This window comes from Facklamia languida CCUG 37842, assembly GCF_000245795.1.
In the GTDB taxonomy this organism is placed as follows: domain Bacteria; phylum Bacillota; class Bacilli; order Lactobacillales; family Aerococcaceae; genus Facklamia; species Facklamia languida.
In genome coordinates this window covers 931269-987965 of record NZ_JH601133.1, presented here as the reverse complement: position 1 = coordinate 987965, position 56697 = coordinate 931269, and the positions used below count along the sequence as shown (strand labels likewise).

At 44.2% G+C, this 56697-nt stretch carries 64 protein-coding genes (1 of these 64 cut by a window edge); 10 read left to right on the top strand and 54 right to left on the bottom strand.

Going from position 1 to position 56697, the window contains the following annotated elements; genetic code table 11:
• The 5 genes from HMPREF9708_RS04550 to HMPREF9708_RS04530 all read left to right on the top strand — a co-directional run.
• On the top strand, positions 1-1741 hold the 3' portion of the coding sequence (locus HMPREF9708_RS04550; protein WP_006309018.1) for an RNA degradosome polyphosphate kinase. The gene continues 527 nt to the left of window position 1, outside the view; only the last 1741 of its 2268 coding nucleotides appear in the window; its start codon lies off the left edge, out of view; it ends in the stop codon at positions 1739-1741.
• Between the two features lie 118 nt (positions 1742-1859).
• Positions 1860-3494: an ABC-F family ATP-binding cassette domain-containing protein gene (locus HMPREF9708_RS04545; protein WP_006309017.1), complete on the top strand. Its 1635-nt coding sequence runs from the start codon at positions 1860-1862 to the stop codon at positions 3492-3494.
• A gap of 10 nt (positions 3495-3504) precedes the next feature.
• A complete protein-coding gene (locus HMPREF9708_RS04540) occupies positions 3505-3729 on the top strand; it encodes a DUF2829 domain-containing protein (protein WP_006309016.1) in 225 nt (74 codons plus the stop codon).
• Positions 3722-4510, top strand: coding sequence for a 3-oxoacyl-ACP reductase (locus HMPREF9708_RS04535; protein ID WP_006309015.1), 789 nt, complete (start codon positions 3722-3724; stop codon positions 4508-4510). Before HMPREF9708_RS04540 ends, HMPREF9708_RS04535 begins: the two co-directional genes overlap by 8 nt.
• A gap of 69 nt (positions 4511-4579) precedes the next feature.
• Positions 4580-5296 (top strand): YebC/PmpR family DNA-binding transcriptional regulator, encoded by a 717-nt coding sequence (locus tag HMPREF9708_RS04530; RefSeq protein WP_006309014.1) that lies wholly within the window; start codon positions 4580-4582, stop codon positions 5294-5296.
• Between the two features lie 158 nt (positions 5297-5454).
• Here the strand turns inward: HMPREF9708_RS04530 and HMPREF9708_RS04525 are convergent, their stop codons facing one another.
• From HMPREF9708_RS04525 to HMPREF9708_RS04485, 9 genes are read right to left on the bottom strand one after another with little or no spacing between them, the layout of a single operon-like run.
• Complete coding sequence (locus HMPREF9708_RS04525) at positions 5455-6069, bottom strand: V-type ATP synthase subunit D (RefSeq protein WP_006309013.1); 615 nt, start codon at positions 6067-6069, stop codon at positions 5455-5457.
• Between the two features lie 6 nt (positions 6070-6075).
• Positions 6076-7452: a V-type ATP synthase subunit B gene (locus tag HMPREF9708_RS04520; protein ID WP_006309012.1), complete on the bottom strand. Its 1377-nt coding sequence runs from the start codon at positions 7450-7452 to the stop codon at positions 6076-6078.
• Positions 7445-9226: a V-type ATP synthase subunit A gene (locus HMPREF9708_RS04515; RefSeq protein WP_006309011.1), complete on the bottom strand. Its 1782-nt coding sequence runs from the start codon at positions 9224-9226 to the stop codon at positions 7445-7447. The genes HMPREF9708_RS04520 and HMPREF9708_RS04515 overlap by 8 nt, the downstream gene beginning before the upstream one ends.
• Before the next feature lie 12 nt (positions 9227-9238).
• Complete coding sequence (locus tag HMPREF9708_RS04510; RefSeq protein WP_006309010.1) at positions 9239-9550, bottom strand: V-type ATP synthase subunit F; 312 nt, start codon at positions 9548-9550, stop codon at positions 9239-9241.
• On the bottom strand, positions 9540-10550 hold the full coding sequence (locus tag HMPREF9708_RS04505) for a V-type ATPase subunit (RefSeq protein ID WP_006309009.1): 1011 nt from the start codon (positions 10548-10550) through the stop codon (positions 9540-9542). The genes HMPREF9708_RS04510 and HMPREF9708_RS04505 overlap by 11 nt, the downstream gene beginning before the upstream one ends.
• Positions 10551-10562: 12 nt before the next feature.
• Positions 10563-11144: a hypothetical protein gene (locus tag HMPREF9708_RS04500; protein ID WP_006309008.1), complete on the bottom strand. Its 582-nt coding sequence runs from the start codon at positions 11142-11144 to the stop codon at positions 10563-10565.
• A 13-nt stretch (positions 11145-11157) separates the two neighbouring features.
• A complete protein-coding gene (locus HMPREF9708_RS04495) occupies positions 11158-11619 on the bottom strand; it encodes a V-type ATP synthase subunit K (protein WP_006309007.1) in 462 nt (153 codons plus the stop codon).
• Between the two features lie 20 nt (positions 11620-11639).
• The gene (locus HMPREF9708_RS04490; protein WP_006309006.1) at positions 11640-13568 is read right to left on the bottom strand and encodes a V-type ATP synthase subunit I; all 1929 of its coding nucleotides are present in this window, start codon (positions 13566-13568) and stop codon (positions 11640-11642) included.
• The gene (locus HMPREF9708_RS04485; RefSeq protein WP_006309005.1) at positions 13559-13879 is read right to left on the bottom strand and encodes a hypothetical protein; all 321 of its coding nucleotides are present in this window, start codon (positions 13877-13879) and stop codon (positions 13559-13561) included. Before HMPREF9708_RS04485 ends, HMPREF9708_RS04490 begins: the two co-directional genes overlap by 10 nt.
• A 201-nt stretch (positions 13880-14080) precedes the next feature.
• On the opposite strand from HMPREF9708_RS04485, the gene HMPREF9708_RS04480 reads away from it, so the two are divergent.
• Both HMPREF9708_RS04480 and HMPREF9708_RS04475 read left to right on the top strand, forming a co-directional pair.
• On the top strand, positions 14081-15001 hold the full coding sequence (locus HMPREF9708_RS04480) for a peptidase U32 family protein (RefSeq protein WP_040447779.1): 921 nt from the start codon (positions 14081-14083) through the stop codon (positions 14999-15001).
• Positions 15002-15012: 11 nt separating this feature from the next.
• Complete coding sequence (locus HMPREF9708_RS04475) at positions 15013-16254, top strand: peptidase U32 family protein (protein WP_006309003.1); 1242 nt, start codon at positions 15013-15015, stop codon at positions 16252-16254.
• A 228-nt stretch (positions 16255-16482) separates the two neighbouring features.
• Here HMPREF9708_RS04475 and HMPREF9708_RS04470 read toward each other — a convergent pair whose 3' ends face one another.
• From HMPREF9708_RS04470 to nox, 39 genes are all read right to left on the bottom strand, one after another.
• Positions 16483-17982 (bottom strand): polyphosphate--AMP phosphotransferase, encoded by a 1500-nt coding sequence (locus tag HMPREF9708_RS04470; protein ID WP_006309002.1) that lies wholly within the window; start codon positions 17980-17982, stop codon positions 16483-16485.
• Positions 17983-17986: 4 nt separating this feature from the next.
• Positions 17987-18490, bottom strand: a complete 504-nt coding sequence (locus HMPREF9708_RS04465) for a GNAT family N-acetyltransferase (protein ID WP_006309001.1) — start codon at positions 18488-18490, stop codon at positions 17987-17989.
• An 11-nt stretch (positions 18491-18501) separates the two neighbouring features.
• The gene (gene truA / locus HMPREF9708_RS04460) at positions 18502-19272 is read right to left on the bottom strand and encodes a tRNA pseudouridine(38-40) synthase TruA (protein ID WP_006309000.1); all 771 of its coding nucleotides are present in this window, start codon (positions 19270-19272) and stop codon (positions 18502-18504) included.
• 237 nt (positions 19273-19509) lie between these two features.
• Positions 19510-24606: a S8 family serine peptidase gene (locus tag HMPREF9708_RS08605; RefSeq protein WP_006308999.1), complete on the bottom strand. Its 5097-nt coding sequence runs from the start codon at positions 24604-24606 to the stop codon at positions 19510-19512.
• Between the two features lie 315 nt (positions 24607-24921).
• On the bottom strand, positions 24922-25722 hold the full coding sequence (locus tag HMPREF9708_RS04450) for an energy-coupling factor transporter transmembrane component T family protein (protein WP_006308998.1): 801 nt from the start codon (positions 25720-25722) through the stop codon (positions 24922-24924).
• Position 25723: 1 nt separating this feature from the next.
• The gene (locus tag HMPREF9708_RS04445; protein ID WP_040448087.1) at positions 25724-26611 is read right to left on the bottom strand and encodes an energy-coupling factor ABC transporter ATP-binding protein; all 888 of its coding nucleotides are present in this window, start codon (positions 26609-26611) and stop codon (positions 25724-25726) included.
• Complete coding sequence (locus tag HMPREF9708_RS04440) at positions 26587-27426, bottom strand: energy-coupling factor ABC transporter ATP-binding protein (protein WP_006308994.1); 840 nt, start codon at positions 27424-27426, stop codon at positions 26587-26589. The genes HMPREF9708_RS04445 and HMPREF9708_RS04440 overlap by 25 nt, the downstream gene beginning before the upstream one ends.
• 220 nt (positions 27427-27646) lie before the next feature.
• A complete protein-coding gene (rplQ, locus tag HMPREF9708_RS04435; RefSeq protein WP_006308992.1) occupies positions 27647-28027 on the bottom strand; it encodes a 50S ribosomal protein L17 in 381 nt (126 codons plus the stop codon).
• 21 nt (positions 28028-28048) lie between these two features.
• Positions 28049-28993: a DNA-directed RNA polymerase subunit alpha gene (locus HMPREF9708_RS04430; RefSeq protein ID WP_006308991.1), complete on the bottom strand. Its 945-nt coding sequence runs from the start codon at positions 28991-28993 to the stop codon at positions 28049-28051.
• A 72-nt stretch (positions 28994-29065) separates the two neighbouring features.
• Positions 29066-29458: a 30S ribosomal protein S11 gene (rpsK, locus tag HMPREF9708_RS04425; RefSeq protein WP_006308990.1), complete on the bottom strand. Its 393-nt coding sequence runs from the start codon at positions 29456-29458 to the stop codon at positions 29066-29068.
• 25 nt (positions 29459-29483) lie between these two features.
• Positions 29484-29837: a 30S ribosomal protein S13 gene (gene rpsM, locus HMPREF9708_RS04420; protein WP_006308989.1), complete on the bottom strand. Its 354-nt coding sequence runs from the start codon at positions 29835-29837 to the stop codon at positions 29484-29486.
• A 21-nt stretch (positions 29838-29858) separates the two neighbouring features.
• Entirely contained in the window at positions 29859-29972 is a 114-nt protein-coding gene (rpmJ, locus tag HMPREF9708_RS04415) for a 50S ribosomal protein L36 (RefSeq protein ID WP_006308988.1), read from the bottom strand.
• A gap of 21 nt (positions 29973-29993) precedes the next feature.
• Positions 29994-30212, bottom strand: a complete 219-nt coding sequence (infA, locus tag HMPREF9708_RS04410) for a translation initiation factor IF-1 (RefSeq protein WP_006308987.1) — start codon at positions 30210-30212, stop codon at positions 29994-29996.
• Positions 30213-30243: 31 nt separating this feature from the next.
• Positions 30244-30894 carry an adenylate kinase gene (locus HMPREF9708_RS04405; RefSeq protein ID WP_006308986.1) on the bottom strand — a complete coding sequence of 217 codons (651 nt, stop codon included), beginning with the start codon at positions 30892-30894 and terminating at the stop codon, positions 30244-30246.
• A 34-nt stretch (positions 30895-30928) separates the two neighbouring features.
• Positions 30929-32221 (bottom strand): preprotein translocase subunit SecY, encoded by a 1293-nt coding sequence (secY, locus tag HMPREF9708_RS04400; RefSeq protein WP_006308985.1) that lies wholly within the window; start codon positions 32219-32221, stop codon positions 30929-30931.
• Positions 32221-32661, bottom strand: coding sequence for a 50S ribosomal protein L15 (gene rplO, locus HMPREF9708_RS04395; RefSeq protein WP_006308984.1), 441 nt, complete (start codon positions 32659-32661; stop codon positions 32221-32223). Before rplO ends, secY begins: the two co-directional genes overlap by 1 nt.
• Before the next feature lie 32 nt (positions 32662-32693).
• On the bottom strand, positions 32694-32873 hold the full coding sequence (gene rpmD, locus HMPREF9708_RS04390; RefSeq protein ID WP_006308983.1) for a 50S ribosomal protein L30: 180 nt from the start codon (positions 32871-32873) through the stop codon (positions 32694-32696).
• Positions 32874-32884: 11 nt separating this feature from the next.
• Complete coding sequence (rpsE, locus tag HMPREF9708_RS04385) at positions 32885-33388, bottom strand: 30S ribosomal protein S5 (protein WP_006308982.1); 504 nt, start codon at positions 33386-33388, stop codon at positions 32885-32887.
• A gap of 20 nt (positions 33389-33408) precedes the next feature.
• On the bottom strand, positions 33409-33765 hold the full coding sequence (rplR, locus tag HMPREF9708_RS04380; protein WP_006308981.1) for a 50S ribosomal protein L18: 357 nt from the start codon (positions 33763-33765) through the stop codon (positions 33409-33411).
• Between the two features lie 53 nt (positions 33766-33818).
• Positions 33819-34355: a 50S ribosomal protein L6 gene (gene rplF / locus HMPREF9708_RS04375; RefSeq protein WP_006308980.1), complete on the bottom strand. Its 537-nt coding sequence runs from the start codon at positions 34353-34355 to the stop codon at positions 33819-33821.
• A gap of 45 nt (positions 34356-34400) precedes the next feature.
• Entirely contained in the window at positions 34401-34799 is a 399-nt protein-coding gene (rpsH, locus tag HMPREF9708_RS04370; RefSeq protein ID WP_006308979.1) for a 30S ribosomal protein S8, read from the bottom strand.
• 34 nt (positions 34800-34833) lie between these two features.
• On the bottom strand, positions 34834-35019 hold the full coding sequence (locus HMPREF9708_RS08125) for a type Z 30S ribosomal protein S14 (protein WP_083826856.1): 186 nt from the start codon (positions 35017-35019) through the stop codon (positions 34834-34836).
• An 18-nt stretch (positions 35020-35037) separates the two neighbouring features.
• Positions 35038-35580, bottom strand: a complete 543-nt coding sequence (gene rplE / locus HMPREF9708_RS04365) for a 50S ribosomal protein L5 (protein ID WP_006308978.1) — start codon at positions 35578-35580, stop codon at positions 35038-35040.
• 20 nt (positions 35581-35600) lie between these two features.
• On the bottom strand, positions 35601-35906 hold the full coding sequence (gene rplX, locus HMPREF9708_RS04360; RefSeq protein WP_006308977.1) for a 50S ribosomal protein L24: 306 nt from the start codon (positions 35904-35906) through the stop codon (positions 35601-35603).
• Between the two features lie 25 nt (positions 35907-35931).
• The gene (gene rplN, locus HMPREF9708_RS04355; protein ID WP_006308976.1) at positions 35932-36300 is read right to left on the bottom strand and encodes a 50S ribosomal protein L14; all 369 of its coding nucleotides are present in this window, start codon (positions 36298-36300) and stop codon (positions 35932-35934) included.
• Positions 36301-36331: 31 nt separating this feature from the next.
• Positions 36332-36595, bottom strand: a complete 264-nt coding sequence (gene rpsQ, locus HMPREF9708_RS04350; RefSeq protein ID WP_006308975.1) for a 30S ribosomal protein S17 — start codon at positions 36593-36595, stop codon at positions 36332-36334.
• A gap of 23 nt (positions 36596-36618) precedes the next feature.
• Entirely contained in the window at positions 36619-36813 is a 195-nt protein-coding gene (rpmC, locus tag HMPREF9708_RS04345; RefSeq protein WP_006308974.1) for a 50S ribosomal protein L29, read from the bottom strand.
• Entirely contained in the window at positions 36803-37237 is a 435-nt protein-coding gene (gene rplP / locus HMPREF9708_RS04340) for a 50S ribosomal protein L16 (RefSeq protein ID WP_006308973.1), read from the bottom strand. Before rplP ends, rpmC begins: the two co-directional genes overlap by 11 nt.
• Positions 37238-37240: 3 nt before the next feature.
• Positions 37241-37906, bottom strand: coding sequence for a 30S ribosomal protein S3 (gene rpsC, locus HMPREF9708_RS04335; protein WP_006308972.1), 666 nt, complete (start codon positions 37904-37906; stop codon positions 37241-37243).
• 3 nt (positions 37907-37909) lie between these two features.
• Positions 37910-38266, bottom strand: a complete 357-nt coding sequence (gene rplV / locus HMPREF9708_RS04330; protein WP_006308971.1) for a 50S ribosomal protein L22 — start codon at positions 38264-38266, stop codon at positions 37910-37912.
• Positions 38267-38284: 18 nt separating this feature from the next.
• The gene (rpsS, locus tag HMPREF9708_RS04325) at positions 38285-38566 is read right to left on the bottom strand and encodes a 30S ribosomal protein S19 (protein ID WP_006308970.1); all 282 of its coding nucleotides are present in this window, start codon (positions 38564-38566) and stop codon (positions 38285-38287) included.
• 31 nt (positions 38567-38597) lie between these two features.
• A complete protein-coding gene (gene rplB / locus HMPREF9708_RS04320; protein ID WP_006308969.1) occupies positions 38598-39428 on the bottom strand; it encodes a 50S ribosomal protein L2 in 831 nt (276 codons plus the stop codon).
• 30 nt (positions 39429-39458) lie between these two features.
• A complete protein-coding gene (locus HMPREF9708_RS04315; protein ID WP_006308967.1) occupies positions 39459-39761 on the bottom strand; it encodes a 50S ribosomal protein L23 in 303 nt (100 codons plus the stop codon).
• Positions 39761-40384 carry a 50S ribosomal protein L4 gene (gene rplD, locus HMPREF9708_RS04310; RefSeq protein WP_006308965.1) on the bottom strand — a complete coding sequence of 208 codons (624 nt, stop codon included), beginning with the start codon at positions 40382-40384 and terminating at the stop codon, positions 39761-39763. Before rplD ends, HMPREF9708_RS04315 begins: the two co-directional genes overlap by 1 nt.
• A 21-nt stretch (positions 40385-40405) precedes the next feature.
• A complete protein-coding gene (gene rplC / locus HMPREF9708_RS04305) occupies positions 40406-41041 on the bottom strand; it encodes a 50S ribosomal protein L3 (protein ID WP_006308963.1) in 636 nt (211 codons plus the stop codon).
• A gap of 26 nt (positions 41042-41067) precedes the next feature.
• Positions 41068-41376: a 30S ribosomal protein S10 gene (gene rpsJ / locus HMPREF9708_RS04300; protein ID WP_006308962.1), complete on the bottom strand. Its 309-nt coding sequence runs from the start codon at positions 41374-41376 to the stop codon at positions 41068-41070.
• Positions 41377-41919: 543 nt separating this feature from the next.
• Positions 41920-43044 (bottom strand): glycosyltransferase family 4 protein, encoded by a 1125-nt coding sequence (locus HMPREF9708_RS04295; RefSeq protein ID WP_006308960.1) that lies wholly within the window; start codon positions 43042-43044, stop codon positions 41920-41922.
• A 4-nt stretch (positions 43045-43048) separates the two neighbouring features.
• Positions 43049-44200: an NAD-dependent epimerase/dehydratase family protein gene (locus tag HMPREF9708_RS04290; protein WP_006308958.1), complete on the bottom strand. Its 1152-nt coding sequence runs from the start codon at positions 44198-44200 to the stop codon at positions 43049-43051.
• Between the two features lie 124 nt (positions 44201-44324).
• Positions 44325-45665 (bottom strand): H2O-forming NADH oxidase, encoded by a 1341-nt coding sequence (nox, locus tag HMPREF9708_RS04285; RefSeq protein ID WP_006308956.1) that lies wholly within the window; start codon positions 45663-45665, stop codon positions 44325-44327.
• Between the two features lie 260 nt (positions 45666-45925).
• On the opposite strand from nox, the gene ppdK reads away from it, so the two are divergent.
• From ppdK to HMPREF9708_RS04270, 3 genes are read left to right on the top strand one after another with little or no spacing between them, the layout of a single operon-like run.
• On the top strand, positions 45926-48550 hold the full coding sequence (gene ppdK, locus HMPREF9708_RS04280) for a pyruvate, phosphate dikinase (RefSeq protein ID WP_006308954.1): 2625 nt from the start codon (positions 45926-45928) through the stop codon (positions 48548-48550).
• Between the two features lie 20 nt (positions 48551-48570).
• Positions 48571-49194 (top strand): helix-turn-helix transcriptional regulator, encoded by a 624-nt coding sequence (locus HMPREF9708_RS04275; protein WP_006308952.1) that lies wholly within the window; start codon positions 48571-48573, stop codon positions 49192-49194.
• Complete coding sequence (locus HMPREF9708_RS04270) at positions 49187-50008, top strand: pyruvate, water dikinase regulatory protein (RefSeq protein WP_006308950.1); 822 nt, start codon at positions 49187-49189, stop codon at positions 50006-50008. The genes HMPREF9708_RS04275 and HMPREF9708_RS04270 overlap by 8 nt, the downstream gene beginning before the upstream one ends.
• Before the next feature lie 146 nt (positions 50009-50154).
• Here the strand turns inward: HMPREF9708_RS04270 and HMPREF9708_RS04265 are convergent, their stop codons facing one another.
• From HMPREF9708_RS04265 to HMPREF9708_RS07905, 6 genes are all read right to left on the bottom strand, one after another.
• Complete coding sequence (locus HMPREF9708_RS04265) at positions 50155-51381, bottom strand: mechanosensitive ion channel (protein WP_006308948.1); 1227 nt, start codon at positions 51379-51381, stop codon at positions 50155-50157.
• Positions 51382-51542: 161 nt separating this feature from the next.
• Complete coding sequence (tuf, locus tag HMPREF9708_RS04260; RefSeq protein WP_006308947.1) at positions 51543-52730, bottom strand: elongation factor Tu; 1188 nt, start codon at positions 52728-52730, stop codon at positions 51543-51545.
• Between the two features lie 148 nt (positions 52731-52878).
• On the bottom strand, positions 52879-54969 hold the full coding sequence (gene fusA / locus HMPREF9708_RS04255; RefSeq protein WP_006308946.1) for an elongation factor G: 2091 nt from the start codon (positions 54967-54969) through the stop codon (positions 52879-52881).
• Positions 54970-55054: 85 nt separating this feature from the next.
• A complete protein-coding gene (rpsG, locus tag HMPREF9708_RS04250) occupies positions 55055-55525 on the bottom strand; it encodes a 30S ribosomal protein S7 (RefSeq protein ID WP_006308945.1) in 471 nt (156 codons plus the stop codon).
• A 40-nt stretch (positions 55526-55565) separates the two neighbouring features.
• Positions 55566-55976 (bottom strand): 30S ribosomal protein S12, encoded by a 411-nt coding sequence (rpsL, locus tag HMPREF9708_RS04245; RefSeq protein WP_006308944.1) that lies wholly within the window; start codon positions 55974-55976, stop codon positions 55566-55568.
• Positions 55977-56360: 384 nt separating this feature from the next.
• On the bottom strand, positions 56361-56697 hold a 337-nt coding region (locus tag HMPREF9708_RS07905; protein WP_006308943.1), incomplete at its 5' end, for an IS30 family transposase.

The following is a 56697-nucleotide window of genomic DNA, read 5'->3' as shown; positions in this document are numbered from 1 at the left end:
TCATATTGCCAACAAGGTGATCCACATCATGGTCAAGCTCGAGAAGGAGGGTGAAGAGCACCGGGCCATTATTCCCATCCCACAATTAATTGACCGCTATTTCACGATCAAGGGACCCAACCCCACCATCGTCTTGGTGGAAGATATTATCCTCTACTACTTAGACCGGATTTTTGAAGGCTACCAGATTATCTTTGCTTATCCTTTCCGCATCACCCGTAATGCGGACTTTGCGATTGCAGAGGATGGGGCGTCTGACCTGCTAGATCTAATCGAGGATTATGTGAAGCAACGCAAGAATGGGATTGCCATCCGAATCGAAATTGACACCTCCAGACTGCATGAATTCACCGACCAACAGATCCACTATCTCAAGGAGACCTTCCATCTTAAGGACCGGGCAGTCTATCTGATTGATGGCCCGCTCGATTTGACCTTCCTCTTTAAACTAAGGTCTGAAATTGGCCAGGACCACCCTGACCTCCTCTTCCCACCCCACCAACCTTATCTCAATCCTGGTCACCTAGGCGAAGACCTCTTCACCAATATGCGGGACCATGATATCCTCTTACACCACCCTTATGATTCCTTTGATCCTATTGTGAATTTCGTAGACCACGCCGCCTCCGACCCCCAAACAATTGCCATCAAGCAGACCCTTTACCGGGTATCTAAGAATTCACCGATTATCTCCGCCCTTAAGAAGGCAGCTGAGAATGGCAAGGAAGTCACGGTCTTGGTGGAATTAAAGGCGCGTTTTGACGAGGAGAACAACGTCTTCTGGGCACGGGAATTAGAAGAAGCGGGTTGCCATGTCCTCTATGGCGTGAGTGAATTAAAAACCCACTCCAAGATTACCCTGATCATCCGCAAAGAAGACGACAAGATCCAACGGTACTTGCACTTAGGAACAGGAAATTATAACGACAAGACTGCTAAAATCTATACAGATATGGGGCTCTTTACTACCCATCCTGGCCTTACGGACGATGCAAGTCATTTCTTCAATTACCTCAGCGGCTTTACCAGCTTACCTGATTATAAATACCTCCATGTTTCTCCCTTTGCCATCCGGGATTCACTGATGGATGCCATTGATGATGAGATGGCTTATCAAGCCCAATATGGTAATGGCCGGATTATTGCCAAGATGAACTCCTTGACGGATAAGCCCCTCATTCAAAAGCTCTATCAAGCCAGTCAAGCTGGTGTACAGATAGACTTAATTGTCCGTGGAATTTGCTGCTTACGGCCTGGACTCCCAGGGATTTCGGATAATATCCGCGTACGCAGTATTGTCGGGCGCTTCCTGGAGCATTCACGGATCTATTACTTCTACCGCAATGGGGAGCAGCACCTCTTCCTATCTTCAGCGGATATGATGACCCGGAACATGATTAAGCGGGTGGAGATTGAATTCCCAATTCTGGATAAAGACCTCGAAGCGGATGTTCTCGACTTCCTCCACCTCGAATTAGCCGATACGCTCAAGGCCCGCGAACTTCAATCGGATGGCCAATATACTAGACCTGATGCCACCGATGACCAGGCCCTCAATTCCCAGGACCAACTCATCCAACGAGCATCCCAACGGCAGGAAGAACTCGATCAATGGTTGGAAGCACAAAAGCCTAGCGGGGTTCGCACCAGTAAAAAAACTTTAAAACGCCTCAAAGAAAGCCGGATGGATTCAGAATTATCCTTATGGCAACGTTTTATCCAATGGATCAAGTCCATCTAATGACCCAATCAAAGCCTGGCCTAACTGGCCAGGCTTACTTATTTAATAATGCTTTTTACCAACCATCATGTTAGAATGAATCTGTATGTCAATTTAACTTTACTAGGAGGTATCCACCATGATTAATGTATCGAATGTCAGTCTGCAATTTCCAGACCGTAAGTTATTCGATGATGTAAATATTAACTTCACACCCGGCAATTGCTATGGCGTCATTGGCGCCAATGGAGCCGGTAAGTCTACTTTCTTAAAGATCCTAGCAGGCGATATCGCCCCCACAACTGGCCATGTCTCCATGGACCCGAATGAACGCTTAGCCGTCCTCAGCCAGAACCACTATGGCTTTGAAGACCATCAAGTCATCGAAACCGTCATGATGGGCCACAAGGAACTCTATGAAGTCAAACAAGAAAAAGACGCCATCTACCAAAAGGCTGATTTCTCAGATGAAGATGGTATTCGTGCAGGCGAGTTAGAATCGCTCTTTGCGGAAATGGGCGGCTGGGAAGCAGAGTCTGAAGCCTCCAATATTCTGCAAGGTTTAGGTATTCCAACCGACATGCATTTTCTTAAGATGAGTGAACTGGTCGAAGCCGATAAGATTAAGGTTCTGCTAGCCCAAGCCCTCTTTGGTAAGCCTGATAACCTGCTCCTTGACGAACCAACAAACGGGCTCGATGCCCAGGCTATTCAGTGGTTGAGTGACTTTATCATGGACTTCCCCAATACCGTGATTGTTGTCTCCCACGACCGCCACTTCTTGAATACGGTCTGCACCCACATGGCCGATGTGGACTTTGGTAAGATCAAGATTTATGTTGGAAACTATGACTTCTGGCTTCAATCCAGTCAATTGGCCGCTAAGATGGCAGCAGACCAAAACGCCAAGAAGGAAGAGAAGATCAAAGAACTCCAAGCCTTTATCGCCCGTTTCTCTGCCAATGCTTCTAAATCAAAGCAAGCAACTTCTCGTAAGAAGCTATTAGATAAGATCACCCTGGATGATATCCAGCCATCCAGTCGTCGCTATCCTTTTGTTGGCTTTAGCCCTGAACGTGAAATCGGGAATGACTTATTAAGAGTAGAGGGACTATCTAAGACAGTCGATGGTGAATTGCTCTTTGATAACCTCTCTTTCACCCTTAATCGTGATGACAAGGTGGCCTTTGTCTCCCGGAATGACAATGCCATTTCCTACCTCTTTGATATTCTGATGGGCAAGGAAACCGCCGATAAAGGTAGTTATGAATGGGGTGTTACAACGAGTCAGACTTACCTTCCCCGTAACTCCTCTGATGAATTTGATGACAATCCGCTCACAATTGTGGACTGGTTGCGCCAATATGCTTCAAAGGAAGAAAGCGATAATACCTTCTTGCGGTCCTTCCTCGGGCGGATGCTCTTTGCAGGCGATGATGTCCTCAAACCAGTCAATGTCCTATCAGGGGGCGAGAAGGTTCGTTGCCTGCTATCAAAGATGATGTTATCCAAGGCGAACGTCCTAGTGATGGACCAGCCAACCAACCACTTGGACTTAGAGTCGATCACCGCCCTCAACGATGGCCTCATCAAGTTCAAAGGGGCGATCCTTATCGCTTCACACGACTACGAGGTCCTCAATACAACCGTTAATCGAATTATTGAAGTCACTCCAACAGGCGCTTTCGATCGGGTGCATTCTACTTACGAAGAATTTGTCAATAACCAAGAAGTTCAAGCCCGAATTGACCAGATGTATCCCACTGAAGACTAGGAGGCAGTCGATGAATTTTGAAAGTATTTTACCCCAAATCAAAGCCGGTCAAAAAGCTGTCCGTCAAGGCTGGTCAGGTGCTGAAGAGTATATTTATCTAATTGGCCAAAGCCTGATTGACAATCAGCCAATGACCCCCTTCTTGGTGATCCAAGTGACAGGCGAAGGCCTCTCCATGTTTCAACCAACAGTCTGTGATCTCTTAGCAGAGGATTGGGTTATCGTCGATGACTAATTCGCACTCTATTCCAATTGGACCCCAAGCCAAGCTCCCTGTTTGCTTGCAAGTGGTCGTCACTGGCGTTGCCTCAGGCATTGGTCAAGCCCAGACCCAAGCCTTCCTGGACCAGGGCCATAAGGTCTATGGAATCGACCTGAAAGCTTCTGCCTGTATTGATCAATGGAAGCAAGACCATCCTGACCACTTTGAATTTATCCAGGCGGACTTAAGTAAGCAAGCGAACTGTCAGCAGGTTATTGATCATTTTAAAGCTAAGTATGACCGGTTGGATGTTTTATGTAATACAGCAGGGCAACTGGATGACTTCCGGCCCCTCGACCAAGTGTCCTTTGACCAATGGGACCAGATAATGCAAACCAATCTCTACTCCATCTTCTACTTGACCAAGGGCTTTCTGCCTTATTTGCTGCAGAATCCTTCCTCACGGTTGATTAACATGGCTTCGATTGCCAGTTTGACTGCAGGAGGCGGCGGTCTAGCTTATACTACCAGCAAGCATGCCATTGCGGGTTTTACCAAGCAAATGGCCTATGATTATAGTTCGATGGGACTAAGAGCCAATGCCATTGCCCCGGGTGCCATTGCGACACCCATGAACCAAGCGGACTTCCAAGGGGAGGCTACTATGGCTCAATGGGTAGCCGACCAAACACCTGTCAAGCGGTGGGCAAGTCCTGAAGAAGTGGCTCAATTAACCCTCTTTCTGGCTTCAGATGCCAGTGATTACCTGTCGGGTGCCGTGATCCCCCTCGATGGTGGGTGGATGATTCGCTAAAGAAGTCATTATCAGGGCCAACAAAATTTGTTATAATGTCTCTATATTGATAGAAAGTGAAGTGAAATAATGGGTCGTAAATGGATGAATATTCGAGAGAAGAAAGCAAAAACTGACCAACAGACCTCTCGTATTTACGCTAAATTTGGTATCGAGATCTATGCTGCTGCTAAGCAAGGAGACCCCGATCCCGAAACGAATCAAAAGCTGAAGTTTGTCATCGATCGGGCCAAAACTTATAATGTTCCCAGTCATGTGATCAACAAGGCCATCGATAAGGCCAAGGGGTCAGATGACGAAACCTTCCAAGAATTACGCTACGAAGGCTTTGGTCCGAATGGTTCCATGATCGTCGTCGATGCCCTAACCAATAATGTCAACCGGACCGCAGCCAATGTCCGCTCGATCTTTAATAAGAATGGCGGCAACATGGGAGTGGCTGGGTCTGTCTCCTATATGTTCGATAATACGGCTGTTTTTGTCATGGCGGACCAGGATGAAGAAGCGATCACCATGGCCCTACTCGAAGCGGATATTGATGTTCGCGATGTCTTCGCTGAAGGTGAGTCCATCATTGTCTATGGCGCCCCTGAAGACTATGGCAAGATCAAGGAAACCCTGGATGCCTTTGGTATCAAAGAATTTGAAGTGGCTGAGATTCAACTACTAGCACAAAATGAGGTCCACTTATCCGAAGAAGATTTAGCACGCTTTGAGAAGCTCATCGACCTGCTGGAAGATGATGAAGATGTCCAAAATGTCTTCCACAACGTTGATCTCGACTAAGTAAAGTCTGATACAAATGCAAAGAGCCGGCAAGAAAAGTTTTAAATCATGCCCTTTTAGGTGTGATTTGACTTTTGTCACCGGCTTTTATGATGCAAAAAAGGAGTGCCCCCAAGAAACTGGGGCACTCCTTTTTACACATTCGGTGACTCCAATCCTTATTTGATCTTCATCATCCGAGTAATACTTGCACGTTCATTTTCTTCTAATTTCATTGAAATATATTCAATGGTTTCTTCTGTGTCTGGAATCATCCGATACTCTAAGGCATTTACCCGACGGCGAGTCTTTTCGATCTCGTCAGCCAATAACTGACAAGCTTTCTCAATCTCCACTAACTCGAGTAACTTAGGTAATAAATGACTCAGTGTATCCAAGGATTCATCCAGCTCAGCATTCGAATTTAAATAGCCATAAGTTAAAGGTCCCTGCTTCTCTTCGATGTTGAAGTCCATCTTGGGGACGTTGACACTCATGATATTCTCCATTTGAATGCTTAACTCGACGTTACTTTGCGTAATGGCAGCAATCTCTTCAATGAAATTCTCATCCATTAAAGCCTTCGATAAGATAAAGGATTTCAAAGCTTGAGTGAGCTCTCGCTCCACTTCTTCACGGAGTTCATTGTTCCGACGAATCATATCAATGAAATTCCGCATTAACTCATCTTGCTTATCCTTTAATAACTTATGACCACGCGTTGCGATACCGAGTGTGCCTTTGAGTGAAGAGAGCTCCATCCGGGTTGGCTTAACATTCAGTACGTTTGCCATAGGGCATTACTCTCCTTTCGGTAAGTATTGCTCAATCATTGGATCCTTAATCCGCTTCAATTCGCTCTTCGGTAAGATCTTCAATAGGTCCCAAGCAAGGTCTAGCGATTCGAAGATATCACGGTTGGTCTCAAAGCCTTGGTTGACATACCGTTTCTCGAATTCATCCGTAAATTCAACGTATTTCTTGTCGACCTCTGATAAGGCAGATTCTCCAAGTACAACCGCCAATTCTTTGGCTTCTTTACCCTTGGCATAAGCCGCAAATAATTGGTTCATGGTTGGTGCATGGTCTTCACGTGTCTTACCTTCACCCGTCCCCTTATCCTTCAACCGTGAAAGAGAGGGTAGCACGTTAATCGGTGGTTCAAAGCCTTGGTTGTAGAGTGTATGGTCGAGAATGATTTGCCCTTCGGTAATATAACCTGTTAAGTCAGGAATTGGGTGGGTAATATCATCCTCAGGCATGGTCAGAATTGGAATCTGTGTTACAGATCCCTTACATCCCACTAGCCGGCCAGCACGTTCATATAGGGTCGAAAGGTTGGTATAGAGATAACCTGGATACCCCCGACGTCCTGGAACTTCCCGACGGGCTGCGGATACTTCACGTAAGGCCTCGCAATAGTTTGTCATGTCGGTCATGATAACGAGGACATGCATGTCCTTCTCAAAGGCTAAGTATTCAGCAACGGTCAAGGCAATCTTAGGAGTCGCTAACCGCTCAATGGCAGGGTCATTCGCAAGGTTGACGAGCATAACTGACCGATCAATCGCACCTGTTTCACGGAAGGAGTCCATGAAGTACTCTGCCTCATCATAAGTGATTCCCATGGCTGCAAAGACAACCGCAAAGTTTTCATCAGAGTTTAAAACGGTCGCTTGACGCGCAATCTGAGCGGCTAATTCCTTGTGGGGAAGACCCGATCCAGAAAAGACCGGTAATTTTTGCCCCCGAACTAGGGTGTTTAAGTGGTCAATCGTTGAAATCCCAGTCTGGATAAATTCATCGGGATAGTCACGGGCCATTGGGTTAATCGCTTGACCGTTAATGTCTTCGAATTTTTCGGGGATAATTTCTGGACCCCCGTCCATAATATTCCCCATTCCATCAAAGATCCGGCCGACAATATCTTCTGACAAGGCAAATTCAAGAGGTTTTGCCTTAAACCGAGCCTTGGTATTTGAGATTTTCATGTTCGAAGTCCCACCGTAAATTTGGACAACGGCTTTACCCTCTTGGGATTCTAGGACTTGGCCCATCCGAGTCTCCCCATTATGTAGCTCAATTTCAACAAGCTCATCGTAGGCAACCCCTTCAACGCCTTCCACAATCATCAACGGACCATATAGGTCTGAGACATTTGTATATTCCTTAAGCATTCGCTGCACCACCTCTCTCTAGCACACTCTTGAGACTTGCTTTAATCTCATCATGGATTGAATCAAATTGGTCAATCTGCTCTTCTGGGATATATTTCGCTCGAGCAATGTGTTCGCGCACTTCTTGCGTTCCTTCCATAATTTCCTTATAGTAGGCACCCAATCGCATTGCCTCACGGGCTTCTTCCTCAAAAGTATTGATGATATGCAATAATTTCAATTGTTTCACTTCGGAAGTTGTGGTATCGACGTCATCGAAGGCGTTCTGTTGTAAGAAGTCTTCACGAATCATAGCCGCAATGACCAAGGTTAATTTATCCTTCTCTGAGAGCGAATCTAACCCGACCAAGCGAACAATCTCTTGTAAGCTAGCTTCTTCTTGAAGTAGGGCCATAAAGTGACGAACCCGTTCACCCCAACCAGCTTCAATATGTTCATCATTGTAGGCTTGAACATCCGCTGAATATTGGGAATAAGAATCCAACCAGTTAATGGAAGGGAAGTGGCGTTGTTGTGACAACTTCGAATCGAGACTCCAGAAGACCTTCACAATCCGTAAGGTGTTCTGAGTAACGGGTTCTGAAATATCCCCACCTGGAGGCGAAACCGCTCCGATGGCTGAGACGGACCCTACCCGACCTTCGGATCCTAAGACTTCAACTAAGCCTGCTCGCTCATAATACTCAGCAATCCGAGATCCGAGGTAAGCTGGATACCCTTCATCACCCGGCATCTCTTCCATCCGTCCAGACATCTCCCGCAAGGCTTCTGCCCAACGTGAAGTTGAATCGGCCATGATGGCAACCGAATAACCCATATCCCGGAAGTATTCGGCAATGGTAATCCCCGTATAAATGGAAGCTTCCCGCGCCGCTACCGGCATGTTGGAAGTATTGGCAATCAGGATCGTACGTTCCATGATGGATTCACCCGTTTTGGGGTCCACTAGTTCAGGAAACTCGTTGATAACGTCCGTCATCTCATTTCCACGTTCACCGCAACCAACATAGACTACGACATCGACATCCGCAAATTTTGCGATTTGGTGCTGCACCACGGTCTTACCAGCCCCGAAAGGTCCTGGAACGGCTGCAACTCCGCCCTTGGTAATCGGGAAGAAGGTATCAATGACCCGTTGACCTGTCTTAAGTGGGGTCTTAGGTGTCGTTTTCTTCTTGTAAGGACGTCCTTGACGAACGGGCCACTTCTGAGTCATGGTCAACTCTTTGTCACCGTCTGCTGTCTCAACGACACAGATCACTTCTTTAACAGTAAAGTCTCCAGACTCGATGGACTTAATGGTTCCTTCAATGCCAACAGGCACCATAATCCGAGTTTCAATAATTTTGGTTTCGGGAACTGTCCCAATAATGTCCCCAGCTTCTACCTTATCTCCAACTGATTTAACAGCGGTAAAGGGCCATTTCTTATCATGGTCTAAGATGTCGATGCTCTCGCCTCTGACTAGGAAATTACTTCCTGTCTTATCCATAAAGTCTTGCAGAGGACGTTGGATCCCATCAAACATCTTTCTTAACAAGCCGGGTCCTAGTTCAACTGAAAGAGGGTTCCCGGTTGCCACAACCTCTTCACCTGGTTTTAATCCTGAAGTTTCTTCATAGACTTGGATCGATGCCACATCCTGATGCATCTCGATAATTTCGCCTGTTAGTTGCATCTTTCCAACATGGACGATTTCACGAATCGATGAATCGGCCATCCCTTTAGCCTTTACTAAAGGTCCTGAAATTTCAGTAATGATTCCAGTAGTCATATAATTCCTCCTCTATAAGATATTTTGTCCAATTGCTTTTTCAACATTCGCATTTACCTTGGCCATTCCAATGCCCTGAGACCCCTGATGAGTAGGAATTAAAATAAGGGCTGGTGTTGGCACCGTATCATAATAGGAAATGGTATCTGGAATTTCTTGGGCAATATTCTCTGTAATGAGGATCACGCCAAAGTCTTCTTCAGCCAGTTGCTGAATCACCTTGCGTGCCCCCTCACCGGTTGCTGCAGGATAGACTTCAAAGCCCAATAATTTGAAGGCTAAGACAACATCTCGGTTGCCGACAACTGCAATCTTATAGGCCATGAATTGGTCGCATCCTTTCTTTTATGATTTTATTCCCCAATTGATTCTCTTTTCCAATTAGGATAAGTCTGACATTATCGATCTCATTCTCAAAGAAATGTAAGAAGGTCAAGACCGGCATCGGTCCAAAAGCCTCAAAGCTATAGGAACGAAGGATCTCGCTAAATTCTCCTTGAATAATGGAGTCGATTTCAGTCGGATTAACTTTCTTATTCTGTAATTGGTCCCAGATCGGATCGAGATTAATCATATAATCTGCAAGATGGTAGGATTCAACTAAACCATTTAGATCCTGATCGCGCCAATTCTGAATAATATCATTCCGGCTCACTGCACCACTATCAGACAAGGCAGCAAAGATGAAGGAATTACTTTGACCTTGGTTAAAGGCTCTCACAAAGGTGATCAGATTTTGGAAGTCAATCTTCATCTGGGTAAAGACTTTCACTTCTGGTGAGCCAATTTCTTCGGCATTCATTCCAATGTGTTTCAAATAAGCAGTATCTAAAATAATATCGATAGAGAAGGTATCGCCTGTATCCTCAACAGATGTCATCGCATCATAGACCGATTCCTGGAGAACTGGATGGAGGTCTTGATTCTGTCCCTTAGTCTCGACAACCTGCTTCAATTGTTCAATTGAATAACTGCCAATTGGAATCAGTAGGTTGGATAAATCGCGATCCACATACTTCTGCTTAATGAGCAATTTTAAATTATGGTAGGTATAACGCAAACTAAAAATCTCGATCACGCGCGGATCTGGCGTGGCTTCAAGCAGGTCCTTGTAGACCTTCTCAAGCCGCTGCTGCAAAATCGGTTCAAATTCACGTGTCTGCTTAACAGAATCATCCACCACATAAACTGTCTTGGCAAGGTAATCGAGCAAGCGATCAACACTCTCCATCTGTAGCAAGGTATCATAATCAGACTGACTCAACATCGAGGCTTCATAGAGGCGCAAGGTCGTGTTTAGGCCAGCATACTCTAATTCTGACATTCTTCGCCCTCCTTATGCCTTAAGTTCATGTTCAAGTTCAATTAACAATTGAGGGATCAGCTCATCCACCACATCTTCAAATAAATAGTTAAAGTTCATTCCATCTTGCGAGATCAAGAAACCTGATTTGTTCGCGATGGTTTCCTCCCTCACTTGCATTTGAGGGAATTGAGCACGAAAGCCTTCAACCGCCTCCTGGCTCACTTTATCCTTGGAATTCGCACCCAATTGTAGGGTGAATGCTCTGGAAGCATCCACTTTTCCAATAACATGCTGAATTAACTGAATAAATTCTTCTGGTGCCATTTCATTAATATGTGGCGCCACCTCACGAATGATGTCTTTTAATAGACCTTGTTTATGCATTAATTTCTGGTTACGTAGTTCATTAGCCAGAGATTGCTGACGAATTTCAAATTGGCGAGACGTATTCCGTTCATAGCTATCTTTTTGATGAAGCAACTGATCGGCAAGTCGCGCCTTAAACTGGTCTAATTGGTCAGATAAAGTCGCTTGGTGGTTTTGAACTTGAGCTTCACCTGTGGCTTGAACCTTATCGATAATTGTTTTTTGTAAAGTTTCAATTTTCCCCACAAGCTTAACCTCCTTAACCTTGTACGAGTAAGAATGAGAATACGAATGCTAAGATCGCATAAGTTTCAACCATAACAGCGTAGATAATCGCATTGATCACTTTCTCTGGGCGCTTAGCCAAAATTTGCATACCTGCTGCCGCTACTTTTCCTTGATGAATTCCAGAAACCCAACCAACTAACCCTACAGGTAGAGATGCGATTAATAAGTTAAGCCCTGTTGATAATTCCATTCCTTGTTGTAATTGTAAGAAGATTAAGAAACCAACGGCGAATCCGTAAAGACCTTGAGTACCTGGTAAAAGTTGTAGGATCAAAGATTGAACGAATTTTTCAGGTTGATCTTTAGTTAAAGCTGCTGCCGCTGAACCTGCGGTACCAACTCCTGTTGCTGAACCAAAGCCAGAAAAGATAACGGCTACTGCAATCCCTAAAACGGCGAATAAATAACCACCATTTGCTTGTAAAAATTCCATATTTTATGCCTCCTAAATAATTATTTAATATTGAGATGTTTATCTAAAAACTTCAAGGGTGCAAATGAACGCCCGCCACCTTCATAGAACTTTCCAAAGAATTCTACGAAGATTAAACGTGCCGAATGGACATAAGCACTCAATAATGAAAGACCAAAGTTAAACAATTGTAAGAATACAATCAAGACAATTCCGACTGAGAAACGTGCCACGGGTGGCAAGTAAGCAACTAAGATATTAAAGGCTAGTGCAATCGATCCTCCTGAAATCCCTAAGGCCATCAAACGAGAATAAGAAACAATATCTCCCAAATATCCTGATACACCGTAGAGGTCGTATAGACCCGCTGCCACACCTGCTGCCTTGTTTTTGCTCTTCATGATGGCAATCACCAAGATCATGAGAGCCGCAATGGCCGCTAAGTAGAGACCTACTTTTTGTAGAATCGGCATCTTGAGTAGCATAGGACCAACAATCGCTATGACAAAACCGACTAGCATCAAGATCCAAGAGAGGCCATCTTTGATGGCTGCTAATTTATCGTCCTTCCAATTCAACCAGGTATTAATGGCCAATCCATGGAGAATTTGAATAAATCCTAAACCAATGGACAAGGCGAGCACCTCGATGACATTCTCTGTCGGTGATAAGAGCCTGAATGGCAAGGATTCACCAAAGACCGATCCATAAATCAGTCCCCATAGAATTGCTGAATAGCTTAAATAGTGGAAGAAGCGTAAATTCTTCTTCATGTCCTTGCCAATATTAAAGAATTTAAGTGGGATTAAAGTGCCTAGCCATAAGAGGAGGCCATAACCCAAGTCAGCAATCATCATTCCAAAGAAGGTCCAATAGTAAGGCGCAAGGGATCCAGAAGGATCAAAACCTTGATATTTAGGGACACCGTACATGCTGGTCACTGTTTCGAATGGTTCAACTAAACGATTATTCTTCAATTCGGTCGGAACGTCATCCATTTCATGGGCTTCCACTTCCGCAAGCTCAAGATAGACAGCATCGTGAAGCTTTTGCTCAATTCGGTCGATAATCGCATCGGCCTCTTCAGCCACAACCCAACCCTCAACCGCAAAGAGACGGTCCGTATTAATTGAATGGACTTGTGCCTTCTTACGCTCCACTTGCGCATAAAGCATCTCTTCCGCAACTTTTAACTGATCATATTCTTCGGTAAAAGTTCCCAGATGCTTGCGGACGTCTAAGGCTTCTTTTCGCAAGTCTTCTGCTCGTTGATAATCAGCCTTCAACGTTGTCGCAGGCAGTTCTTTAAATCGATAATCAAGATTCTGGAAGCGGTTTTTAGTCAAGAACTCATTCGCTTCCCTAGCATCATCGAGATTCACCGCAACCACTAAGCCAATTTCTTCTTTATTTTGATAGATTTCCTCAACGATTAGCTTTGGATGTTGGCGAATGGCCTGGATATATTCATTATCATTAGTTTGAGGAACCATCCCGAGATAGAGCTTAGTGTGCTTGCCTGGCTGATGATAATTCGGAATTGTTTCTAAGTTCTGCCAATTTCTGAGGAAGTCCGTTTCGCTGTCTAAACTTTGTAAATCAGAGTCAATGGTTTCCAGCTTACGCTTTTCTTGCCATACCTTATCGGTTACTTTTTTGACATGGGTCAAGTCCAATTGACTCTCAAGTTCATCAATTGTCATGACTGGCAATGGTGTGATATATTGCTCTTTAAAACTTCGCGAAGGCAAGTAACTTTCTAGATACTTCATCGCTGCCCGCACGTCATCCAGGGCATTTTCTAAATCAGATGCTTCTTGTTGATCTGGTGCTTGATGGATGACACTGAGTGCTTCTGTATCAACTGGTTTCACTTCAACGCGCTGAACGGCTTGAAGTTCTCGCATCAAAAGATCACGATTTGACTCCTCGACAATCGCCCGTAACTTAGCCATTTTGGCTATTGCCATATCTGTTCCACCACCTTTTTAGCAATTTTTTGCGCTAATTCAGTGCGGCGATTTTTAATGTCGGTTTCAATTGACTCAATCTCTTCCTGGTTGCTCTTACGATAAGTGGCTTCAATTTCTTGGAATTGACTTTCCTTATCTGCTTGGAGCTTGGATCTGAATTGAGCGAATTCTTCCGCTGATGCCGCTTCTAATTCACGCTTAGTATTTTCAAATTTTTCTTCCAATTGTTTAATGATTGCAGCATATTCATTCTCTTTAGCCTTTGTCATCGCTTCAATGGAATTAATTTGTTCTACTAAATTTGCCATTCTTTCACCCCCTATTATTAGATTATACAATAAATAACAACCGTTTTCAGTAATTTTAACGATTTATTTCATTAATCGTGAATTTTTTGACGAGCAAAAGACTGCATTTAATCCATTTATACCGGCTTATATTTACTTTATTTGAGAATCCGCTATAATGACAATGTGATTTTTATAACAAACCAAGAAAGAAGGTCTTAAATGATGAAGTTGATTGCAACAGCTGAATCAGTCGACCAAGCCCAAGCGCTGATCGATAGTGGTGTCGATGAATTAATTATTGGTGAAGAAGTTTTTGGCCTCCGACTGCCCGGCTACTTGTCCATGGCAGAGATGGAACAAGTCATTGACGCTGCGCATCAAGCAGGTAAACGGGTCTTGATTGCCATGAATGCTATCCTACATAACGATAAGATCAAACAAGCCCGCCCCTTTCTAAAGTCAGTCAAAGCACTCGGGGCGGACGGCTTGACCGTTGGGGACACGGGACTCGTTCAAATTCTTAAGGACCCCACCTATCACCTACCCTACCTCTACGACGCAAGTGTCCTCGTAACCAGTGCCGGCCAGGTTAATTTCTGGGCCCAATTTGGAGCTGAAAAGGCTCTGGTGGCGCGGGAAGTGCCCTTTGTCGAACTTGAAGACATGCTAAAGATGGCCACGATCCCCCTGGTCTACCAAGTCTATGGTCCTAGCTGTATCCACCAGAGCAAGCGGCCTCTTCTGGAAAACTATTTTAACTATGTGAATAAGGAGCCCCAGGCTATCACAGACCGCCAACTTTTCCTCAGTGAACCCAATCGTGAAGACAGCCACTACTCCATTTATACAGATTCACACGGAACTCACATCTTTGCGAATAAAGATCTGAACCTCATCCGACATTTAGAAACCCTAGCTCATAGCGGCTTAGACTATTGCTATCTAGACGGTCTCTTTAGTTCACCAGAAGGTTTTGTCCAAGTCGTCAAGGCCTTTGTTAAGGCTCGTCAAGCCGTTCAAGCCGGACAAGTCACAGCCGACCTACTCGACCACTTAGACCAAACTATTCAAAGCGCCCATCCCCATAATCGAGAACTTGACACTGGCTTCTTCTTATATGAAGCCTCAACCGTTCAATAGGAGGTTCATACATGACCCATCATTCATATCGTAAACCAGAATTATTAGCACCTGCTGGCACCTTAGAAAAGTTAAAAACCGCGGTCCATTATGGAGCCGATGCGGTCTATATTGGAGGGAACGCCTATGGCCTGCGCAAGCGGGCAGGGAATTTCACCTTTGAAGAGATGGCTGAGGGGGTTGCCTTTGCCCACCAGCACCAAGCCCGTGTCCATGTCGCAGCCAATATGGTCACCCACCAACAAGATGAGAAAGGGGCCGGTGACTTCTTCAGACAAATCCGCGACATTGGCATCGATGCCGTCATTGTGTCCGATCCGAGCTTGATCCAGACTTGCTTAACGGAAGCACCCGGTCTTGAAGTGCACCTTTCAACGCAACAATCAGCAGTCAATTACGAAACCCTTAATTTCTGGCATGACTTCGGTCTCAAGCGCTGTGTTTTAGGGCGGGAAGTCTCCTTAGAAGAGATTAAAGAGATCCGCGCCCATACCCCTGTTGAGATTGAAGCCTTTATCCACGGTGCCATGTGCATTTCTTATTCAGGGCGTTGCACCCTGTCCAACCATATGGCGCATCGTGATGCCAATCGTGGTGGTTGCTGCCAATCGTGCCGCTGGCATTATGGGCTCTTTAACTTGCCCGAGCTCGATCGGAAAGTCCCAGTCGGGGCTGGTGCTGAAGGTATTGATGAACCCTTCTCCATGTCAGCCGTTGATATGGGCATGCTCCCTCATATCCCGGACCTCATTGAAGCCGGCATTGATTCCTTCAAGATTGAAGGCCGGATGAAGTCCATTCACTATATTTCCACCGTCGTCAATGTCTACCGGCAAGCGATCGACTCCTACTTAGCGGACCCTGACCATTACCAAGTCCAACAAGCATGGGTAGAAGAATTGTGGAAGGTCGCTCAACGTGAATTATCCACCGGCTTCTACTACGGAACCCCTGATGAGAAGTCCCAATTATTTGGCAAAAGACGGCGTCGCCCCCACTATGCTTTTATTGGTGAGGTCTTAGATTACGATCCACAATCCCAAATCGCCACAGTCCAACAGCGTAATCACTTTAAAGTGGGCGAACGAATTGAATTCTACGGTCCTAAGTTAAGTCGACACGAAGAAATTCTTCAGGCCATGTGGGATGACCAAGGGCAAGCCATTCAAGTGGCACCCCATGCTATGCAGATTGTCACCATGAAGGTCTCTCAGCCTGTCGCTAAGCATGATATGTTGCGGAAGGCACTCTAACCGCCTAAGCGTAACCCTTGATTCCGAATGTCCTAGCCAATCACCATCAACTATTTAAATCCACCCTCTGCAGAGGGTGGATCCGCAAAATTCAAACACCGAATGGTTCATCATTAAATTAAAGAAGGCCCACTTGGCTGCCTTGACTTGTCTGACGCATGTACACAAGTTGGCGCTCGGTCGGCCTCTTCTGATGATAATCTATTCGGTGTTTTTGCTTGGTTTTAGCTAGCTCTTGCCATTCTTTTTACTTGTTTTTTTGTGGTTTTTTAGGGCGCTTTTGAGATGGTCGATAAAGTGGTCAAGGACCTGCAAGCGAGCATTCTTCTTCTGGTTGGTGGCGACAATATACCAAGGAGCATACGGGCTATCTGTTCGCTCGAGCATTTCATTCATTGCCTCAAGGTACTGGGGCGCTTTATCGCGGTTCCGCCAATCCTCCGGTGTAATCTTGTAATTCTTAGCTGGATCATTGACCCGGTCCTGAAAGCGGCGCGCTTGTTCATCCAGGTCAATGTAGAGGAAGAACTTCATCACAGCAGTCCCATGGTCAGTCAGCGTGCGCTCCATCTGATTGATCTCCCCATAAGCGCGTTCCCAATCGCGCTCAGGTGTGAAGTGTTCAACCCGCTCCACTAGGACCCTTCCATACCAAGACCGGTCGAAGATGACCATATCTCCATCCTTGGGGAATTCTTTTTGAAATCGCCATAGATAATGAAATTGATCCTCAATTGGGTCCGGGGCATTAATACCGTAGATCTTGTAGGAGCGTGGATCTATCCGCCTTGTTAAGCGCTTGATGGCACCACCTTTACCTGCAGCATCCATCCCTTCAAAGACCACGACAATCGGAATATCATGATTGTAACACTCATACACTAAACGTGCCGCTTCCTCTTGCAAGTTTTCGAGCCGATCTTTATATTCCTTGTCTGAGATCGTTTCATCCAGATCATATTGACTGAGGCGGTCATAGGTCTGGTCAGCGATCCGGCTCGGCGAATGGTCTTCCGCTCGGCTCAACATCACCCGCTCCATTCCCCGTTCAATCTCTTGAATGACTAGGCCTAAGGCGGTCTTAGAGGCTAGCTTGCGGTCCTCTGATGAGATAATGTGCCAAGGACTTTGGTCGGTATGCGTTTGTTCAAGAACTTGGTCAAACCAATTCAAGTGCTTGGTATAGGCATCCCGCTGGTTATAGTCTTCTTGCGAGATTAATTTGGGACCGCGCGGTGATTGCTCGAGTTCCTTAATACGCTGCTCCTGGGTCTCCTGGGTGATATTTAGGAAAAGCTTAATAATAATCATGCCGCTGTCGATCAAGGTATTCTCTAATTCACTCAATTCACGAACCCGTTTCTTTAGGATCTGTTCATTCTTAGGGTCATGGTTGAAGACTTGGTAATAGAAAGAACGGTCGTAGACCACGATTTCTTGCTTGGAAGGAATCTTTTGCCAGAACCGCCAGACCGAAGGATGTTGCGCTTCGACCTCATTGGCTTCTTCAAAGACTTCAACGCGCACATAACGAGGGTCTAATTCACGGGTCAAGTCATTAATCACATAACCCTTCCCAGAGGACTCCCAGCCATCTACTAGAATCAAGACCGGTATCTCTTGGTCCTGCACGACTCTTTGAAGTTGATCAAGCCGCTCGCCTAAGTGCGACCGCTTATCATCCGCATAGGTCTGATCCACTTCTTCAAAATTAAATTCTTTTAACATGATGTCACTCCTCCTTTAAAAATTGATAAGCCTCCCGTTTATCACCTGAGGCTAAGTAAATAATACCGCAATAGACAAATCCAAGCTGGTCCAACAGCTGGCGCATGGTCTGGTTATCCGGGTGGGTGTCGATGCGGATGTTTGGATAGTGGTGGGTGGCCCACTCCAATAGTCGCCGACCAGCCCCAGACCGTCTTCCAGCTGAGACCAGGCGGTGAATGGTCACATAGGGGTCCTGGTTCAGCCATTGACCTCCCTCAATACGACTATAGGTTGGGTCCTGACCTGGGATTAGAGCCATAGCAGCCAAGATTTGATCCGTCTCGTCCACGAGGACATAGAGATTTTCCGCTTGGTGGTCTGCTCGCAACTGGTCCTCACCGGGATAGCCCGGAGCCCATTGATTCCTATTGCCAGAGGCTAATTGAAAGGACCGACCACGATCATAAAGTGTCTGCAGCTGAGCGACCTCCGCCGCTTTAGCAGGACGAACACCTTCCTTTTCCATCGAATACCTCCTTAGCTAAAGGGCTGATTAGGGTAGTAGACTTCCATCATATATAAGCCTTGGGCAGGGGCTGTTGGACCTGCCTCTTCACGGTCTTTAACCTGTAAGAGACGCTGCATTTCTTCAACCGGCTTTAAGCCGTCACCAATCTGCAAGGCTGTCCCGACAATGATCCGGATCATATTGTATAGGAAGCCATTACCCTTGAAGTCAAAAATCAGCTCTTTATTATCTTGATCTTCGTAAGCAAGGATCTGGTCAATCCGTCGAACTTTATTCGTCTTATCAGTCTTAGTCGAGCAAAAGCTAGTAAAGTCATTCTCTCCCTGTAAGACGGATAGCCCTTCCTGGATTGCCGCCAAGGAATAAGCGTAGGGGTGGTGGGTCGTGTATAAGCGCTTGAAGGGATCAGGGTAAGGTTGGGTATCCACCCGGTAACGATAGAACTTTCCAACTGCATCATAACGCGCATGAAAATCATCGCCCACCTGCCGGCAATCACAGACCTGGATATCCTTGGGCAAAATGCTGTTCATGGCCTTCAGCAGATGAGGAGGCTGAATCTGAAAGGGAAAGTCAAAATGCACCACCTGGCCCAGGGCATGGACTCCCGCATCGGTCCGGCCAGCTGCCACGGTCGCCAGGTTTTGGTCTGCGGCTAGTTTAGCAATCAAGCCTAAAGCTCGGTCCAGTTCTGCTTGGATCGACGGACCATTGGGTTGGACCTGATAGCCCACATAGCGGGTCCCGTCGTATTGAATTTTTATCGCATAACGGCCCACACCCTCATCTCCTCTCTTTCCTATTATAATAGGATATCCCCCTTATGGCAAAACACCTCTCCCCTGCAAGCAAAAATCCCCTCTATCCAAATAGTAGAGGGGATGGGGTCGCAAGTCCTAAGAAAAGGACTTGTCTACCACTTAAATGCCTTGTATATAGCCTACTTAGCATGTATTCATTTTCAGACTCTTTATTCTATTGGTCCTAGCTAGCAAGCGGTTTGGTCCTTTAAAGGGCTAGTCGTTCTCTTTGGATCTTCTAACTAATAATCCCATTCCAGCGAAAAAGGAAATGAGGGAGATCGCATACGATGCAAACAGTGACTGTTCACCTGTCTGTGGCAGGTTTGACGCTTTTGCAAGGGATGGACTTTCTTCTGCAGGCGCTGAAACTTCAGCATCCGCAGGTTCAGCTGGTGCTGACGGTGAGTCTTCCCCTTTCGCAGGATCAGCTTGTGCTGTCGTGGCGTCGTCCTTTCTCACATGATTAGCTGGTGCTGCCATTGAGTCGCCATCATCCACATGATCAGCTGGTGCTGACGGTAAGTCTTCATCATCCACTGGATCGGCTGGTGCTGGCATTGTATCGTCCTCTTCTTCTGGTTCAGCTGGTGCTGGCATTGCGTCGTCCTCTTCTTCTGGTTCAGCTGGCGCTGGAGCTGGAATTTCAGGCTCTGGCTCTTCTTCAACTGGTGGAAGCACTTTAGTCCCCATTTCAATAATCTGATAAACAGGCGCTTTAATTATCTCATTTGTCAAAGGATTCTTCAATCCAGCCATTCCCGCTTGGAGAACCGCTTGCTGACCGATCTCTAGGTCTGGACCTTCAACTCGAATGATTTCGTAAGGCACTTCGACTGGACCGTATTCAATAATTTCATTGACCGGTTTTTTCAGAACTTTCAGAATTGTACCATCTTTGTCAACGTTCGCCTTACCTTCAACGCCTTCTTGGGCCACGAGAACTGCACCAAGTGCTAGATCTGGATTGAAACGTTTCTCAACCTCTGGCACTAACTTCACTAAGTCACGCAGGGTCACGGTAACAACCGTCTTTTCAGATCCATTACCAAAGTCATCATAGACATAGAAGGTTAAGTCTTTACCTATTTTAGATTTCGGGATGGAATATATAATTTTATCCCCAACCTGCACTGGATCGAAACCGTCATAAGTCTTGTCAATTCGTCCGATAAAGCTATTGCCGGCAAACAATTCAACATAGTTCATGTTATCGCTGTATTCAATCTCAAAGTAGAGTCTCTCGTCATCTTCACCAAAGACTTGGTCCACCATAATCTTCGGATCCTCCCGGTCTAAGCGGAAGCGGTTGACAATTTGATGCTTCGTTAATCGACCACCGCGCTCACCAATCTTCACCGTCTTAACATGGGCAACCGTCTCAATCGCATATAAACCATTCGCTTGTAACTCGGCTAGCGGAACATTGGCTTTAAAACGAACGGTACCATCAACCTTTTCAAAGTCAATCGGTTCATAATCTGTTATGGGGTTGCCATCGTTATCGACTAAGCGGTACTCAATGTATCGAACTTCATCATAATTGGTGATTTCACCGGTTAATTCCACGAACTCTGCGTCCTTACCGAATCCTTGGTAATACCATGGTGAATTCGTCTTTAACCTTGGTAATTCATCGCTATCTAGTTGATCGCCAGGGACATATTCTTCAGAATCATCTGGCTTTTTACCTGGCTTCATCTTATCTTCTTGCGGTTCTTCCGCTTGATCTTCTGGATTAGCAGGTTCTTCTGGATTGGATGGCCCTTCATTATTACCGGAATCATCCCGAACGACTTCGATTAAGTCGCCTTCTGGCGTCAATTCAAATTGCTTGATATTATCTGAATTATCATAAACCCAAATATAAAGCGCCTTGCCCTTTAATTCCGGCTTTAAGTTGAGGGTGAAGATCTTCTCTTTAACGAGAGGTTCTTCTTCGCGGTTAACCTCTTGCCAGGAAACAAATTTGTCATCTTCTTTGGTATAGACTTCAAACGCCCTGATTCCTGAAAGATTATCCCTTGCCGTGAATTCAAGGTGGTCGTCTTCCTTAGCTACCGCTAACTCAGGATCGGTATTATCTAAGTAAATCTTGTACTCGTACCGTTGCGGACGGGCATCCTTACTATCAATCTTCCCTTCAATGACATAGGTATAGATGCCCTCTTCTACCTGGTCGCCAAAGGTGTCGGTATAATCCCATCCAGATCCCCTGAAATCTTGGAGGAAGTTTAATTGATCCTTATACAGAAGTCCTGCCTTGTAGACCCGATTCATAATGAGCAGGTCACGGATCCGCTCTTTTTGCGCATTTTCGATATAGAATTCCACATCGACCGCATTCCGAAGGAAGGATAATTTAGGGGTCACCATGTTCTCGAACCCTTCTCGCTCATGACTATTCACAAAGACAGAAGGGTCACCGTCCACGCGCCATTCAAAGAAGTAGTTCCAGCCGCCCTCAAGCCGTTTGCGGACAAAGGCCGTCTTGTCAACTCCATCCGGCTTACCATCCTTATCAAAGTACTCGATCGGCTTAAAGTTGGTCTTATCCTCACCATCAAAGTCCACCATATTGTCGATAATCGGTAACCGATCCCATTCCCCCTTGAAGCCAAAGAATGGAAGAGAAAGCGGTGAGGCTTCTTGGTCGATCGGTTTAAGGAAGAAGTAACCTTGGACATATTGATTGAGATCAATCTTAGCCGTTGAAATAATCTGATCAACAGAAATTGTTTGGCCAGCTGCTACGGTGATTTCTCCTAGGTCTTGACGGTCTGCTAGCTCCGTCACTTCAGCAAAGCGTCCTTCTTCATTGATCCGCTCTTTAAGCAGCACATAGGACAACTTATAAGTTTGGTCTTTTTTGCCATAGTTATGCAACTCAAGATTGGCCTTGAATTCATCTTGAACCTCTTTTAATTCAAGCTTTCCATCCTTGTTCGGATCGGCTTCATTCGTTGCTGTGACCGTCACAAAGTTCTCCAAAGCCCGCTTGAGGTTCACAAGTCCTGCACCTTGTTGGATCGGTGTATAGTATGAACCACCATCCTCAAGGGTATTCAACTTAGGTACAGCCGTATTCATTAAGAATAGCATGGCCAGGTCATCCTGTAAGTGGTCTTTCTCAAGTGACTCCCCATTAAGAATGCCATCTTCGTAGAGGCGCTGCATAATCAGTGCAGCTGCTCCCGCCATATGAGGGGTCGCCATTGAAGTTCCAGACATATTCTGATAACGGTCATCACTCATCAAACTGTAGATCGACCCACCAGGTGCTGCTACATCAGGCTTAAGGGTCAAGTCGGTCGCTGGCCCCCAAGAAGAGAACTCACTCAAATTACCAGCTGTTCTTAAGTCAAAGCCCATCAAGTCTCTCGAGATCCGCATCAAGGCATCTTGGTTATTCTCGATAATTTCTTTGAGTCGCTCACCCGATTTCTTGGTGACAAACATGATGGGAATATCTAAGTTCTCCAGGCCTGTCATTTCCAAGGTTTGGTCGCTTTCTTGATTATCATAAATGATCAAGCCCGCAGCCTTGTGTTTACGTGCTAATTGGTACTTATCATTAAAGGAGGCATCCCCCCGCTGAACAAGGACCAGTTTGCCCGCGAAATCAACGGCTCTACCATTTTCTTTTTCATAACGGTCATAGTCCGCTTGATTCCCTAATTTGAATTCGACTAGAGGCAAGAGGTCCGATTCTCCTTCAGGGTAGGTCTGTGTCCCCTTGAAGTATTCTTTTTGCCGCTTTCCGTCAAAGACCGCTTCAACATAACGCCGCATCTCTCTCACGTTATCGATGGAAGCAACTGACATGGATTCTTCGACGTTGGCTGGATACCCACCTAAGGCATTGTCAGGGTTTTCCTTTAAGCTATGGTAGTCGCGGTCCCACGTTGCATTGCGGTGGTTTCCGGCTGCAATGACCGGTAAGACCCCTAATTCACGCGCTTTTTGCATGGCTCTTGCCATTGGGGTGTTCCCTTGCATATTAAAGCCAGAAGCCATCCCCAGTGACATATTTATGATATCTGCTCCTAATTTAATGGAGTCATCAAAGGCTTTCATCCAGACATCTTCATAGACGCTCGAGGAGACCTGGTCTTCTGAGAAGGCCTTCATTAAGAGCAATTGGACGTGAGGGGCCACCCCTTGGATGCCACCTTCTTCAACATTCCCATTCGCTCCAATCGTTCCCGCCACGTGGTTCCCATGTTCATCGGTTGAGAGTAAAACATCGGAATTATCGGCATAGTTATAACCATAGATAACCTTATTGGAATACCACTTACCGGGTAGCCCTAATTTTTGAATCATTTCATTCATAGAGTCTTCATTATAGCGTGTCGCCACATCCTCTGCTAGAACAAAATCACGGTGATAGGGGTCAAACCCTGTATCAATGACAGAGACAATCATCTTATCGCCCTTGTACTTGGCACGGAATTCTTCAGATAAGAGATTTGTTCCAATTAATTCTCCTGAGAAGTTCATGGCAGGCTCTGCCGATGGAACCTCCTTAGGAGGGGTGAAATGCTGGCTAAGGTTGACTCCCAAAACTTGCTTCATGGCCTTCACTTGGTCAATCGCCTTCTGGCTAAGGGTCGCTGAGAAGCCTGTGAAGACGCCCGAATAAGCTTGGTCTTCTTGGAAATCATAACCTTGTTCATTCAAGAGTTGGCGGATCTGGTTAATTGTATCTTGAACTTCCGTTTCAGCTTGAGAAACTGCCAGTTTATAACTTTCCTTGTCGCGATAATCGGCCCGGTCAATGGCTGCTAGATTGTCTGTTTGAACAATCACTTTATATTTTTCTTCTTCTTGGTCTGATTCTTGACTGACTTCAGCGGTAGTTGTGGCCTCGAGTGCTTCTTCATCGGCTGTCGACGCAACTTCCTCTTCAGCGGCTGTCGATCCAGCTTCCTCTTCATCCACTGCCGACCCAACTTCCTCTTCTACTTTTGAAGGTGCTTTTTTTTGATTAAGAGTCGTAACAACAGGTTCTAGGTCTTCTTTTGCTTGGTCTTCTACTGCGACTTCTTCATTTGAGCTTGCTTCGTCGGAAAGAATCGGAATAATTTCAGTAGTACGAATCGGCTCTGCATGCTCAACTTCACTGACACCAGGCAACGTTTCGACAGCTTCTTCCTGATCGGACACAATGACGGGTGCTTGATCTGACTGTGTAGTCGTCGTGGGTTCAAGACTGACTTCTCTTTGGTCTTGAGCTTCGACGGGTTGGGCGGCAGTTGCCATCACTAAGGCCAGACTACATGCACTGATAAAGTGGATCCTTCTCTTCATATCCATGCCTCCTGCATTTAATAACTTACTCGAAAAACATCCGCAATGTAAGCGCGAACAATTCCTCTGATTCCATTATAATCATCTCATTAAATTAATCAATTTTTAAAACAATAAAAATTGTAAAAAAACTGTTCTAATAATTATCCCTCTGCTAACAACCGGGCAAAAAACGTTAAAAATCCTTGTTAAAATAAGAGGTTTTCCAATAATATTGTCATTGAAGAATATTATGATACAAAGCGATAGGGTAAAAATTAAGAGACAATAAAAAAGGCCTTTCTGGCATTCGCCAGAAAGGTCTTTTCCATTTATCTAATAAAATCGGCTCAAAAAGACAGCAAGGGTTAATAGGATCATGGAAAGTAACACCCAAACATCCTTCGTTTGATAGCGTAGCTGCCGGTATTTACTGCGGCCCTCGGCCCCTTGATAGCCTCTAGATTCCATGGCGATCGCCAATTCTTCTGCCCGGTTAAAGGCGCTCACAAAGAGCGGAACAAGAATCGGGATAATCGCCTTCAATCGGTCCATTAAAGAGCCTTGGTCGAACTCTACACCTCGAGCTCTTTGCGCATTCATAATCGTTTGGGCTTCATCCATTAGGGTCGGTACATAGCGTAAAGCGATCGACAACATTAAAGCAACTTCGTGAGAAGGAAAGCCCACCTTCGTCAGGGGTCGCAAAAGATGTTCCACCCCATCCGTTAATTCCAGTGGTGCTGTCGTGAGCGTCAGAACGGTTGACATCATGATAATTAAGAACAGTCGCATAAAGATATAGCCCCCGTTGATTAAGCCTAAAGAGGTAATCGAAATGGGCCCCCAAGCGAAATAGGTCTTGCCTCCTTGGGTAAAAAGAATTTGAAAGACGACCGTAAAGAGAATAATCCACAGCATCGGTTTTAAGCCGCTGAAGAAGAATTTATAAGAAATCTGACTTCTTTTGATTGCAATTAGTAAGTAAGCAAATAGCAGACTATAGCCGATAAAATTATTAGCCAAGAAAACAATCAAGATAAAATAAAAGACGGCAATCAACTTGGTCCGAGGATCCAGAGCATGAACCCAAGAATCCAGTTGGATATAACGGCCGAGAATAAACTTATCGGACATCTTAATCCTCCTTGTCTAAAAGTTGCTGCTTATAGTCCACTAAGGCTTGAGCTAACTGGCCACTCGTCAGCGGTCTTTCTTGCCAAGACTTGGCCAAGTCATCTGGTGTGACCTGGTCCAGGCGTTCGAGAAAGTCGAGTGTTCTCGGTAAGCCCAATTGCTTAGCACGTAACCAGTCGGGATCAGCAAAGATCTCACGGGGTTGTCCTTGACGAATAATCTGTCCCTTCTCTAAAACGACCACCTGGTCGGCAAATTCCGCGACATCATCCATCTGGTGGGTCACTAAAATCAGAGAAAGCTGGCGCGCCTGTTGTAGGTCAATGAACATGGTCAGCATCTCGATTTGACCCAATGGGTCTAATCCGGCTGTCGGTTCATCGAGCACTAGGACTTCAGGTTCCAGAGCTAATACACCCGCTATCGCCACCCGACGCATCTGACCCCCACTCAACTCAAAGGGTGAACGCTCGTATAAGGCAGGATCAATTCCGACTAAGGCCAACATCTCTTCAGCTATTGCTCGCGCCTCTTCTTGACTTGCCCCGAAATTAAGGGGGCCAAACATGACATCCTTGATGACAGTCTCTTCGAACAGCTGGGCTTCCGGAAATTGAAAGACAACACCGACCTTCTTTCGAATTTGTTTAAGGTTTTTGCTGTCAGATTGGGCAGTGATTACCTGGTCACCAATCTTAATCTTTCCTTTTGAAGGCTTTAAGAGAACATTCAAATGTTGAATTAGCGTCGATTTCCCTGATCCTGTATGGCCAATAATGGCTGTGACCCGTCCAGGTTCTAAGGTTAAGTTGATATTCTTTAATACTGGCACCTCAAAAGGAGTCCCGGGATTATAAGTAAAATCTACTTGTTCAAATACGATTGGGATAGCCACTCAATCAATCCTTCCTCATCGAGATAATGGTCTGGTACGTCCACTCCTAAATCCTTCATCTGTAAGCGTACTTTTTCGGAGAATGGGAGGTCTAAGCCCATCTCGATTAAATCCTTGCCAGCTTCAAAGATTTTAGCTGGTACATCCTGCGCTTGAAGTTGTCCGGCCTTCATCACGAGAATGCGGTCTGCTAGACTGGCTTCATCAATATCATGGGTGATCGATAAGACAGTTACCCCATACTGGTTCTTAATTTCATGAACCAAGCGGATAATCTCTTCGCGTCCCAAAGGATCGAGCATGGCTGTGGATTCGTCCAAGATAATAATATCGGGTCTCAGAGCAATAATTCCGGCAATTGCCACCCGTTGTTTTTGACCACCTGATAATTTAGCGGGTTCTTTCTTGATAAATTCCTCCATGCGAACTTGTTGCAAGGCCTCATGGATTCGCTGCCGCATTTCTTCACGGTCAATTCCGTTATTCTCTAAGCCGAAGGCCACATCGTCTTCGACCGTTGCCCCGACAAATTGGTTGTCTGGGTTCTGAAAGACCATCCCGATCATTCGGCGGATGTCCCAAACCGTTTCCTGAGAGAGTTTAACCCCTTTAATATAGACACTCCCTTGGTAGGGAACCAATAAGCCATTGAGAATTTTAGCCATGGTGGATTTGCCTGAACCATTGGGTCCAATAATCGCCACCCACTCGCCCTGGTTAATGGAAAAAGACAAATTGGATAGTGCATCATGGTCCGCGTGTGCGTAGGCAAAAGACACATCTTCCACTCGAATGATCTCTGACGTCATACTCCCCATCCTTTCTTCTTGTCTCTATAGCCAAAAAGCTCTCTTGGCTATACAGACAAAATAAAAAATAACGATAAAAAAACCACTTACGATGATAGATTGGATTGAGGCTTATAAAAAACCTCAATCCACCATTTGCACATGGCTAATAGAGCTAGACTTCAAGCTCAGGCTCAAAATCATAACACTCCCCATCATCAAAGTGAGTAAAATTGACGCATTACACTAATTCAATAATCACCATTGGTGCACCATCGCCACGACGAGGGCCCTTCTTAAGAATCCGTGTATAACCACCATTACGGTCTGCGTAACGCTCAGCATAAGTATCAAACAAACGATTAAGGACGGTTTCTACCACCACTTCATCATCTTCAATGCGAGCATCTGCAATTTCTCTACGAACAAAAGCTGCAGCACGACGTCTTGATGCAAGATCTCCTTTCTTACCAAGGGTGATCATTTGATCAACAGTCTTACGTACTTCCTTCGCACGTGCTTCTGTCGTTTCAATGCGTTCATTAATAATGACATCTGTTGTTAAGTCGCGTAACAATGCCTTACGTTGAGCACTCTTACGTCCTAATTTACGGTAAGCCATTCTGTCTCCTCCTTTACTATCTTAGTCTTCTTCACGCAAGCTCAAATCTAAAGCCGCTAATTTGTTCTTAACTTCATCTAAGGATTTACGTCCGAGATTACGTACTCTCATCATCTCAGCTTCGCTCTTGTTGGTTAATTCTTGAATCGTATTAATACCTGCACGCTTCAAGCAATTATAAGAACGCACTGAAAGGTCCAATTCTTCAATGGTCATCACAAGTACTTTTTCTTTTTCTGCCTCTTCTTTTTCTACCATGATTTCAGCTTGACGGGCCTCATCACTCAAATCGACAAAGATATTTAAATGCTCTGTCAAGATCTTGGCAGCAAGACTTAAGGCCTTCTCAGGACTAATAGATCCATCGGTCCAGATATCTAAGGTCAACTTGTCATAAATATTACGCTGGCCAATCCGTGTGTTCTCCACTTGATAGTTTACCTTTTTGATTGGCGTATAAATCGAATCAACAGGTAGTACGCCGATCGGTGAATCTTCTTTTTTATTATAATCTCCACGAACAAATCCGCGTCCATTTGCGACAGTCATCTGCATGTTGAATGTTGCATCCTCAGCCAGGGTAAAGAGATACAAATCAGGATTTAAAATCTCCACTTCATTATCATGAATGATATCCGCTGCAGTTACAGTCTTTGGACCCGTAACGTTCAATTCAATGACCTTGTCTTCTTCTGTATGAGTTTTTAGAGCTAGCTCTTTTAGGTGTAAGATGATGGTCGGAACATCTTCCACGACCCCATCCACTGTTGCGAACTCATGCAGGACACCCTCAATTTGGATATTTGTAATGGCTGAACCAGGCAGAGAAGATAACAAAATTCTACGCAATGAATTTCCAAGGGTTGTTCCATAACCACGCTCTAGTGGCTCAACGACAATTTTACCATACTTAGCATCGTCACTGATTTCAATCGTTCTAATATCTGGTTTTTCAATTTCGATCATCGATCATTTGCCCCTTTCAAAACGTTAGTCGCGTTGATAATTCAGCTACAAATACTTCCTATACAATTATCATTACACCCGGCGACGTTTTGGTGGACGGCATCCATTATGAGGAATGGGAGTCACGTCACGAATAGCAGTGACATCGAGTCCTGTTGCTTGTAACGAACGAATGGCTGATTCACGACCAGATCCTGGACCCTTAACGGTCACTTCAACAGTCTTCATGCCATGATCCATTGCACCTTTAGCGGCAACTTCTGAAGCCATTTGGGCTGCAAAAGGTGTTGCCTTCTTAGAACCACGGAATCCTAATGATCCAGCAGATGACCAAGAAATTGCATTCCCATTTGTATCCGTAATCATCACAATCGTATTATTGAAAGTGGAACGAATATGAGCAATTCCTTTTTCAACATTCTTCTTGACACGACGACGTCCTCTACGTGCTTGTTGTTTTGCCATGAATATTAACCTCCTTTTCTATCGATTATCTAATTGGTTTTTTAGGGCCTTTACGCGTCCGTGCATTGTTCTTAGTGTTTTGTCCACGTACTGGTAAATTACGACGGTGACGCAAACCACGCAATGAACCGATATCTTGTAGTCGTTTGATGTTCATGCTGATTTCACGACGTAAATCGCCTTCTACCCGAATCTTATTGACAATTTCACGAATACGGTCTAATTCTTCGTTAGTAAGATCCTTAACTCGTGTATCTTCTGAAACATTTGCTTCAGCTAAAATTTGCTTAGCTGTTGTTTTTCCAATACCGAAAATATAAGTTAAAGAAATCACGACACGTTTGTCACGTGGAATATCTACTCCAGCTATACGAGCCATACGTTTGCCTCCTTCTTTAAATTATCCTTGACGTTGTTTGTGTTTAGGGTTTTGACAGATTACCATCACTTTCCCATTACGTCGAATTACTTTACATTTTTCACAAATTGGTTTAACTGATGCTCTAACTTTCATATATACCCTCCTCAGTTATACTTATTTAAATCGATACGTGATCCGTCCCTTACTTAAATCATATGGGGATAGTTCGATTGTCACTTTATCTCCAGGCAAGATACGAATATAATTCATTCGAATCTTCCCCGATACATGGGCAATGATTTCATGACCATTTTCTAGTTCAACTTTGAACATTGCATTGGGTAGGGTCTCCACAACGGTCCCTTCTACCTCAATTACATCATCTTTTGCCATTCGTATACCTCCTTATCGATAGAATCTCATGCTATTTAGTCAGTGCCTTCTTGACATTGTCATACACGTCATCAATGCTTCCTTCGCCAGAAACACGTGTTAAAAGGCCACGTTCTTCATAATAATCCAAAATTGGTTGAATCGACTCCATCTGAAGTTGAATACGATGCGCGACTTTCTCAGGCTTATCATCTTCACGTTGATAGAACTTAGCCGGATCATCCATCTCTGAGGCATCCTCCACTTTTGGTGGGTTATAAATCTTATGATAGCTTTCACCCGTTGCTACACTAATAATCCGTCCACTCAAGCGTTCCTTAAGCGTTTCAGGATCAACATCAATGTAGATCACAGCATCAATTTGTGAACCAAGTTCTTGGAGATTTTGGTCAAGTGCTTTTGCTTGTTGGATGGTTCTTGGGTAACCATCTAGCATGAAGCCATTTTCTTTTACATCTGCTTGATTGAGTCGTTCTTTTACCAAAGAGTTGGTAATCTCATCAGGAACTAAGTTCCCATGATCTGTATACGACTTTGCCTCTAATCCAAGAGGGGTTTCTTCTCTAATCGCTTGTCTGAATATATCACCAGTCGCAATATGTATCACAGGATAGTCTTGAGTAATTCGTTCACTTTGTGTTCCTTTACCAGCACCCGGTAAACCCATTAATAATATATTCATTCACTAATCATCCTTTATATTTGTTTGATTGCAATTATAGATCTAAGAAACCTTGATAACGTCTTTTAACCACACGGCCTTCAATTTGTTTGGCTGTTTCAATCGCCACACCAACGACGATCAGTAAGCTTGTACCGGATAGGGCAATATTAGATGGCACCTTCCAGATAAAGCCAACAACAATCGGTAATAAAGCAATAACGGTTAGGTAGATCGCGCCGACCCCACTCAAATGGTTGATCATACGCGTCAGATAGTTTTCTGTATCCTTACCTGGACGAACACTTGGAATATAGGCACTTTGTTTTTGTAAATTCTCTGCCACCTTCTCGGGATTCACTTGGATCAGTGAATAGAAGAAGGTAAAGGCAATTAAGAGAATGGTATAAAGAATTGCCCCATAGGGATGTTGAATGTTAAAGAGTTTAGAGATGAATTGCATAGCCGCTCCATCTGGATTGGGATTAAATAAGCCAATCAAGGTCTGGGGCGTTGTAATAAATGACGATGCAAAGATGACCGGAATAACCCCAGCTGAATTAATCTTCAGCGGTAAGTGGGCCATATGACGGGCACCTGAAACCTTCTTAGAATGATGAATCGGTATCCGACGTTGCGCACGCTCCATGAGCACCACAATAACCGTCATAATTAAGAGTGCAAGGACAATTCCCAACCCAATCAAGGCATTCTGGGTGAACTTGTCTCCTGCCCCAATTAGCATCTTCTTGGTAAAGGCTGTCACTTCACTAGGAACTTGCGCGACGATCCCTGCCATAATGAGCATGGATAGACCGTTGCCAATCCCATTGCGCGTGATTTGTTCGCCCAACCAAACAAGAAACATCGTTCCAGCGGTTAGGACCAAGGCAATCGTCATATAAGTCGCAGTGGTTGGGTTCTTAATGAGACCCAAGCCAGACATTTGGTTCATCCCAAAGGAAAGCCCTAAGGATTGAATATATCCAATGACAATAGCAAGATAAATAGTCCACTGATTTAATTTACGTCGTCCTACTTCACCTTGTTTAGCCCACTCCGTAAACTTCGGAATGATATCCATCTGTAAGAGTTGAACAATAATGGAAGATGTAATATAAGGAGAAACTCCAATTGCAAAGAGCGAATACCGTCTCAATGCGCCTCCACCAAAAGTGTTCAACAGACCAAGTAAGCCACTGGTCGCAATCTTATCTAAGACCTTGGCATTAACACCTGGGACTGGGATATGAGACCCCAACCGGAAGATGGCCAAGATAAAGAGGGTAAATAAAATCCGCCGCCGGACATCTCTTGAACTCAATGCATTCTTAATAAAGGAGAACATTAGATCACCTCAACTGTTCCACCAGCAGCAGTAATTGCTTGTTCTGCTGATTTAGAGAATTTGTTGGCTTTTACATTTAATTTCTTCTCTAAATTACCTGCCCCTAAGATTTTGATTCCTGATAATTCTTTCTTAATGATCCCTAATTCAAGCAGTAATTCAGGTGTAATTTCTGTTCCATCTTCAAAGCGGTTAAGGGTTTCAACATTAACAGTCGCATATTCCTTGCGATTAACATTGTTGAAACCACGCTTTGGTAAACGACGGAAGAGGGGTTGTTGCCCACCTTCAAAGCCTAAACGGACATTGCCGCCTGAACGTTGGCCTTGACCACCTTGACCACGTCCAGCTAATTTACCATTACCAGAACCTTGTCCACGTCCTACACGATTACGGCTCTTACGAGAACCTTCCGCAGGAGTTAATGTGTGTAATTTCATTCTTGGCACCTCCTTATACTAGTATACTAAAACTAAGCTTCTTTTACTTCAACTAAATGGCTAATTGTTGCAATCATTCCACGGATTGCTTCATTATCTGGCTTCACAACGGTCTTATAAGTCTTTGTTAAGCCAAGCGCTTTAGCAGTGTCGATTTGATTCTGCTTACGGCCGATCAGGCTACGTTTTAAAGTAATCTCTAAATTTGCCATGAAACGTCCTCCTAACCTAGTAAATCTTCGACTGTCTTGCCGCGCAATTCAGCCACTTCTTCTGCAACTTTTAATTGTTTTAAAGCTTCAACAGTTGCACGGATCATGTTGATTGGTGTGTTGGATCCTAATGACTTACTTGTTACGTCCGTAACACCTGCCAATTCAACAACCGCACGTACTGGGCCACCTGCAGCAACTCCGGAACCGGCTTGCGCTGGTTTAAGAAGCACACGTCCACCACAGAACTCACCAATTGCTTCATGAGGAATCGTTGTTCCAGCCATTGGAACAGTAATTAAACTCTTCTTGGCATTTTCAATCGCTTTACGAATCGCTTCAGGTACTTCTTGCGCTTTACCTGTTCCAAAGCCTACATGGCCATTCTTATCTCCCACAACGACTAAAGCTGAGAAGCGTAACCGGCGTCCACCTTTTACAACTTTGGTAACACGGTTAATGGCAACGACGCGTTCTTCGATTTCGCCTAACTGATCTGGATTAATGTTTACCATCGATTGTTTTCCTCCTTTTCTTAGAATTCGAGTCCATGTTCGCGGGCACTTTCAGCCAAAGCTTGCACCCGGCCGTGGTATAGATAGCCGCCACGATCAAAGACCACATTTTTATGTCCTTTTTCAAGGGCACGTTCAGCAATTAGTTTGCCTACCGCACTTGCTTGTTCAACTTTGCTCGCCTTTTCGATCGCTGGATCTGTACTAGAGGCACTTGCTAGCGTCACACCCGCTACGTCATCAATTAATTGAGCGTAGATGTTTGTATTTGAGCGAAATACATTTAAGCGTGGGCACTCAGCAGTACCAGAAATTCGATTACGAATACGATTATGACGTTTCTTACGCGATTGGTTTTTATCTGGTTTAGTTATCACAATGGTCACCTCTTTATATAAATTTTAACGATAAATAGATCCTATAGAAAAGACTATTTACCAGTCTTACCTTCCTTACGGATAACATATTCATCCACATAACGAATCCCTTTACCCTTATAGGGTTCTGGTGGACGAACTTCACGAATGTTAGCAGCTAATTCGCCAACTTTTTCCTTATTGTAGCCTTGTACAATAATTGAAGTGTTTGAAGGAACTTCAAAAGATACGCCTTCACTTTCTTCAAACTCAACAGGATGTGAAAGGCCAACGTTTAGAACTAATTTCTTTCCTTGTTTTTGAGCACGGTACCCAACCCCAATTAATTGAAGTTCTTTCTTGTAGCCTTCAGAAACACCAACCACCATGTTGTTAATAATGGAACGTGTGGTTCCATGAAGTGAACGGTTTTCCTTTGAGTCATCTGGTCGAGTAAAAGTAATTTCATTTTCTTCAATTGATAATTCAATATTTGGACTAATGGAACGTGTCAGTTCCCCTTTTGGTCCTTTGACGGTCACTGTTTGACCATCCATTTCAATGGTTACGCCAGCTGGAATTGTTACGGGAGCTTTTCCGATACGACTCACAGTGCTGCACCTCCTTTAATTTTTAATCCGATTAATGAATAAAGATTACCAAACATATGCTAAGACTTCGCCACCGACACCTTGTTGACGCGCTTCTTTGTCTGTAATTACGCCGTTAGATGTTGAAATGATCGCAATCCCTAGGCCATTAAGAACTTTTGGCACATCTTCTGATTTAGCATAAATGCGAAGACCTGGTTTAGAAATACGTTTGATACCAGTAATAACTTTCTCTTGGTTACGGCCATATTTAAGTGAGATTTTAATTTCATTTTGCTTGTTATCTTCAATAATCTCATAGTTTTTGATGAAGCCTTCACGTTTTAAGATTTCTGCGATCGCCTCTTTAGTCTTAGAAGAAGGTGCTGAAACGGTCTTATGCCCAACACTATTTGCATTACGGATGCGAGTTAAGAAATCTGCAATTGGATCTGTCATTGCCATGTGGATTTACCTCCTTTTATTTAATTGTTGAGTCTTACCAACTTGCTTTTTTTACACCAGGAATTTGTCCCTTGTAAGCAAGCTCACGGAAGCAAATGCGGCAAAGTTTGAATTTACGGTACACAGAATGTGGACGACCGCAACGTTCGCATCGTGTATATTCTTGAACTTTATACTTGGGTGTGCGTTTGTTTTTATTCTTTATCGATGTTTTAGCCAAGATAATGCCTCCTTTATTCTATTTTTTAAATGGCATACCTAGTTCTTTTAACAAGGCATGTGATTCTTCATCGGTATTTGCTGTCGTTACCAGCACAATATCCATCCCCCGAACTTTGTCGACATTGTCATAAGAAATTTCAGGGAAGATCAGCTGCTCACGAACACCTAGGGTATAGTTTCCACGTCCGTCAAATGCGCGGGTACTAATCCCTTGGAAGTCACGAACCCGCGGAAGGGAAACGCTAATTAACTTATCAAGGAATTCATACATCCGATCGCCACGAAGTGTCACTTTGGCTCCAATTGGCATACCTTCACGCAAACGGAAACCTGCAATTGACTTCTTAGCCTTAGTAATGACTGGTTTTTGTCCAGAAATTAAGGTTAATTCATCGACCGCTTTTTCAAGGTTCTTTGCATTTCCTGTTGCATCTCCAACACCCATATTGATGACAATCTTTTCAATTTTGGGTACTTCCATAATTGAGCTGTAGTTAAACTGCTCAATCAACTTGGGAGCTACATCTGCTAAATATTTTTCTTTCAAACGATTGGTCATAGCTAGGTCCTCCTTCCTAATTAGTTAACTGTTTTGTCAGACTTTTTAGCGTAGCGCACTTTTTTGCCATCTTCAAAACGATAACCAACGCGTGTTGCTTTGCCCGTTTCAGGGTCTACAAGTTGGACATTTGAAACATGGATTGGTGCTGGGAATTCTTCAATTCCACCTGTTTGAGCTTGGGTTGGTTTACGGTGCTTCTTGGCAATATTTACACCTTCCACAACCACTCGATTTTCTTTAGGCAAGCTTTTTAGAACTGTTCCTTCCTTACCCTTGTCCTTACCAGAGATAACGACAACTTTGTCTCCTGTTTTAATACGCATGAATTGTTTCCTCCTCTTTCTATGATTACAGAACTTCTGGAGCTAATGAAACAATCTTCATGTAATTGTTGTCACGTAATTCACGTGCAACAGGCCCAAAGATACGTGTTCCACGAGGACTCTTATCATCACGAATAATCACACACGCATTTTCATCAAATTTGATGTATGAACCATCCTTACGACGTGCTCCTGATTTAGTACGAACGATTACCGCTTTGACAACATCGCCTTTCTTAACAACGCCTCCTGGTGTTGCATGTTTAACCGTTGCAACAATCACATCGCCAATGTTCGCTGTTTTACGTCCTGATCCGCCTAAAACCTTAATCGTTAATACTTCACGTGCTCCAGAGTTGTCAGCAACTTTTAATCGACTTTCCTGTTGAATCATTTACTTATCCTCCTTCCGATTGAAGCAATTATTAGATAATTACTGCTTCTTCAACAATTTCTAATAAACGGAAGCGTTTCGTAGCTGATAATGGACGTGTCTCCATGATACGTACGATGTCGCCTTCTTTAGCTTGATTCAATTCATCATGTGCTTTATATTTTTTAGAATATTTTACGCGTTTACCGTACTTAGGGTGAACCTTACGAGTGTCCACTTGGACAGTAATCGTCTTGTCCATCTTATCTGACACGACGCGTCCTTGGTAAACTTTACGTTTGTTGCGTTCAGTCATTCTTTAGTGCCTCCTTTGTCGTTTTACTTAGACAATTCTTGCTCACGCAAGACTGTTTTAATGCGAGCAATTGATTTACGTACATGACGTAAACGGGCAGTGTTTTCTAATTGTCCAGTTGCTAATTGGAATCGAAGGTTAAATAATTCTTTCTTGAATTCTTTCTCTTTTTCAATCATTTCAGCAGTGGATAATTCTCTAATTTCATTAATTTTCATTCGATTCACCACCATATTCTTCACGTTTTACAAATTTTGTCTTGATTGGCAATTTGTGTGAAGCTAAACGGAAGGCTTCACGTGCCACTTCTTCACTTACGCCATCAATTTCAAAAATGACTGCACCACGTTTTGTTGGTGCTACCCAGCCTTCGGGTGCCCCTTTACCTTTACCCATCCGGACTCCGATCGCCTTGCTGGTATAAGATTTGTGAGGGAAGAGTTTAATCCATACTTTCCCTCCACGCTTCATATAACGTGTCATCGCAATACGAGACGCTTCGATTTGACGGTTGCTGATCCAACCTGATTCTGTCGCTTGTAGACCATAAGAACCAAACGCTACGGTCTTGCCACCTTTAGCTTCTCCACGCATTTTTCCGCGGAACTCACGACGGTGTTTTACTCGTTTTGGTACTAACATTGATTATTTCCCTCCTCTCGAAGATTGATCGTTGGTGTTCTTAGTAGGTAAGATTTCACCACGGCAAATCCATACTTTGACACCGAGTTTACCGTATTGGGTATCTGCTTCTTCCCAAGCGTAATCGATATCAGATCTTAATGTATGAAGTGGAACTGTTCCTTCTGTATAGTGCTCTGTCCGCGCCATATCTGCACCATTCAAGCGACCAGAAACCATGGTTTTAACTCCCTTAGCTCCCGCTTTCATCACTCTTTGAATCGCTTGCTTTTGCGCACGACGGAAAGCGATCCGGTTTTCTAATTGCTCAGCAATATCCTTAGCAACTAATCTCGCATCAAGTGAAGGATCCTTGATCTCCACAATATTGATATGAACTTGCTTACCTGTTAATTTGTTCAAATCTGTTCGTAAGACATCTACTTCCGAACCACCTTTACCAATGACCATTCCTGGTTTAGCTGTGTGAATAGATACAACAATTCGATTTGCAGCTCGTTCAATTTGAATGGTTGAAATAGAGGCATCCGCTAATTTTTTATTAAGATACTCACGCACTTTTAAGTCTTCATGCAAGTAATCAGCGTATTGTTTGTCGGCATACCATTTAGCATCCCAGTCACGAATTACGCCAACACGCATTCCAATTGGATGTACTTTTTGACCCATTAATTAAGCCTCCTCTTTCTCTGATACCACAACTGTGATGTGGCTCGTCCGTTTGTTGATTGGTGAAGCGGACCCTTTTGCACGTGGACGGAAACGTTTGATTGTTGGTCCTTCATTTACATAGGCTTCACTTACATATAAACTTTCTAAATCTAAGTCAAAGTTATGTTCAGCATTTGCGATAGCTGATTTAAGAACTTTTTCAATAATTGGCGAACCAGCTTTTGGAGTAAACTTTAAGATTGCTAACGCTTCTCCAACTTGCTTTCCTCTGATAAGATCCATTACTAAACGAGCTTTACGAGGAGCAATCCGAACTGTTCTGGCCATTGCCTTAGCAGATGTAATTTGTTCTGACATCTTATTTACCTCCTCTTATTAGCGTCTTGAAGTCTTCTTATCATCGCTCGCGTGCCCTTTATAAGTACGAGTTGGCACGAATTCACCTAGTTTGTGACCGACCATATCTTCTTGAATGAAGACTGGAACGTGTTTGCGTCCGTCATATACCGCAATTGTCAACCCAATAAAGTTAGGGAAGATGGTTGAACGACGAGACCATGTCTTAATTACCTGTTTTTTGCTTGCATCTTGTTGCGCTTCGACCTTCTTCATCAAATGTTCATCAATAAAAGGTCCTTTTTTTAAACTACGAGTCACAATGTAGCCTCCCTTCGATTCTTATTGGTTATTATTTCTTACGGCCACGAATAATTAGCTTGCTAGATTTCTTCTTAGCGTTACGTGTCTTAACACCCATCGCTTTCTTGCCCCATGGTGTCATTGGACTTGGACGACCGATTGGCGCACGACCTTCCCCACCACCGTGTGGGTGATCATTCGGGTTCATTACAGATCCACGAACGGTTGGACGCTTAGACAACCAGCGAGACCGTCCTGCTTTACCAATGTTAATCAGTTCGTGTTGTTCATTTCCAACCACCCCAACTGTTGCACGGCATGTTGAGAGGATCATCCGAACTTCACCAGAATTCAAGCGAACAAGTGTGTATTTTCCTTCTTGTCCTAATACTTGAGCACTTGTTCCAGCAGCGCGGACTAATTGTCCTCCCTTGCCAGGCTTCAATTCAATATTATGAATCATGGTACCCACTGGGATATTCGCCAAAGCTAAGGCGTTTCCGATTTGAATATCTGCTTGTTCTCCAGATTCAATCTTTTGCCCAACTTGTAAACCTTTAGGCGCAATGATATAAGTCTTGATCCCGTCTTCATAATGGATCAAAGCAATGTTCGCTGAACGATTTGGATCGTATTCAATTGTCGCAACCGTTCCAACTACTCCATCTTTATTCCGCTTAAAGTCGATGACACGGTAGGCACGTTTGTTTCCGCCACCCTTGTGACGAACAGTAATTTTCCCTTGACCATTACGGCCAGCTCGTTGTTTTTGAGACTTCAATAATGACTTCTCAGGTGTCTTAGTTGTGATTTCTGAGAAATCATATCCAGTCATATTACGGCGACCGTTCGTTGTCGCTTTATAATGTTTAACTGCCACTCTCTTTCCCTCCTGTTAGCTTATTTTTGCTTATTCAGCTTGTTGGTCTTCACCAAATAATTCGATACGTTTAGAATCTTCTGTTAAGGTCACAACTGCTTTCTTATAACGACGTGTAAACCCTTGATAACGTCCCATACGTTTTGCTTTACCTTTAACGTTGATCGTGTTGATCTTTGCTACTTTTACACCTTCAAACATCGCTTCCACCGCTTGCTTGATGTGTGTCTTGTTTGCTCGGCGGTCCACTTCGAAGGTGTACTTGTTATCGTCGATATTCAACATGGATTGTTCAGTAATAACTGGACGTAAGATTACTTCTGATAATTGCATTATGCTAAAGCCTCCTCTACGGTTGAAAGTGCAGCCTTAGTAATCACAACGCGATCAGCATCTACAACATCTAGAACATTGACATTGTAATCATCAATGACTTTAACATTTGGAATGTTACGAGCTGATAGGTAGGCTGTTTCATTGTCGCCTTCTAGAACCACTAAGGTTTTTGTATCTGCCTTAAGATTAGCAAGAACTTCTTTGAATAATTTTGTTTTAGGTTGGTCAAATGTTAAAGCTTCTACCACCGTTAACTTGTCTTCTTGAACTTTTTGAGATAGGACAGAAGTTAAGGCTAAACGACGAACCTTTCTTGGTAACTTATAGCTGTATGAACGTGGAGTTGGTCCGAAGACAACGCCCCCACCAACCCATTGTGGTGACCGGATTGAACCTTGACGCGCACGTCCTGTCCCTTTTTGTCTCCAAGGCTTACGTCCTCCACCGCTCACTGCTGAACGATTACGAACCGCATGGGTTCCTTGTCGCATGCTCGCGCGTTGCATTACAACCGCATCAAAGATTACCGCTTCATTCGGCTCAACACCGAAGACTGCTTCATTAAGTTCAACTTCTCCTGCGTGAGATCCATCTTGTTTAAATAATGTAACTTTTGGCATTTATGGTTCCTCCCCTCTTAATTATTTAACAGATTTAATTGATTGTTTAATTTCTAATAAAGATTTCTTAGCGCCCGGTACGTTCCCTTTAATCAAAAGAACATTGTTTTCTGGGTCGACTGATACGATTTCAAGGTTTTGAATGGTGATCCGTTCGCCACCTGTTTGACCTGGCAAGTTTTTGCCTTTAAATACTTTAGACGCATCAGATGCCATACCCATTGATCCAGGACGACGGTGGTAACGAGATCCGTGAGCCATTGGACCACGTGATTGTCCGTGGCGCTTAATTGCTCCTTGGAATCCTTTACCCTTTGATGTACCCGTCACATCGACGATGTCTCCCACCGCGAATGTTTCGACTGTGATTTCTTGCCCGACTTCATATTCTCCTAGCTCAACATCACGAAATTCGCGAACGAAGCGCTTAGGAGTAGCATTTGCTTTTGCTACATGACCCTTGTGCGGTTTGTTTGATAATACTTCACGAAGATCTTGGTAACCCACTTGAACCGCCTCGTAGCCATCGTTTTCAGTCGTTTTTAATTGAAGAACGACGTTCGCTGGCGCTTCAACTACAGTTACTGGGATTAATTCACCATTTTCCGTAAAGAATTGTGTCATACCGACTTTTGTTCCTAAGATTCCTTTGGTCATGAGTACACCTCCATTTATTTTATTTTTTATAATTTAATTTCTACGTCCACACCACTTGGTAAGTCTAACTTCATCAAAGCATCCACTGTTTTAGCAGTTGGATCGATAATATCGATTAGACGTTTGTGTGTCCGCATTTCGAACTGTTCACGTGAATCTTTATATTTGTGAGTCGCACGAATAACTGTATAAACAGACCGATCAGTTGGTAATGGGATTGGTCCTGAAGTTTTCGCCCCTGTTCTCTTTGCTGATTCAACGATCTTAGCTGCTGAAACATCTAAAGCACGATGTTCATAAGCCTTTAAGCGAATTCGAATTTTTTGATTTGCCATTTTTATTTCCTCCTTCGTCAATAGTATCTTTTGACTCGCTCCACAAGAATTTCTGACCAGCCAGCCCTTGGCAACTCGGCCTAGCGTGTCACAACCTCCCGCTTCATTGCTGTCCGCCCCCTTATGAGGCTTAGCTGTGCTCGGATTTATTTAAATCCACAATAAACACAACGAGTATTATACTGCAGAACAGCCCCGATTGCAAGGCTATATTCTGCTTTTTTCTGATTTTGTCAAAAATAAGAAGATCATGCCTCTCTGTCAAAAAGTCTAAAGGTCCTTTCCACCTTTCTTTTTTTATTGAATGATGAATGAGGGTAAGTCTCTCTAAGAAGGCAAGGCTAATGCCTAATTAAAGAATATCGCCCTCCAAAGACAAACTTTTCAATCTGGTTACACATGCGTCGAGACAAAGAATGAATTATTAGGATACATTGATTCATTATAATCGTCTATGAGGTGTTCTTTGATGCTATATAGATGCTATATAATAGATAGAATCGAATCAAAGAAGACCCAACCGAGCCTTTCTCGGATGGGTCTTTATTGGTAAACTCTTCGAATGGTTTCCTGGTAAGCTGCTTCCAGAGCCTGTGAGGCATGCTCCCAGGAGAAGCCTTCTGCATACTGCCGACCGGATTTTATAAGCGTTTCAACCAAGACTGCATCATCTAATTGATCAATCGCTCGGTCTAAGGACCCTATATCTTCCGTCTGATAAATAAGGCCTGTACGCTCATGCCTTACCTGCTCCAGAGTCGGTTCCGATTCCGCAGCAATGACTGGAATACCCGAGGCCATGGCCTCGGTGATGACCAGACCGAGGGTTTCACTGCGTGACGGAAAGATAAAGGCATCCGCACTGGCATAAGCTTGGGAGAGCGTTTCTCCGTGGAGAAAGCCCGTGAAGACTGTCGGCGTGCCTGCAAAGACGGTTTCAAGATGCTTCCTAGCTGGCCCATCGCCTACAATCGCCAAACAAATATCTTGCCGCCGGTCAAAAAGTGACCGCAGTGAATCAATTTCTTTCTCATGCGCCAGTCGGCCAACAAAGAGGAGTAATTTTTTGTCGCGGGCTTCCCCCATTAGAGTCTGCCGCATTTGGCTTGAGTAGAAATGAGGATGGCGGTCTTCAATCGCGACTCCTTTGGGTAGAATGGCTAAATCATGAATCCCATGCTGGTCCAAGAGGTCATACATGGCTTGGCTCGTTACCAGATTTAAACTGGCTTGGTTATGGAGGTGGCGAAGATACCGCCACAAGACAGGCTTAACAAAACTGAGGTGGTAGCGATCCGCATAATCCGGTAGGTTGGTGTGAAAGCTAGCAATCAGTGGGATCTTTAACCGCTTGGCATAGTGGACCCCCGCTGCCGTCAAGGAGGCGGGATTCACCGCGTGAACAAGATCCGGCTGAAAATCCGCCAGCCATTGCTTGATCCTGGGATCAGGCAGCGCCCATGGACGCTCCTTGTATAGAAAGAAGGTAAATGTCCGTGCCCCTTGGATTGCCACTTGGTGGTCACTTTGAGGTAAACCTGGAATCGCTGGCGCAATGACTAAGACTTGGTGTCCCTGCTTACTCAGATAGTCTACCGCTCGCGTCAACCGGGTCACAATTCCATCGGTTGAAGGAAGGTAGGTCTCCGTTATAATGGCAATTCGCATGCCATTACTTCCATTGAGGGGAATTCATAACATTGGCAGGTTTAATCCGATCTTTATTATCAAGCGCTAATTGTAAGACATCGGCAATGACTTCATCAGTTAAGAAGTGTTCCTTCAAACCAAGGTCTTTTAAGGCTGTATAAACCGCATTGAAATAATGTTCTTCCTGCTCTGCACGTGGATTAGGGAAGTGCTCAATCACAGCTTCCAGTCCAAAACGGTCTTTCGCGACTTTTTGTACACGTTCCGCTAATTCATTCACCGAGAAGGACTCTGTACATTGATTATAAATCTTAAACTCGCCGCGCTCTGCCGGGTTGTTGGCCGCCAATTCAATACAGCGAACCGTATCATCAATATTAATGAAGCCTCGAGTTTGTCCACCTTTACCGTAAACAGATAAGGGGAGACCATTAGCCGCCTGGATAATAAAGCGGTTAAGAACCGTTCCATAAATACCATCATAGTCAAACCGGTTATAGAGGATAGGATCCATGCGGGTCTCAGCAGTATTGACGTTGTAAACAACCCCTTGGTTGAGGTCTGTGGCCCGAATACCCCAAGACCGAACAACAAATTCAATATTGTGGGAATCATGGACCTTGGATAAGTGGTAGAAAGAACCTGGCTTCTTGGGCATCATGACCGTGTCTTTACGGCCTTTATATTCAATTTCAATCCAACCTTCTTCAACATCAATATTAGGAGTTCCATATTCCCCCATCGTTCCGAGCTTAATCAAGTGGCAATCTGGTGCAAATTCTTTAATCGCATAGAGCACATTGATGTTGCCCAGGACATTATTCGACTGGGTGTAGACCGCATGCTCACGGTCAATCATCGAATAGGGGGCAGACCGCTGCTCACCAAAGTGGACGAAGGCTTCGGGTTCAACTTCTTTAAATACCTTAGTTAAAAAGGCATAATCATTGAGATCGCCTTCATAAAATGTAATCTCACGGCCTGTCAGTTCTTGCCATTTAGCAATCCGGTCCGGCAGAGGGGCAATCTCGGTAAGTGAATTCGAGTCTAATTCCTCATCAATTTCACGCCGCACTAAATTATCAACAATCGTCACCTCATGCCCTTGCTTAGAAAGATATAAGGATGTCGGCCACCCGCAAAAACCATCTCCACCTGCTACTATTATTCTCATTGTCTGTCCTCCAGTTTGGTCTTGTTCTTACGATAACAAAAAGCACCGCATACTATCAGCTTACTCGAAAGTTAGACAATTGTCTAACCTCTTTTCCTGATCAATTGGGTGCTTATTTCAATGTTTATTTCTTTTGGCCAGCTTTTAAGGCTGCCACGGTAATGTAGTTGTACGGCTGATTAAAGTGCGGAAGGAAGAAAGTATCCAACAGAGCCAATTTATCAATTGTTAATTCTTCTTGAATGGCTAGCGAGAACATATGGATAAGCAAGGAGACATCATATTCAGAAGCTAATTGAGCCCCGATAATGCGACGGCTTGCTTTGTCAAAGGTAATCCGTAATTTAACCTTATAATTCTCTGGCATAAAACTTGGGAATTGTGTATCTTCGTGCTCAACATAATCCGCATCAATTCCAGCCGCAGCGGCCGCCTTTTGGGTTAAGCCTGTAGAGACCAGTTTCAAGTCGAAGATATTAATGCCATTGGATCCTTGCACACCTGCACCTTCAACTACATGGCCCGCAAGGTTATGAGCCGCCACAATCCCTGAACGAACGGCATTCGATGCTAAAGCAATGTAATCCGTGCGCTTAAGGGCGTTCGAATAATTGGTTGCACAGTCCCCAATTGCATAGACATCATCATCAGAAGTCTTGAAATGACTGTCAACTAAATAAGCCCCATTCGCAAAGAGTTCAAGGTGGTCTTTACCTAATTCATTATTGGGTCTAAACCCAATACTATTTACGACAATATCCGCTTTATAGCTTCCACCAGTGGTCTTCAAGCCCGTAACCTTACCATTCTCCCCAATATATTCTTCCACCAATTCACCAAAGTGGGTATGAATACCATGGTCTTCAAGGTTAGCATCCATCATTTGGGCAAAATCAGGGTCATAGTAACTTGCTAGCGAAGTCTTCTCCGCATCAAAAATGTGGACATTCTTTCCTCGACGGTGGGCAGCCTCCGCGATTTCAACGCCAATGTAGCCTGCACCAATCACACAAACATCCTTCACCTCATCATTCGTTAGGGCCTTGTCGACTGCTTGGCCTTCTTGGAATAACTTAAGGAAGTGCAGACCTTCCAAATCGTGTCCTGGGAACTTAGGTGAGATCGGAAGAGACCCTGTTGCAAGAATCAATTTGTCATAACTTTCTTCAAGTGCTTGACCGTCCTTGGTTTCGGCATATACCATCTTATTTTCGAAATCAACACGCTTTACTTCTGTTTCAATCGAAATACGTGCCCCCTTCTTCTCAAACTCTTCCTTGTTTGTATAGAAGAGACCATGGTAATCATCAATTTGACGACCTACCCATAATGCAGTCCCACAACCTAAGTAGGAAAGATTTGAATTACGCTCTAACATGACAACCTCATGGTCTGGATATTGCTCAAGCAGTGTATTTGCAGCAGCAATTCCAGCGTGGTTTGTTCCAATAATTACAACTTTCATAATACCCTCCAATAATTATTTGTTTCACAATATACCTGATACCAATATTTTACCACGCTGGCCAGTCTAAGGCTATCAATAGACTATTAGCTTTCCTGATAAATCTACTAGATAGAACAACTTGAGAAATAGGGCTATCCGTTCAGCTTTAAGTGCAATTTGCCGCCTAATATTTCTTGAATGTTGTCTTCTATTGACAAGGATTAGCACGCACTATATAATGCGCTTAATGCATCATTTATTAATAGGAGGCCAATCAAATGAAACGAGTGTACGCATTTAACGAAGGCAACTCAGAGATGAAGGATTTATTAGGCGGTAAAGGAGCCAACCTTGCCGAAATGACGCGCCTAGGCTGTCCTGTCCCCCAAGGATTTACCGTGACAACCAAGGCCTGCTTAGAATATCTTCAGGATGGAGACAATTTGTCTCACGACCTCATCCAAGAAATCAACCAGGCCATTGAACAATTAGAGGATCAAACCCAGAAAAAGTTTGATGATCCAGAAAAACTCTTACTGGTCTCCGTTCGCTCAGGCGCCAAAATCTCCATGCCAGGGATGATGGATACCATCCTCAACCTTGGCCTCACTGATGAGAATGTGGACAAACTGGCCCAATTAACTCAAGACGAACGATTCGCCTATGACTGCTATCGTCGGTTACTCCAAATGTTTGGTAATGTCGTCTATGAAATCGACATGAGCCTGTTTGAAGGTCAACTTAAACAAATCAAGGACCAGCACCACTTGAATTTTGACCATGAATTAAGTGCAGACCATTTAAAAGAATTAGTTAAAAAATACCAAGCAATCTATACCCAGGAACTAGGACATCCCTTCCCCCAAGACGTTAAAGAACAAATTTATGCGGCCGTACGAGCTGTCTTCAAATCTTGGAACAATAAACGTGCCATTGTCTATCGCCGCTTGAATAATGTCCCGGATGATCTGGGAACAGCGGTCAATATTCAGGAAATGGTTTTTGGTAACCGAGGCGAAACTAGTGGAACAGGGGTCCTCTTTACTCGCAACCCAGCTAATGGCCAAAAGGAACTCTACGGAGAATATCTGACTAATGCCCAAGGGGAAGATGTGGTAGCCGGAATCCGAACCCCCATGTCGATCACCCGGCTTAAGGATCAATTCCCTGAGATCTATCAAGAAATCTTGGACTTGACTAGCCAGCTTGAAAGCCACTATCATGACATGCAAGATATTGAGTTCACGATCGAAGAAGGCAAACTCTTCCTCTTACAAACACGCAACGGTAAACGGACGGCCCAAGCCGCTGTTAAGGTTGCCTGCGACCTCGTTGAAGAAGGCATTCTCACACCCAAACAGGCGCTGCTTACAATTCAACCCGAATCGCTCCATACCCTCTTACACCCAGCCTTTGACCAAGCAGCTCTTAAATCGGCTCCCTTGATCTCAAAAATGGGGCTCCCAGCGAGTCCTGGTGCAGCGACTGGGCAAGTCGTCTTCGATGCTGAAACCGCTAAGGCCTGGACCGATGAAGGGAAAGATGTGATTCTCGTCCGCCATGAAACTTCACCTGAAGACATTGTTGGCATGAACTCCGCTAAGGCCATTGTCACTAGCCAAGGGGGCATGACCTCCCACGCAGCTGTCGTTGCTAGAGGGATGGGCAAGTGCTGTGTGTCGGGTTGTAGCGAGCTTGATATTAACGAAGACAAACGGGTAGTCACCTATCCAGGCGGAAGTCTCCATGAAGGAGACATTATGTCAGTGGATGGTTCAACCGGTACCCTCTATGTGGGAGAAATCCCAACCGTAGCCAGTGCAGCGAATGAATATTTCGACCAAGTGATGGAATGGTCAAGAGAATTTGCCCAATTAAAGATTCGGATGAATGCCGAAACAGCCACCGATATCCAAAACGGTCTTGAATTTAAGGCTTCCGGTATTGGCCTCGTACGTACCGAGCATATGTTCTTTGAGGCAGAGCGCTTAATCGCAATCCGTCAGTTCTTATTAGCCCAAACTGCATCTGATCGGGAAGAAGCCTTGGCCCATATTAAACAGTTCCAAACAGATGATTTCACCAACATCTTTAAACTAATGGATAACAAACCAGTGGTTGTGCGTTTATTAGATGCCCCGTTACATGAATTTCTACCCCATACTGAGGCCGAAATCAAACAAGTGGCGCAAGAATTAAACTTGCCCTTTGACCAAGTGAGCGACCGCATCCACATGACCAAGGAAATAAACCCCATGATGGGCCACCGTGCTTGTCGGATGGGTATTACCTACCCCGGACTCTACCTCATGCAAGCAGAAGCAGTGATTCAAGCAGCCCTCGCTGTGCAAGAGCAAGGCGTAAATGTCCAGCCAGAAATTATGATCCCTCTTGTCAGCACCAAGAAAGAACTCGCTCAATTGAAAGAAGCCATTAAAGACCACCTAGACAAGGTTTTACAAGAAGTGGGTGCTGAATTAACCTATACCATTGGCGCCATGGTTGAAACCCCTCGAGCTTGTCTGGTCGCTGACCAATTGGCTGAAGAGGCGGAGTTCTTCTCCTTTGGTACCAACGACCTAACACAGCTCAGCTTTGGTTACTCACGGGATGATGCCGGTAAATTCTTAAACGCCTATTTAGAGGAAGGGATCCTCAAGGACGACCCATTCCAAACAATTGATTTGGACGCTGTCAAAGAATTAGTAGCTATTGCGACGGAGAGGGGTCGAAAGACTCAATCCAATCTAAAAGTGGGCGTGTGCGGTGAATTGGGTGGTGACCCCCGCTCCATTAAGGTCTTCCACCAAATCGGCTTAGACTATGTCTCTTGCTCACCTTACCGTGTCCCAATTGCTCAATTAGCAGCCGCACAAAGTGCGATCCAAGATGAACTAGTTTAATATAATCAAGGAGGGGTAGAATGAAACTTTCCGCCCGACAAAAGGAAATCATCGCCATCGTCAAAGACCACGAACCAATTTCAGGGGGTGAAATTGCCAAAAAATTGGGCCTCACCCGTTCCACCCTGAGAAGTGACTTTGCTATTCTCACCATGACGGGCATCCTGGATGCTCGTCCCCGTGTGGGCTATATCTATTCTGGCTTAACAGAAAAATCACTCCTGGATGAAGCCTTTCATGAGTACCAAGTCAAAGACATCATGATTCAAGCGGTGACTGTCCCTGCTACTACTACCGTTCAGGATGGCATTACCCATCTTTTCATGTATGATGTTGGTTCTTTATATGTGGTGGATGACGACCTCAAGACCTTAATTGGACTGGTATCTCGCAAGGACCTCTTGCGCTCAGCCATTGGCCAAAAGATGGATACCCCATTAGCCATCATCATGACCCGCATGCCCAATATTATTGTGGCCCAAAGCGAACAGACCATCCTAGCTGCCGCCCGTTTGATTGCGCAACACCAGATAGACTCTTTACCCGTCGTGACACCTAATTTTGAAATTCTTGGCAAAATTTCCAAGACGAATATCGTAAATCTTCTTGCTGAACTTAGCCAATTGGAGGACTCTTATGACTAACTTTTCAAAGAAATTTTACCTGATTTCAGATTCGGTCGGTGAAACGGCCCTCAAGGCAACCAATGCAGCCCTAGCCCAATACCCTCAATTAACAGGGATTACCATGAAGCGTTTCCCTTTCATTAATAGTCTAGATGAACTGAAGACGATTTTGGAAGAAGCCAATAAGGTAAAAGCTGTGATCATAACGACTTTAGTTAATGAGCAACTGGATGAATATGCCTCTTCCTTTGCTAAAGACCACCAGCTAGCCTACCATAATGTGGTGGAACCCATCCTATCGATTATTAGCAACCAAACCTCCCTGGCTCCTAGTGAGCAAGCTGGAGCCCTTCACCGGTTGGATGACCACTATTTCGACCGCATTCAAGCCATCGAATTTGCTGTTAAGTATGACGATGGTAAGAATCGTAAAGGTTTTGCGCTGGCCGACATCATTCTCTTAGGTGTCTCTCGCTCTTCTAAGACCCCCTTAAGCATGTACCTGGCCAACAAGTCTTATAAAGTCGCAAACTTGCCGATCTTCCCAGAAGTCCATGTGCCACAAGAGATCTACGATGCTGATCCTCGTCGAGTCTTTGGCCTCATCGCTTCCCCACTCTATATCCAGAATATCCGTAAAAAAAGAGTGGAGCTGATGGGACTAGGTGATTCTGCTAGCTATTCCTCTTTAGAACGAGTTAAAGAAGAATTAATGTTTGCGGATGATCTTTACCACCAACTAGGTGCTAGTGTCATCCATATCGAAAATCAGTCGATTGAAGAATTATCTGAACAGATTATCAGCCAATACAATAAGCTTTTAGCTGAATAAAAAAGACCGCCTCACACTGAACGGTCCCTGTCGACTTGACAGAGACTCGCTCAGGTGTGAGCGGTCTTTTTTGATGACTCGATGTCAGATAGAGTTGAAGGAAGCCTTGTCTTCCTTCTCCCTATCATTGATCGAATCCATTATTCTTATAGACTTGCTGGTGGATCTTGATGGTCCTTTTCTTCTTCTTGCTCAAGTGCCTGCTCTAAGTTAGAAAGTTGCTTAGCGGCAAAATCTTTCCCACCTAGTCCGACAGCTAGAACGAAAGCGAAAGCAAGCGCCCCCAGGATAATGATGAAGGCAGCATTCACAATAGTTGGAGCGAACTTCAACTGGTCAAGTGTCATGAAGATTGAAAGGACGATAATCGCATAGCGAACAAATTCACCGAAGACCTTGCTTCCTGATACTTCCTTAAGGAAGCTGGCTAGAATATTACCTCCAATCACTCCAACTGCCAAGATCAAAGCTGCTGAAATGGCATCTGGAATATAGGCAATAATAGAAGTCCCGACGCGATTCAATACTTCTAGGTTTAATACGGAGACAGCTTCAACGATGAAGAAGATCATTAATAAGGCACGAGTCACTTGCGCAATGACCGTTGAGATCTCAATCGTAATTTCACCTTTGAAGTTCAGGTATTTGGAATACTTATCCACACCTGAGGTCTTCAAGAGGCCTTCTAACAAGTCACCAAGTAACTTAGCAATGAAGCCACCCACTAGAACAAGAATCACAGCTACCAAAATATTCGGAATCGCACTCATAATGCTATTGAGTACCCCAACAATCGGTTCTGAGATGGTCTTAATTCCAAGAACTTCAAGTGCAACTGTTAGGATTGGGATGAAGATCAGGATATAGACAATCGTCGCCAAAACTTCTGCTAATTTTGTTTCATCGATAGTGCTAGCGTCCCCTTCATGTCCCGTTAACTTACGATACCAACGGTCAACATTGAAGCCTTCTAATAAGTTTTGTACTAACTGTTTGATAAACTTACAGAAGAGGTTGCCAACAAACAAGATTAATACCGCTGCAATAATATTCGGCACAAAGGCGAAGAACTTCGCGAACATATTGGAAATCGGATCCACTACTCCTGCTAACCCTAAACCATTCAAGATAAAGGGAACAAAGAAGAGTACAATAATGAAATAAACCAATGTTCCGATTGTTTCAAGGAAAGTCATTGATTCCTCATCAGTCTTAGACAAGCCCCATTTTTGCAATTTCAAATCAAAATCAATTGCTTCTAAGCCCTTAATCACATACTTCTTAGCGAAGTAAGCTAAAATCAAAGCCACAATCAGCAATAAGACTGAGCCGACCATACTGGGGACTGCTCCTAGAAAATTATTAAAATCCATACAATTCCTCCTTAAATCATTGATTGATAGCATAAGTATATCATTATTTAGGATGACTCACCATCAATATGCTGGGCCATGAATCGATCTGATTACATAACCTTCAGAACAAAGCAAAAAAGCGTCTTGCCTAGGCAAAACGCTTTTGTTTGATGGCTTAATTAAGCGATGATTTCAGATACAGTACCCGCACCTACCGTACGTCCACCTTCACGGATAGAGAAGCGAGTTCCTTCTTCGATCGCGATTGGGTGAATCAATTCAACGGTCATTGATACGTTATCACCAGGCATTACCATTTCTGTACCTTCTGGTAAGTTTACAACACCGGTAACGTCTGTTGTACGGAAGTAGAATTGTGGGCGGTAGTTAGAGAAGAATGGTGTATGACGTCCACCTTCTTCTTTAGAAAGGACATAGACTTCAGCCTTGAATTGAGTATGTGGTGTAATGGATCCAGGAGCTGCTAATACTTGTCCACGTTCGATATCTTCACGAGTAACCCCACGAAGTAAAGCCCCGATGTTATCTCCAGCTTCCGCATAGTCTAACATCTTACGGAACATTTCAACACCTGTTACAGTGGTCTTCTTAGTTTCTTCCGCAATACCTACGATTTCAACTTCATCCCCAACGCGAACTTGTCCACGTTCAACACGACCAGTTGCAACTGTACCACGACCAGTGATTGAGAACACGTCTTCGACTGGCATCATGAATGGCTTGTCAGTTTCACGTTCTGGTTCTGGAATATATTCGTCAACTGCTGCCATTAATTCTAGGATCTTCGCTTCATGGTCTGCATCGCCTTCTAAAGCCTTCAATGCAGAACCAGCGATTACTGGAATATCGTCTCCTGGATAGTCGTATTCTGATAACATTTCACGAACTTCCATTTCAACTAATTCTAATAATTCTTCATCGTCCACTTGGTCAGTCTTGTTTAAGAAGACTACGAAGTATGGAACCCCTACTTGACGTGATAACAAGATGTGTTCACGTGTTTGAGGCATTGGACCATCTGCTGCAGATACTACTAAGATCGCACCGTCCATTTGAGCAGCACCAGTGATCATGTTCTTAACGTAGTCCGCGTGCCCTGGCGCGTCAATATGTGCGTAGTGACGGTTTGCTGTTTCATACTCGATATGAGAAGTATTGATGGTGATTCCACGTTCTCTTTCTTCTGGAGCGTTATCGATAGAAGCGTAGTCTTTCGCTTCACCGAAACCGTTCTTAGCTAAGGTCGTTGCAATCGCTGCAGATAAAGTTGTTTTACCATGGTCAACGTGACCTAAAGTCCCAATGTTAACGTGTGGTTTCGTACGTTCGTATTTTTCTTTTGCCATGTGAGTAAATCCCCCTAATAATTAAAGTTTGTTTATAGATTAGTCATCTATCAATAAGTATTATACCGACATACAGGAATAAATTCAATGACTTCCCGCATATTCAGTGCGTTCTAGTTTGATCTTGGTCCTTTCGCCTGAAGAAGAATTATTCTTCAGAAGATCCACCATATTTCTTGATGATGTCTTCAGCGATTGACTTAGGCACATCTTCATAGTGATCAAACTGCATTGTAAAGGTTCCGCGTCCTTGTGTTGAAGAACGTAAGGTTGTCGCATAACCGAACATTTCAGATAATGGAATGAGTGACTTAATGATCGTTGCATTTCCACGTGAAGTTGTTCCTTCGATCCGTCCACGACGTGAGTTGACATGTCCCATAACATCTCCAAGATATTCTTCAGGAACTGTAACTTCAACCGCCATCATTGGCTCTAGAATTGAAGGTTGTGCCTTCTTCGCTGCTGCCTTCAAGGCCATTGAAGCAGCTACCTTATAGGCAGTTTCAGAAGAGTCGACATCGTGGTAGGATCCATCATACAATTTCGCCTTGATATCCACTAATGGGAAGCCTGCAAGCACACCGTTTTCCATCGCGTCTTTAAGACCGGCTTCAACAGCTGGAATATATTCACGAGGAACTACCCCACCGACAATCGCATTCTCAAATTCGAAGCCTGCTCCTTCTTCGTTTGGTGTGAATTCAATCCATACGTGACCGTATTGACCCTTACCACCTGATTGACGAACGAACTTACCTTCAGCTTGAGTCGATGCCCGGAAGGTTTCACGGTAAGATACTTGAGGCGCACCAACGCTTGCAGAAACCTTGAATTCACGCTTCAAACGATCCACGATGATGTCCAAGTGCAACTCACCCATACCTGCAATGATCGTTTGACCTGTTTCGTGGTTGGTTGAAGCTCGGAAGGTTGGATCTTCTTCTGCCAATTTAGATAAGGCAATCCCCATCTTATCTTGGTCTGCTTTTGAGTCAGGCTCAATCGCCACTTCGATAACGGGATCAGGGAATTCCATCGATTCAAGAATAACTAATTGGTCTGGTGAACATAAAGTGTCTCCAGTACCGGTATTCTTCAAGCCGACAGCCGCTGCAATATCCCCAGAGAATACTTCTGGGATTTCAGACCGAGAGTTCGCGTGCATTTGAAGAATACGTCCAACACGTTCACGCGTATCCTTTGTTGCGTTTTGAACATATGAACCTGATTCTAAAGTACCTGAGTAGACACGGAAGAAGGTTAAACGTCCAACGAATGGGTCCGTCATAACCTTGAAGGCCAATGCCGCAAAAGGTTCATTGTCATCCGCATGATGTTCAATTTCTTGGTCAGATCCAGGTTCTGTCCCGACAATTGGCGGAACATCTAGAGGACTAGGTAAGTAGTCAATGACTGCATCAAGTAAGAGCTGAACCCCTTTATTCTTGAAGGCTGTCCCACAGAATACTGGGTACAATTCTACCGCACAGGTTGCCTTACGAATCGCCTTTTTCAAGGTATCTTCGTCAATTTCTTCCCCTTCAAGATAGGCATTCATGATGTCTTCATCATGGTCTGCGACTGCTTCAACTAATGCTGTATAATACTCTTCTGCCTTTTCCTTATACTCTTCTGGGATTTCGGTCTCTTCGATTTCTGTTCCTAAGTCATTCTTGTAGATATATGCTTTCTTATGAACGACATCAACAATCCCGGTAAAGGCATCTTCAGCTCCAATGGGGACTTGCATTGCTACAGCGTTGGCTTGCAAACGATCATGCAGAGTACTTAATGAATACTCAAAGTCTGCACCCATCTTGTCCATCTTATTAACGAAGACAATTCGGGGAACACCATAAGTTGTAGCTTGACGCCAAACAGTTTCTGTTTGAGGTTCAACACCAGATTGTGCATCCAGTAGAGCAACAGCGCCATCCAATACACGTAGTGAACGCTCTACTTCGACCGTAAAGTCCACGTGTCCTGGAGTATCGATAATGTTTACGCGGTGACCCTTCCACTGAGCAGTTGTTGCTGCAGATGTGATGGTGATTCCACGTTCTTGTTCTTGTTCCATCCAGTCCATTTGAGCCCCACCGTCGTGAGTCTCACCGATCTTGTGGATCTTACCTGTATAGTACAAGATACGTTCTGTCGTTGTCGTCTTACCAGCATCAATATGGGCCATGATACCGATGTTACGAGTGTTCTCAAGAGAAAATTCTCTTTTTGCCATCTATATTTACCCCTCTTTCGATTATTTAGTCGATTCCGTCAGCATCACTAGTCCCCAAAACAGACTAGCAATTCTATTATAAATCTTACCAGCGGTAATGTGCAAAGGCTTTGTTTGCTTCTGCCATTTTATGCATGTCTTCACGTTTTCTTACAGACGCACCTGTGTTATTAGCTGCATCCATAATTTCGCGTGCTAGACGTGTTTCCATGGTCTTTTCACCACGTAAACGTGAGTAGCTGACTAACCAACGAATCGCTAAAGTATAACGACGCTCTGGTCGAACCTCAACAGGAACTTGATAGTTAGAACCCCCTACACGACGAGCTTTTACTTCTAATAATGGCATGATGTTTTCGATTGCTTGTTCAAAAACTTCCATTGGATCTTGACCAGTTTGTTCACGGACAATATCAAAGGCACCATATAAAATTTGTGATGCTTTTCCACGCTTTCCATCAATCATCAAACGGTTAATGGTACGTGTGACTAATTTTGAATTATAAATTGGATCCGGCAATACTTCACGCTTGGGAATATTTCCTTTACGAGTCATCCAAACTCCTCCTTTCGATTACTTGTTAGTTTTCATGAATTTATTTAGGTTTCTTAGTTCCGTATTTAGAACGGCCTTGTTTACGGTCATTTACACCCGCTGTATCGAGTGCTCCACGAACGATGTGGTAACGCACCCCTGGCAAGTCCTTAACCCGGCCGCCACGAATCAGTACCACACTGTGTTCTTGTAGGTTGTGACCTTCACCTGGGATATAGGCTGTCACTTCCATCAGGTTAGACAAGCGAACACGGGCATACTTACGCAAAGCAGAGTTTGGTTTCTTAGGTGTCATGGTCCCCACACGCGTGCAGACTCCCCGTTTTTGTGGAGACATGGTCGTGGTATTAGAACGCTTGAAACTGTTATAACCAACGTTTAAAGCTGGTGACTTAGATTTTTCTACTTTTGACTTACGTGGTTTGTTAATCAACTGATTAATTGTAGGCATCAAAAGTCCTCCTTTCATCTTCTAATCTTTGTCCACACATCCAAGTGTGTCATTTTATATAATAAAATTATCGCAGGTTCTCGACCAAGAGCTTCTGCGTTAATAAGGTGGTTCTATAGCAGTCAGCACGACTGAATATCAGGAATCTGTCAATAAAAACACCTTAACCATCTTAACATGTGTTACTTAGGGCGTCAATTACTTATTTAGAGATTTTATTAATTCGTAAATTTCAAGTATAAGTTAGCCACCTGGTTAACGTTCTATCTAAAGTTCTTCCATTCTTTTAGTGACGGCTTGACAATGAGCTGAGGCATGGTAGTTTGGCTCACAGGTTATGAGTCAACCCCCTAACACGAAAACCATGCCGAGGGAGGCTCGTTGTCAAGCCGGAACGAGTGCTAGAGATCGTCTTTCTTTATGTAGACAGCGTACAAAGACTTCATAAGGGGTCCCATAGTCTAAAATTTTGCGCGGATAGTTGTTCATCCATTGTTGGATTCGGAGACAATCCGCTTCTGTTATATCTTTCATTGATGTTTCTTTGGGTAAGAAGCGTCGAATGAATCCATGTTGATTTTCACTGGTCCCTCTTTCCCAAGAAGCATAAGGATGGGCAAAGTAGACCGCTATTTGTTCAGCCACCGCTTGACTTAACATCGCAAACTCTAAGCCATTATCAGCAGTCATACTCTTGAAGAGTAACGATAAATGATCGCCT

What these genes read in the sequence shown, in the direction of transcription:
- HMPREF9708_RS04315 (WP_006308967.1), bottom strand. Translation starts at nt 39,761, where the DNA reads ATGCAATTATCAGAAGTAATCTTACGTCCAGTTATTACTGAACAATCC.
- rplQ (WP_006308992.1), bottom strand. Translation starts at nt 28,027, where the DNA reads ATGGCTTACCGTAAATTAGGACGTAAGAGTGCTCAACGTAAGGCATTG.
- secY (WP_006308985.1), bottom strand. Translation starts at nt 32,221, where the DNA reads ATGTTCTCCTTTATTAAGAATGCATTGAGTTCAAGAGATGTCCGGCGG.
- rpsM (WP_006308989.1), bottom strand. Translation starts at nt 29,837, where the DNA reads ATGGCTCGTATAGCTGGAGTAGATATTCCACGTGACAAACGTGTCGTG.
- rpsQ (WP_006308975.1), bottom strand. Translation starts at nt 36,595, where the DNA reads ATGACTGAACGCAACAAACGTAAAGTTTACCAAGGACGCGTCGTGTCA.
- HMPREF9708_RS04520 (WP_006309012.1), bottom strand. Translation starts at nt 7,452, where the DNA reads ATGCTTAAGGAATATACAAATGTCTCAGACCTATATGGTCCGTTGATG.
- HMPREF9708_RS04540 (WP_006309016.1), top strand. Translation starts at nt 3,505, where the DNA reads ATGAATTTTGAAAGTATTTTACCCCAAATCAAAGCCGGTCAAAAAGCT.
- HMPREF9708_RS08605 (WP_006308999.1), bottom strand. Translation starts at nt 24,606, where the DNA reads ATGAAGAGAAGGATCCACTTTATCAGTGCATGTAGTCTGGCCTTAGTG.
- rpsL (WP_006308944.1), bottom strand. Translation starts at nt 55,976, where the DNA reads ATGCCTACAATTAATCAGTTGATTAACAAACCACGTAAGTCAAAAGTA.
- HMPREF9708_RS04545 (WP_006309017.1), top strand. Translation starts at nt 1,860, where the DNA reads ATGATTAATGTATCGAATGTCAGTCTGCAATTTCCAGACCGTAAGTTA.
- tuf (WP_006308947.1), bottom strand. Translation starts at nt 52,730, where the DNA reads ATGGCAAAAGAAAAATACGAACGTACGAAACCACACGTTAACATTGGG.
- HMPREF9708_RS04290 (WP_006308958.1), bottom strand. Translation starts at nt 44,200, where the DNA reads ATGAGAATAATAGTAGCAGGTGGAGATGGTTTTTGCGGGTGGCCGACA.
- rplD (WP_006308965.1), bottom strand. Translation starts at nt 40,384, where the DNA reads ATGCCAAAAGTTACATTATTTAAACAAGATGGATCTCACGCAGGAGAA.
- HMPREF9708_RS04470 (WP_006309002.1), bottom strand. Translation starts at nt 17,982, where the DNA reads ATGTTAAAAGAATTTAATTTTGAAGAAGTGGATCAGACCTATGCGGAT.
- HMPREF9708_RS04450 (WP_006308998.1), bottom strand. Translation starts at nt 25,722, where the DNA reads ATGTCCGATAAGTTTATTCTCGGCCGTTATATCCAACTGGATTCTTGG.
- HMPREF9708_RS04480 (WP_040447779.1), top strand. Translation starts at nt 14,081, where the DNA reads ATGATGAAGTTGATTGCAACAGCTGAATCAGTCGACCAAGCCCAAGCG.
- HMPREF9708_RS04440 (WP_006308994.1), bottom strand. Translation starts at nt 27,426, where the DNA reads ATGACGTCAGAGATCATTCGAGTGGAAGATGTGTCTTTTGCCTACGCA.
- HMPREF9708_RS04275 (WP_006308952.1), top strand. Translation starts at nt 48,571, where the DNA reads ATGAAACTTTCCGCCCGACAAAAGGAAATCATCGCCATCGTCAAAGAC.
- rpmJ (WP_006308988.1), bottom strand. Translation starts at nt 29,972, where the DNA reads ATGAAAGTTAGAGCATCAGTTAAACCAATTTGTGAAAAATGTAAAGTA.
- HMPREF9708_RS04475 (WP_006309003.1), top strand. Translation starts at nt 15,013, where the DNA reads ATGACCCATCATTCATATCGTAAACCAGAATTATTAGCACCTGCTGGC.
- HMPREF9708_RS04495 (WP_006309007.1), bottom strand. Translation starts at nt 11,619, where the DNA reads ATGGAATTTTTACAAGCAAATGGTGGTTATTTATTCGCCGTTTTAGGG.
- rplO (WP_006308984.1), bottom strand. Translation starts at nt 32,661, where the DNA reads ATGAAATTACACACATTAACTCCTGCGGAAGGTTCTCGTAAGAGCCGT.
- rplX (WP_006308977.1), bottom strand. Translation starts at nt 35,906, where the DNA reads ATGCGTATTAAAACAGGAGACAAAGTTGTCGTTATCTCTGGTAAGGAC.
- rpsH (WP_006308979.1), bottom strand. Translation starts at nt 34,799, where the DNA reads ATGGCAATGACAGATCCAATTGCAGATTTCTTAACTCGCATCCGTAAT.
- rpmD (WP_006308983.1), bottom strand. Translation starts at nt 32,873, where the DNA reads ATGGCAAATTTAGAGATTACTTTAAAACGTAGCCTGATCGGCCGTAAG.
- rpsC (WP_006308972.1), bottom strand. Translation starts at nt 37,906, where the DNA reads ATGGGTCAAAAAGTACATCCAATTGGAATGCGTGTTGGCGTAATTCGT.
- HMPREF9708_RS04535 (WP_006309015.1), top strand. Translation starts at nt 3,722, where the DNA reads ATGACTAATTCGCACTCTATTCCAATTGGACCCCAAGCCAAGCTCCCT.
- HMPREF9708_RS04465 (WP_006309001.1), bottom strand. Translation starts at nt 18,490, where the DNA reads ATGGAAAAGGAAGGTGTTCGTCCTGCTAAAGCGGCGGAGGTCGCTCAG.
- HMPREF9708_RS04430 (WP_006308991.1), bottom strand. Translation starts at nt 28,993, where the DNA reads ATGATCGAAATTGAAAAACCAGATATTAGAACGATTGAAATCAGTGAC.
- HMPREF9708_RS04525 (WP_006309013.1), bottom strand. Translation starts at nt 6,069, where the DNA reads ATGGCAAACGTACTGAATGTTAAGCCAACCCGGATGGAGCTCTCTTCA.
- rplE (WP_006308978.1), bottom strand. Translation starts at nt 35,580, where the DNA reads ATGACCAATCGTTTGAAAGAAAAATATTTAGCAGATGTAGCTCCCAAG.
- HMPREF9708_RS04485 (WP_006309005.1), bottom strand. Translation starts at nt 13,879, where the DNA reads ATGGCAAATTTAGTAGAACAAATTAATTCCATTGAAGCGATGACAAAG.
- HMPREF9708_RS04505 (WP_006309009.1), bottom strand. Translation starts at nt 10,550, where the DNA reads ATGTCAGAATTAGAGTATGCTGGCCTAAACACGACCTTGCGCCTCTAT.
- rplC (WP_006308963.1), bottom strand. Translation starts at nt 41,041, where the DNA reads ATGACCAAAGGAATCTTAGGAACAAAAGTCGGTATGACACAATTCTTT.
- HMPREF9708_RS04510 (WP_006309010.1), bottom strand. Translation starts at nt 9,550, where the DNA reads ATGGCCTATAAGATTGCAGTTGTCGGCAACCGAGATGTTGTCTTAGCC.
- HMPREF9708_RS04405 (WP_006308986.1), bottom strand. Translation starts at nt 30,894, where the DNA reads ATGAATATATTATTAATGGGTTTACCGGGTGCTGGTAAAGGAACACAA.
- rpsJ (WP_006308962.1), bottom strand. Translation starts at nt 41,376, where the DNA reads ATGGCAAATCAAAAAATTCGAATTCGCTTAAAGGCTTATGAACATCGT.
- rpsE (WP_006308982.1), bottom strand. Translation starts at nt 33,388, where the DNA reads ATGGTAAACATTAATCCAGATCAGTTAGGCGAAATCGAAGAACGCGTC.
- HMPREF9708_RS04515 (WP_006309011.1), bottom strand. Translation starts at nt 9,226, where the DNA reads ATGACTACTGGAATCATTACTGAAATTTCAGGACCTTTAGTAAAGGCT.
- ppdK (WP_006308954.1), top strand. Translation starts at nt 45,926, where the DNA reads ATGAAACGAGTGTACGCATTTAACGAAGGCAACTCAGAGATGAAGGAT.
- HMPREF9708_RS04265 (WP_006308948.1), bottom strand. Translation starts at nt 51,381, where the DNA reads ATGGATTTTAATAATTTTCTAGGAGCAGTCCCCAGTATGGTCGGCTCA.
- infA (WP_006308987.1), bottom strand. Translation starts at nt 30,212, where the DNA reads ATGGCAAAAGATGATGTAATTGAGGTAGAAGGGACCGTTGTGGAGACC.
- HMPREF9708_RS04530 (WP_006309014.1), top strand. Translation starts at nt 4,580, where the DNA reads ATGGGTCGTAAATGGATGAATATTCGAGAGAAGAAAGCAAAAACTGAC.
- rpsG (WP_006308945.1), bottom strand. Translation starts at nt 55,525, where the DNA reads ATGACTCGTAAAGGAAATATTCCCAAGCGTGAAGTATTGCCGGATCCA.
- HMPREF9708_RS04490 (WP_006309006.1), bottom strand. Translation starts at nt 13,568, where the DNA reads ATGGCAATAGCCAAAATGGCTAAGTTACGGGCGATTGTCGAGGAGTCA.
- rpmC (WP_006308974.1), bottom strand. Translation starts at nt 36,813, where the DNA reads ATGAAAATTAATGAAATTAGAGAATTATCCACTGCTGAAATGATTGAA.
- nox (WP_006308956.1), bottom strand. Translation starts at nt 45,665, where the DNA reads ATGAAAGTTGTAATTATTGGAACAAACCACGCTGGAATTGCTGCTGCA.
- rplP (WP_006308973.1), bottom strand. Translation starts at nt 37,237, where the DNA reads ATGTTAGTACCAAAACGAGTAAAACACCGTCGTGAGTTCCGCGGAAAA.
- HMPREF9708_RS04295 (WP_006308960.1), bottom strand. Translation starts at nt 43,044, where the DNA reads ATGCGAATTGCCATTATAACGGAGACCTACCTTCCTTCAACCGATGGA.
- rplV (WP_006308971.1), bottom strand. Translation starts at nt 38,266, where the DNA reads ATGTCAGAACAAATTACATCTGCTAAGGCAATGGCCAGAACAGTTCGG.
- fusA (WP_006308946.1), bottom strand. Translation starts at nt 54,969, where the DNA reads ATGGCAAAAAGAGAATTTTCTCTTGAGAACACTCGTAACATCGGTATC.
- rplN (WP_006308976.1), bottom strand. Translation starts at nt 36,300, where the DNA reads ATGATTCAACAGGAAAGTCGATTAAAAGTTGCTGACAACTCTGGAGCA.
- HMPREF9708_RS04270 (WP_006308950.1), top strand. Translation starts at nt 49,187, where the DNA reads ATGACTAACTTTTCAAAGAAATTTTACCTGATTTCAGATTCGGTCGGT.
- rpsK (WP_006308990.1), bottom strand. Translation starts at nt 29,458, where the DNA reads ATGGCAAAACAACAAGCACGTAGAGGACGTCGTCGTGTCAAGAAGAAT.